The organism is Prosthecobacter sp., from assembly GCF_044236155.1.
GTDB lineage: Bacteria > Verrucomicrobiota > Verrucomicrobiia > Verrucomicrobiales > Verrucomicrobiaceae > Prosthecobacter.
On sequence record NZ_JBIIHA010000026.1, the window covers coordinates 1 to 57,671 of the forward strand.

General features: G+C 60.3%; 39 protein-coding genes and 1 pseudogene (1 of these 40 running past the window's edge). 13 read left to right on the plus strand and 27 right to left on the minus strand.

What is annotated here, in order from left to right:
• Positions 1-410: 410 nt before the first annotated feature.
• The 8 genes and pseudogenes from ACILSE_RS18445 to ACILSE_RS18480 form a co-directional block, all read right to left on the minus strand.
• Positions 411-1,262, minus strand: a complete 852-nt coding sequence (locus tag ACILSE_RS18445; protein ID WP_395718901.1) for a UDP-2,3-diacylglucosamine diphosphatase — start codon at positions 1,260-1,262, stop codon at positions 411-413.
• Between the two features lie 149 nt (positions 1,263-1,411).
• On the minus strand, positions 1,412-1,786 hold the full coding sequence (locus tag ACILSE_RS18450; protein WP_395718902.1) for a helix-turn-helix domain-containing protein: 375 nt from the start codon (positions 1,784-1,786) through the stop codon (positions 1,412-1,414).
• A 76-nt stretch (positions 1,787-1,862) separates the two neighbouring features.
• Complete coding sequence (locus ACILSE_RS18455; protein WP_395718903.1) at positions 1,863-2,024, minus strand: hypothetical protein; 162 nt, start codon at positions 2,022-2,024, stop codon at positions 1,863-1,865.
• A gap of 164 nt (positions 2,025-2,188) precedes the next feature.
• Positions 2,189-2,401 (minus strand): annotated as a pseudogene (locus tag ACILSE_RS18460) (class I SAM-dependent methyltransferase); the annotation flags it as partial.
• 176 nt (positions 2,402-2,577) lie between these two features.
• The gene (locus tag ACILSE_RS18465; protein WP_395718904.1) at positions 2,578-3,117 is read right to left on the minus strand and encodes a DUF3419 family protein; all 540 of its coding nucleotides are present in this window, start codon (positions 3,115-3,117) and stop codon (positions 2,578-2,580) included.
• 44 nt (positions 3,118-3,161) lie between these two features.
• Positions 3,162-3,509, minus strand: a complete 348-nt coding sequence (locus ACILSE_RS18470; protein ID WP_395718956.1) for a DUF3419 family protein — start codon at positions 3,507-3,509, stop codon at positions 3,162-3,164.
• Between the two features lie 116 nt (positions 3,510-3,625).
• Complete coding sequence (locus ACILSE_RS18475; protein WP_395718905.1) at positions 3,626-3,859, minus strand: hypothetical protein; 234 nt, start codon at positions 3,857-3,859, stop codon at positions 3,626-3,628.
• 71 nt (positions 3,860-3,930) lie between these two features.
• Positions 3,931-5,649 carry a hypothetical protein gene (locus ACILSE_RS18480; protein ID WP_395718906.1) on the minus strand — a complete coding sequence of 573 codons (1,719 nt, stop codon included), beginning with the start codon at positions 5,647-5,649 and terminating at the stop codon, positions 3,931-3,933.
• A 142-nt stretch (positions 5,650-5,791) separates the two neighbouring features.
• Here ACILSE_RS18480 and ACILSE_RS18485 point away from each other — a divergent pair, with 142 nt between their 5' ends.
• Entirely contained in the window at positions 5,792-6,490 is a 699-nt protein-coding gene (locus ACILSE_RS18485) for a response regulator transcription factor (RefSeq protein WP_395718907.1), read from the plus strand.
• Positions 6,487-7,590: an ATP-binding protein gene (locus ACILSE_RS18490; protein ID WP_395718908.1), complete on the plus strand. Its 1,104-nt coding sequence runs from the start codon at positions 6,487-6,489 to the stop codon at positions 7,588-7,590. The genes ACILSE_RS18485 and ACILSE_RS18490 overlap by 4 nt, the downstream gene beginning before the upstream one ends.
• An 11-nt stretch (positions 7,591-7,601) precedes the next feature.
• Here ACILSE_RS18490 and ACILSE_RS18495 read toward each other — a convergent pair whose 3' ends face one another.
• From ACILSE_RS18495 to ACILSE_RS18585, 19 genes are all read right to left on the minus strand, one after another.
• Positions 7,602-9,380 carry a hypothetical protein gene (locus tag ACILSE_RS18495; protein ID WP_395718909.1) on the minus strand — a complete coding sequence of 593 codons (1,779 nt, stop codon included), beginning with the start codon at positions 9,378-9,380 and terminating at the stop codon, positions 7,602-7,604.
• Between the two features lie 8 nt (positions 9,381-9,388).
• Positions 9,389-20,956, minus strand: a complete 11,568-nt coding sequence (locus ACILSE_RS18500; protein ID WP_395718910.1) for a filamentous haemagglutinin family protein — start codon at positions 20,954-20,956, stop codon at positions 9,389-9,391.
• Positions 20,957-20,966: 10 nt separating this feature from the next.
• A complete protein-coding gene (locus ACILSE_RS18505; RefSeq protein ID WP_395718911.1) occupies positions 20,967-21,875 on the minus strand; it encodes a peptidylprolyl isomerase in 909 nt (302 codons plus the stop codon).
• Position 21,876: 1 nt separating this feature from the next.
• Positions 21,877-22,584 (minus strand): phage major capsid protein, encoded by a 708-nt coding sequence (locus ACILSE_RS18510; protein ID WP_395718912.1) that lies wholly within the window; start codon positions 22,582-22,584, stop codon positions 21,877-21,879.
• 3 nt (positions 22,585-22,587) lie between these two features.
• Complete coding sequence (locus ACILSE_RS18515) at positions 22,588-24,579, minus strand: putative porin (RefSeq protein ID WP_395718913.1); 1,992 nt, start codon at positions 24,577-24,579, stop codon at positions 22,588-22,590.
• Positions 24,580-24,599: 20 nt separating this feature from the next.
• A complete protein-coding gene (locus tag ACILSE_RS18520) occupies positions 24,600-25,310 on the minus strand; it encodes a TonB C-terminal domain-containing protein (protein WP_395718914.1) in 711 nt (236 codons plus the stop codon).
• A 16-nt stretch (positions 25,311-25,326) separates the two neighbouring features.
• Positions 25,327-25,728 (minus strand): ExbD/TolR family protein, encoded by a 402-nt coding sequence (locus ACILSE_RS18525; RefSeq protein ID WP_395718915.1) that lies wholly within the window; start codon positions 25,726-25,728, stop codon positions 25,327-25,329.
• A 12-nt stretch (positions 25,729-25,740) separates the two neighbouring features.
• On the minus strand, positions 25,741-27,633 hold the full coding sequence (locus ACILSE_RS18530; RefSeq protein WP_395718916.1) for a DUF2341 domain-containing protein: 1,893 nt from the start codon (positions 27,631-27,633) through the stop codon (positions 25,741-25,743).
• A 33-nt stretch (positions 27,634-27,666) separates the two neighbouring features.
• A complete protein-coding gene (locus ACILSE_RS18535) occupies positions 27,667-29,397 on the minus strand; it encodes a ShlB/FhaC/HecB family hemolysin secretion/activation protein (RefSeq protein ID WP_395718917.1) in 1,731 nt (576 codons plus the stop codon).
• A gap of 90 nt (positions 29,398-29,487) precedes the next feature.
• The gene (locus ACILSE_RS18540; RefSeq protein ID WP_395718918.1) at positions 29,488-30,291 is read right to left on the minus strand and encodes a hypothetical protein; all 804 of its coding nucleotides are present in this window, start codon (positions 30,289-30,291) and stop codon (positions 29,488-29,490) included.
• A gap of 80 nt (positions 30,292-30,371) precedes the next feature.
• Complete coding sequence (locus tag ACILSE_RS18545) at positions 30,372-31,610, minus strand: hypothetical protein (RefSeq protein ID WP_395718919.1); 1,239 nt, start codon at positions 31,608-31,610, stop codon at positions 30,372-30,374.
• 56 nt (positions 31,611-31,666) lie between these two features.
• Positions 31,667-32,512: a PEP-CTERM sorting domain-containing protein gene (locus tag ACILSE_RS18550; protein WP_395718920.1), complete on the minus strand. Its 846-nt coding sequence runs from the start codon at positions 32,510-32,512 to the stop codon at positions 31,667-31,669.
• A 354-nt stretch (positions 32,513-32,866) separates the two neighbouring features.
• Positions 32,867-33,415 carry a peroxiredoxin family protein gene (locus ACILSE_RS18555; RefSeq protein WP_395718921.1) on the minus strand — a complete coding sequence of 183 codons (549 nt, stop codon included), beginning with the start codon at positions 33,413-33,415 and terminating at the stop codon, positions 32,867-32,869.
• 52 nt (positions 33,416-33,467) lie between these two features.
• Positions 33,468-34,106 (minus strand): type II secretion system protein, encoded by a 639-nt coding sequence (locus tag ACILSE_RS18560; protein ID WP_395718922.1) that lies wholly within the window; start codon positions 34,104-34,106, stop codon positions 33,468-33,470.
• A gap of 10 nt (positions 34,107-34,116) precedes the next feature.
• Complete coding sequence (locus tag ACILSE_RS18565) at positions 34,117-34,515, minus strand: prepilin-type N-terminal cleavage/methylation domain-containing protein (RefSeq protein ID WP_395718923.1); 399 nt, start codon at positions 34,513-34,515, stop codon at positions 34,117-34,119.
• Positions 34,512-34,919, minus strand: coding sequence for a Tfp pilus assembly protein FimT/FimU (locus ACILSE_RS18570; protein WP_395718924.1), 408 nt, complete (start codon positions 34,917-34,919; stop codon positions 34,512-34,514). Before ACILSE_RS18570 ends, ACILSE_RS18565 begins: the two co-directional genes overlap by 4 nt.
• A 6-nt stretch (positions 34,920-34,925) precedes the next feature.
• Positions 34,926-35,354, minus strand: coding sequence for a type II secretion system major pseudopilin GspG (gspG, locus tag ACILSE_RS18575; RefSeq protein WP_395718925.1), 429 nt, complete (start codon positions 35,352-35,354; stop codon positions 34,926-34,928).
• A gap of 13 nt (positions 35,355-35,367) precedes the next feature.
• Entirely contained in the window at positions 35,368-36,588 is a 1,221-nt protein-coding gene (locus ACILSE_RS18580; RefSeq protein ID WP_395718926.1) for a type II secretion system F family protein, read from the minus strand.
• The gene (locus ACILSE_RS18585; protein ID WP_395718927.1) at positions 36,585-38,306 is read right to left on the minus strand and encodes a GspE/PulE family protein; all 1,722 of its coding nucleotides are present in this window, start codon (positions 38,304-38,306) and stop codon (positions 36,585-36,587) included. The genes ACILSE_RS18580 and ACILSE_RS18585 overlap by 4 nt, the downstream gene beginning before the upstream one ends.
• Positions 38,307-38,426: 120 nt before the next feature.
• Between ACILSE_RS18585 and ACILSE_RS18590 the strand changes: the two genes are divergently transcribed.
• The 11 genes from ACILSE_RS18590 to ACILSE_RS18640 form a co-directional block, all read left to right on the plus strand.
• Positions 38,427-39,389, plus strand: coding sequence for a general secretion pathway protein GspK (locus ACILSE_RS18590; protein ID WP_395718928.1), 963 nt, complete (start codon positions 38,427-38,429; stop codon positions 39,387-39,389).
• A 2-nt stretch (positions 39,390-39,391) separates the two neighbouring features.
• Complete coding sequence (locus ACILSE_RS18595) at positions 39,392-40,600, plus strand: PilN domain-containing protein (RefSeq protein ID WP_395718929.1); 1,209 nt, start codon at positions 39,392-39,394, stop codon at positions 40,598-40,600.
• Positions 40,587-41,135 (plus strand): hypothetical protein, encoded by a 549-nt coding sequence (locus ACILSE_RS18600; RefSeq protein ID WP_395718930.1) that lies wholly within the window; start codon positions 40,587-40,589, stop codon positions 41,133-41,135. Before ACILSE_RS18595 ends, ACILSE_RS18600 begins: the two co-directional genes overlap by 14 nt.
• Positions 41,132-41,761: a hypothetical protein gene (locus ACILSE_RS18605; RefSeq protein WP_395718931.1), complete on the plus strand. Its 630-nt coding sequence runs from the start codon at positions 41,132-41,134 to the stop codon at positions 41,759-41,761. The genes ACILSE_RS18600 and ACILSE_RS18605 overlap by 4 nt, the downstream gene beginning before the upstream one ends.
• 19 nt (positions 41,762-41,780) lie before the next feature.
• Positions 41,781-44,225: a secretin N-terminal domain-containing protein gene (locus tag ACILSE_RS18610; protein WP_395718932.1), complete on the plus strand. Its 2,445-nt coding sequence runs from the start codon at positions 41,781-41,783 to the stop codon at positions 44,223-44,225.
• A gap of 990 nt (positions 44,226-45,215) precedes the next feature.
• A complete protein-coding gene (locus tag ACILSE_RS18615) occupies positions 45,216-47,819 on the plus strand; it encodes a tetratricopeptide repeat protein (protein ID WP_395718933.1) in 2,604 nt (867 codons plus the stop codon).
• Positions 47,820-48,061: 242 nt separating this feature from the next.
• A complete protein-coding gene (locus ACILSE_RS18620) occupies positions 48,062-50,581 on the plus strand; it encodes a PSD1 and planctomycete cytochrome C domain-containing protein (RefSeq protein WP_395718934.1) in 2,520 nt (839 codons plus the stop codon).
• A gap of 22 nt (positions 50,582-50,603) precedes the next feature.
• On the plus strand, positions 50,604-52,028 hold the full coding sequence (locus ACILSE_RS18625; protein WP_395718935.1) for a DUF1501 domain-containing protein: 1,425 nt from the start codon (positions 50,604-50,606) through the stop codon (positions 52,026-52,028).
• 66 nt (positions 52,029-52,094) lie between these two features.
• Positions 52,095-53,699 (plus strand): hypothetical protein, encoded by a 1,605-nt coding sequence (locus ACILSE_RS18630; protein ID WP_395718936.1) that lies wholly within the window; start codon positions 52,095-52,097, stop codon positions 53,697-53,699.
• A gap of 274 nt (positions 53,700-53,973) precedes the next feature.
• Complete coding sequence (locus tag ACILSE_RS18635; RefSeq protein WP_395718937.1) at positions 53,974-56,502, plus strand: hypothetical protein; 2,529 nt, start codon at positions 53,974-53,976, stop codon at positions 56,500-56,502.
• Positions 56,503-56,731: 229 nt separating this feature from the next.
• Positions 56,732-57,671 carry the 5' portion of a tubulin beta chain gene (locus ACILSE_RS18640; protein WP_395718938.1) on the plus strand. Its footprint extends 476 nt past the window's final position, so only the first 940 of its 1,416 coding nucleotides appear in the window; the start codon lies at positions 56,732-56,734; the stop codon falls past the right edge of the window.

The following is a 57,671-nucleotide window of genomic DNA, read 5'->3' on the forward strand; positions in this document are numbered from 1 at the left end:
CGCGTGGCCACCCGGTATGACAAAACCGATGTTTCATTCATGGCTTTTGTCCTTCTTGCCATCTGCACTTTATCCCTCAGAAACCAATTTTAAAACACGCCCTAAGCTGGCACTTGATGAACTTTACCTATTGCACACTCTCGATAATGCCTTTGTGCATCTGGTAGTAGAAGCGTCGAAAACTCAGCCGGCCAAGCACCGAAAGGTCTTTCCAGTTGAAGCTTTCAAAAGGCAAAGGTGTCTGCCCTGGCAGAGTCCATGTGCGGGCGCGGGTCGGTCTGGTAATCAATCCAGTCTAATCTACAAAGGCTATGAGACACTTCTTCGATCTGAATTTTTAGCATTGGTCATCACCGCCCTCGTGATTGAGCACAGGGAGGAGAATCGATTTGCGAGCCCAAACATGAGCATCAAGCAGGCATCAGTCCCGAGGAAGCTGCAAGAGCCAGCGGATTCTCGCAGATGCTGCTAACATTCATGCTTGGGGCATCTCCTTTAGGCTTGCGGCCCGTGAGGCGGCAAAAGTCGTGATAGTTCAGCACCTCGAATGTGCGATCGAGATGTTCGACGATGACGGTCATGCTTTCCACCCAGTCGCCGGAGTTGAGGTAGTGAATGTCGTCGATCCGCTTGTCGGCGGGCGTATGGATGTGGCCGCAGATGATGCCCTGGCACATTTTCCAGCGGGCGAGGTTCTGAAGTTGCTCCTCGTAGAGGCCGACAAAGCTGACGGCCTGCTTGACCTTGGCCTTCACCCAGCGGCTGAGCGAGAAGCCCTCCTTGCCACGCCAGCGCAACCAGGCATTGTAAAAACGGTTGATGCGCAGTAGAATATCATAGCCGACCGCCCCGGCCTTGGCGAGCCAGACATGATTGGTGGTTACATGGTCAAAGCCGTCACCATGCACGACAAGATAGCGCCCGTGCGGCGACTCATGGATGTGCTCATCGACGAGAGAGAGCCCGGCGAGTTTGAAAGGAAGAAACTTTTCCAGAATGTCATCGTGGTTGCCACGGAGATAAATGACCTCGGTGCACTCCTTCTCCATCTTCTTGAGCACGGTGCGGACGAAGTGCGTGTGCTCTTGCGTCCAGCGGCCAGAGCTTTTCAGCGCCCATACGTCGATGATGTCTCCGTTGAGCACGAGTTTCTCGCATTTGCAATGGCGCACAAGATGAGCGGCCTGCACCGCCTTGGAATCAGCCATGCCGAGATGGATATCGGACATGAAAAGTGTTTTGACACGGAGGTGGGTCTTCATGGAGTTGGGAGCATTGTGAATAACTCCGAGATTCGCTTCATGAAGGTGAAGCAAAAGGGATCGTGTGAAACCTTTTTGTCACGAGGCGCTTACCAGCGTCCATGGAAGATGCGACGCGCATTCTTCGTGCTCACGGCGTTTGAATGAGATCACTTCTTTGTGCCTGCATTTTTGCCAACGATTTTCCCGCCTGGCTTGGAACTCTTCTTCTCATGAATTTGATGCAGTTTTTTGCGGTCTGCTCCGAGTTGAACTTGCTTTTTGGGGCCGATTTTGAAATGCATGAATAAGTTCTCAAGCAGAGCGGCGTGCTTGTGCTTTAGCTTCGCCTGTGTGCCTGCCTTGGTGGCCTTCAGTAGTCCGGCCTCAATGAGGAGCCGCACATGCCGTGACAGCTCGTCTTCTGAGATTCCAAGAGTTTCACGCAGGACGCCAAAATCTGCCTTGTGCTCCCGGAGGAGGCTAAGGAGACGCAGGCGGACAGGATCTGAGAGGGCGTTGGAAAAGGCAATGAGTGCATTCATTCCACCTCAAGATGAAAGTAAAAGCACCCGGTGTGCAATCGGAAACACAAGCGTGGCGAAAATGTAACATTTAATATCAGTTGCTGGCATGCGGCGTCTCAGGCTTCTTCGGTGGGTGAAACATGCCGAGCTGCCAAAGACCGCCGTAGGCAGGTTTGAGCTTCTCTTTGAGCGGCTCGAAAGAATGGCGCAGCACGGGCCAGAGATGGCCCTGCGTGCGGACATGGTTGCGGCGCATCCAGTGCTCAAGCCAGCTGGCGTCGGTGTGAGAGAAGTCAACAACCGACACGATTCCTCCAGAGCGGAGATCTGCAGCGGCACTCTCGATGGCTCTTTCCCAGCCGGGATTGAACATGCTGAGCGCGTAAGAAAAAGGATAAGATCGAACCCGCCAGCAGGAGTGTCATGGGCGCGCTGGATCATCTCGGCGCTGAGGTCGATGCCGGTGATGGAGGCGCCGGGAAAGTGTTTTTGCAGACTGCCGAGGTTGCGTCCGGTGCCGCAGCCGACCTCCAGGATGCGCTTGGGATCAAAAAGGCCGTGAACGAGCCGAAGGATGGTTTCGCGCCCGAATAGGAAACTCGAGCGGGTGGTGTCGTAGATGCGGGCGTGCAGAGCGTATTAGCTTCGAAGTGTCTCATGAGGCGGGGAGGAGATCATGAAATGACTCGGTCGAGCGTGTGCTGCTCGTCCGCGAGACGCGGGTGGAAGCGCAGGCGTGCGAGGATGTCCGGCGGGATGAAATCCACTGAGACACCTGCGGAGCGCATGAGGATGCGCGCTTTTGGTGCTCAGTTTTGCAGAATCAGTTCCCATTCATCCCGTAGCGCAGCGGGATCATGCGCGGCGAGCCAGTCTTGGTGATCCAGGAGGACGAAGTGCGTGTATTCGCCCGGATGCTCGCGCAGGAAGTTCGAGATGGTGGAGGTGTGCATCGTCACGCGGCTGGCGTTGTTGGCGATCGTCGGGAAATTTCCGGGAGTGCGATAATTCGGACAGCAATGCGGCTCGTAGCGGCCCTTCATGTAAACACGCCAGAAGTAATTGTCAGAGATCGGTACCCGCGTGAACATGTGGCGCAGTTTGTCACGCACATAGCATGCAAGGCCGCCTGGATGCTGCTCTTGGAGGAGATTGATCTGCGGACGCGGCACTTCAAGCAGCGTCATTAGCGCCGGTTGGCGTGCGGCCCAGCGCGCCAGCCGGCCCCACAGATGCGGCTCGATGTCGCGGTGAATATCCGCCTGCTCCTCCTGGCTGCGCGCGTCGAGGAGGCAGCGCATCTTTTCACGCAAGGAGTCACGCGCTCCGAAGACCGCCTGCATCATCATCCAAGCCGCTCTTCCGGCTGTGCCGTGGTAGTAGTAGGATTGCTTCAGCGGGCTCGGATCGAATAGGAAATTTTATCGTCCCAGTCCTTCCGCGCGACGGGGCCGAGATGGACTCGCAACTCCACGTAAATAACCTGGAGACGTGATGTGGCTCCGAGCCCGAATATTTCAAACAATGCCTTTTGATTGCCGGCGCGAATCAGCGCGAGCTTCAGCTCCAGCAATGCGTTCTGACGATAGTTCATGTGCACCGCGTGAATGTGCGCGGGCACGTCGAGCAGATAATCGAGAGCGTTGCATCCGGCGCTGGTGATCGTCACAACCCGGCTGTTCGGCAGCAGTTGCAGTAGGCGTCGGTCGCAGCGCGGATTCTGCCACGCGAAATTGTATATCCGTTGCGTCTCATGGAAGCGGCGGAAGACGGCATCATGAGCTTATTTGAGCAGGGAACTGCGTGCAGTAGACTGGGAGAGTGTCATGAGGGTGTTTGGCTTCGCTTGGAAGTTTTTTAGGGCGGAGTCAGGGTATTCCGCGACGGAAAATCCCGCCAGAGTTGCTTCTGCTGACGGCGCTGCTGATCGTCTGCCCTCGGCTGCCGGCGAGCGGCGTCCCACACATACCAGAGGCACACTCCAAAAAGAATCAGGGCGAGGATGGGGCCGCCGTAGTGACGCAGAAAGCGGGTCTGCCTGCGCCACTCAAGGAAGCGCTGAAGCTCGTCACTGTGCCTGTTGAAGAACATGGAGATAAAAATGAGAAAAGCGCACTGGTTTCACAAGCAGGACCCAGTTACGATTCCGTGACTGCGGTGCGCTATTTGAAAAGCACGTCCACACCCATGGCGCTCTCGCGCATGAACTCGGGAATCCAGCGAGGACGGCGGTGTGCGATGATTCGGTAGATCATCGCCAGCAGATGCAGCGTGACGATGCGGTCCACAATGCGGTAGCCGCGCTTGCGCCGGAAGAGCAGCTTCACCGCCCACGCGATGTAGCGCGGTTGAAGAGCGAGCGGCTTGAAGTCGAGCTTCACGCGGTAGCGATAGCGCGGACCTTTCTTCGGGTATTTTAGCTTGTAAGCGCGTTTCGCGGCACGGATGCGCTCGATCACGGTCTCATCGCCATCGCAGAAGTAGTATTCACGCGCCAGCGCGAGCAGTTTAAAGGTGTCCTGCATGAACTCGATGTCCGCGACCGGCATTCCGGCCTCGACGGCGAGAGTTTTCATCCGCTCGATGCATTCCAGAGAGCGTGTCGCCGAGCGCAGGCAGTCCTCGCCGTCACGAACGAAATGCCGCAGCACTTTGCGCACGCTGTGGCTGATGAAAATGTTATGCCAATAGACCTGGAGAACTGGAGGGATGCGTACGCGTCTGAAAAACAGTTTCTGCCGTGCGAAGTCCTCGATGTAGAGCAGCTCGCGCACGGCGATGTCGGAGAGGCGAAGCAGTTCGTTTAGGGCGTCGGGATCCGGGCAGGCGATTCCGCGTGCATACTCCCGGACTGCCTCATCAACACTTATGCCGTCTTTGAGCAGACGCAGGGTGACTATGGTGTTCAGCTCCGACCAGACGGCATCCTTGTCAATAAAAGCCAGGCGGCGAAACGGCACCCATCCTCCGGTCTGGCACCAGATCATGCAGCCGACGACGTTTTCGGCGTGCCGCAGCTCGTTCACATAGCGCTCGTATTCCCAGCCGGTAAAGGAGGGAAACTCGCCGCAGCCCTCGTATTCGCGGCGCGTTTGCAGCTCGATGATCTTGGCGACCTTCGTGCGGAAAAAATTACGGTTCAGAGGCAGGTAGCGGAAAAAGTCGCTTTCGCCGTATTTCATCGAAACGATCAAGGCCTCGCTTTCCAATCCCTCAAGCACATCCGCAAACGTGCGGCGGTGCCACATGAGATCACCGATGCGATACGCGCCCACGGTCCAGGTGCGGAAGATCAACGTGCGCTGATGCCGCTCAAAGACGGGCAGCATTTTTTTCAGCAGCGCGTTGGCCTGCGCGGGGGTTTTCAGCACGAGTTCGCTGTGAAAGTCGTCCTTCACATCGCGTCCGTCGGATTCGCCGATACGCAGGATCACGCCGCTGATCTGTGGGAAATCCGCGAGGAAGCGGTCCAGCAAATCCCGCGCAAAGTCATCCGGTCTCACCCTTCGCGCACGGACGGCCGGTGTGGTGGAGAAGTAATCCATCGTTAGATAAATCGCCAGACCATGGCCGCGCAACACGTCGAAACAGCGCTCGAACTCCTCGCGATACACGGAGATTTTTTCACGAACCTTCGGCTCATACCATTCATGATCGGCCAGATGCGAGACGTCATCGAGCGAGACGGCGCTGAAGCCGACCTCGACGACCTTGCGGGCGAATATGTCGAGATCGTTGCGGATGCGCGCCCATTGCTCATCACGTTCGGCGCCTTCGAGCTTGAGATGCTCGAAGGGAATTTTGGACCAGTTGATGGTGCGGCGTTGCAGACCGCGAAAAAACGGTCCGATGGCGTCGATAAGGTATAAAGGCTCCGGCACGGTTCAGAGTAGCTTGGAGATGACCCGAGAAGAGCAACGAAATCGTCACACTTTGGGTGCTCATGTCTTGTGCGACGAGATCGTAACAAGCGAGTCTTTGTCACATTCGCCCCAATGCCGTCACAATCATCTCCTCCCGATCATGAGCAAAATACTGGTAGTCGATGACGAGAAAGACATCGTCGAACTCGTGGGCCTTCACCTTCAGCGTGAAGGCCATGAGGTGGTGTCAGTGGACAACGGCCTGGCCGTGCTGCCGACCGCTGTGCGGCACGCTCCCGACCTGATCGTCCTGGACATCATGCTTCCAGGACTGGACGGCGTGCAGGTTCACCGCAGGCTGCGCGCGGACACACGCACGCGTCACATTCCGGTGATCATGCTCACCGCTCGCTCGCAGGTGAACGACCGCATCACCGGCCTTGAAAGCGGCGCGGACGACTATCTCACCAAGCCCTTCAGCCCTCGGGAATTGATGCTGCGCATCGGCGCCATCCTCAGGCGTTCGCAGAAAGTGGTGATGCTCAGCCAGCAGCGTGTCGGAGATTTTGTGCTGGACCGCAACAGCATGTCCCTGACCGTCAAGGGCCGCCTGATCGAACTGACGATCACGGAGCTGAAGCTTATCACCACCCTGATGTCGAATCCCGACGTGATCCATTCGCGTTCGGAGCTTCTCACCGCCGTGTGGGGTTACGCGGACGATACACAGTCCCGTACGCTGGACACGCACATTAAACGCCTGCGGGACAAGCTGGGAGATCACGGTGTGCACGTCGGGACGCTGCGCCGGCAGGGATATTTGTTCAGGACCAAGGTCGGGGAGCCGCAGGAGGCATGATAGCTGATGTTGGTGCCGAATCCTCATGCAGACCGCCGTTGGCGGACCTGCAGTCTCCCCTGTGCCAGTCTGAGGAGTGTCACGTATTCGCCTCGTTGCTGGAGGAGATTCCCCAGGGAGTTGTGATTCTGGATGACCACGGAGTCATCACGCATGCCAATCTCGCCTTCAGTGTGATGGTGTTGCCGCTTCGTGTCATTCGTGGCGCTGTCCTAGCGCGCCAGACGTGCCTCTCTCCTCTGGCGGACATGGCTGGTGAAGTCATGAGCAAAGGGGAGCGCGTTGAGATGGACTGGACGCTGCCCGCTGAGGCCGGTGGGCGTCATTGTCACGTCGTGGCGGCGCCGTGGCATGAAAACGGCAGCCAAGGCACTTGGATCATGCTTGAAGATCAGAGTGCGAGGGAGTCATTCAACCGTGAGCACCGCGATTTTATCGTCAGCACCTGCCATGAGCTGCGCACGCCGCTCTCCCTGATCCACGGCTATCTCGAGACCCTGCGCGGCGGATTGATCAAGAACCCGGCCTCCTTGCAGCGCTGCCTGGAGGTGATGGACAAGCACAGCCGCCGCCTCATGCGCATCGTGGACGACATGCTGGTGCTCGCACGCATCGAAAGCGACGCGGGAGACATGAAACGCGCGCCGTTTCTCGTGCGAGGCTGCATTGAGGACGCGCTGGAACACCTCATGCCGCAGATTGAGGTGCAGAATGCGAGTGTCACACTGGATCTGCCCGAAGGCGCGGTGCTTCATGGTGACCGTGCCTGCTGGGACCAGGTGTTCACGAATCTCATCGAGCACGCGCTCAAAATGAACCCGCGTCCCGGCCTGCATGTGCGCATCTGCGGGCAGTGGAGCGGGGGCGGGTGCGTCCTCAGCGTTGAGGATGACGGGGTTGGCTTTTCACCGGAGGAACTGCCCTTGATCTTCGAAAGTTTCCATTTCTCAGGCTCCGGACACATCCATGAGACACGCGGCACGGGCCTGGGCCTTCGGATTGCCAAGACGGTGGTGGAGGCGCACGGCGGCAGCATCGAGGTGGAGAGCACGCCGGGAAAACGCACAGCGTTCATCATCCGCCTGCCGCTGCCAGGGTGATCATTATTGTATCAAAGCGCCTTTTTCAAAAAAACGAGCTCCTCATCCAAAAGCAGGGTGCTCGGCACTTTTTCTGCGATTTGAAACGCGCGATCAGCCTTTCCAGTCAGCGATAGCAGCCCGGCGGCGACCGCCCGCTGTCCAGCGGATAGACCTGATGCGTCATGCAGGCCGGCGATGTGCTTGCGCATGGCTTCGTTGTCGCCCAGCCGATAAGCCACAAGTGCGCGCAAAAGTTCAGGCGGAACGCGATCCGCGGCAATATTGGAGGCAACTAAAACACCTGAAACTTTGTCAAGGTGATCGATGTCAACGGTTTCGATCTCCACGCCCAACACGAGGCGCAGGTAAGTGAGCTCACCGGCAAACGCGGAGCTGCCGGGCCTCATTTCGTTCAGCTTGCGGAAAACTGAGAGAAGCGCGCGTGTGTTTTTAGCCGCAAGGGCAAGTCCGCCTGCTTTTTGAAGCTCGTTCACCGCGTCATTCAACTGACCAGAGGCGGCCGACTTTTCGGCTGCTGCTTGATACGCGGCGGCTGCCAAATCTGGCAGATTGTGTTTCTCGGCCAGAGTGGCCGCGGCACGCAGCACCGGCAGGTTGCCCTCGATACGTGCAGCCTCGGTCGTGCGGTCGATGAGTTGGCGGGCTTCACGCTTGTCAGGTTCAAGGTGGGCTTTGACCTCCGCGAGGGCGAGTGTCGCAAGCCCCTTGTCGACCGGCGGGCTGGCTGCGGTGAGAAACCCCTCCAATTCCTGCCAGCGTTTCTGCTGCGCAAGGGATTGCATGTAGATGGGATATAGCTCGCGCGACTTGAGGGCCAGAGAGACGGGCACCAGCCCTCGCAGTTCCTCATATTCTTTTTCGCGCATGAGCCAGACGGCGATTTCTTCGAGGGAGCCCTGGCCGTCAGCGGTGATGCGGCGCACTTCCTCTTTGACGAGTTGCGGTCGTTTATCCGGCTTCAAACGCATGAGGGCGGAGACGGCACTCAAACGGGTCAGCAAAGGCTTGAGCGGGTGAGTTTCCGCCAGATAGATCAGTTCCTCTGCCTGCGGAGCAGTCAGTGATGCGTCTTGGACCAGCAGTTCCATGGCACGAAGCGCAACTTCCGTTTTCATCCTTGCCGATGGCCAAAGCTGCTTCAGGGCTTCCTGGCGGACCTCCGGAAAGACGCTTTGCAGGTCTTTCTCAAGTCCTTTGAGTTGCGTCAACGGATCGTCTGAATTTCCGGCCAGCGATTGTCGTTCCACGGCCTCCGCCTCATGAACGCGTCCTTCGGCCTTCAGCAAAGAGGACAGCAATTCCAGCCGCTTGGGCTGAACGTCTGGCTCCGCCGGCATTTTGTCTAAAATCGTATGCGCCTCCTGCATTTTTCCCGTGGCGATGAGTGCCTTGGCCCGCAGCACCTGTTCGTCGGGATTCAATGGCTCGATTTGGTCAAGCGTGGCCAGCCGCTGGGCCAGGCCCCCGGGATCGGAGCCGGTGGCCTTGTGAAACTCAATGATGCCACGCAGGACTTCCGGATCATTGGGGGTCCTTCGTTGAGCATCTGTCAGCAGCCGTGCGGCAAGGTGCCAGTCCTTGGAGTTGACCGCCTCCAGGGCCTTCCTCGTGTCATGCCGTGCCTGCGCGGTGCGCACGGCCCTGGTGAGAGGAGTCCAGCCAAACCAAAGGGCCCCGATCAAACCGAACGTGATCAGTGCAAAAATGCTGAATGCGCCAATTCGCTCCTTCGGTGGAGGCATTTCCGGCACCGGCTGCTGTGAATCAGGCTGAAAGTCATAAGACATGGCGGTGATTATTCTCCAGGCTGGTTGCGGCGGCGTTCTTCATCGTCACCACTGCCACCGCCGTAGCCGAGGACTTCGACGGTGATGATCGATGGCGTCTCATTGCCTGTTGCAGGCGAGGTCTGCTGCTGGCTGTTCTGCTGCGCCGCGTTTGTCGCTGTGGTGGCTGCCGCCGCGCTGGAGCCGGCGCTTGCAACAGCGCTCAAGCTTGGCGAAGCCACGGACGCGGCGGCAGGCGTGCCTGCACTGGTGCCGCCGACGGAAATGTTCGCCGCATTCAGAACCACCGCAGCCGCGATGTTCAGGTTGCCCGTGGCTCGGATGCCCGCGTCACCGGCATCCACGGCCCCGACAGGTGCAATGAGATCGACATTGCCCGGAGCGATGCCTGCGACAGTGGCCAGAACGCCGATCCCGCCACCAGTGGCCAGACCTGCCAGGTCGGTGGCCACGCTGGCGCTCTGCGGATCGATCAACACACGCGTCGGCGGAGCGGACTGCACGGTTTTCGAAGAGGAGCCGGCCGCGATGTTGCCGACGGTGGACCAGATGTTGATGTCCCCACCACGAAGGGTGAAAATGCGGGCGATGCCGATGCTGACATCCTGATCGGCAAACACAGAAATATTGCCGCCTGACTCGGTGATGATGCCCGGAGGCGCGAGCGTCTCTCCGATCAGCGTGGAGGCGAGTTGCAGACCACCGCCGGGAGCCAGGATGCTGATGTTGCCGCCGCTCTTCGTGCGGATGTCGCGGGCCTGTGTCTGAATGTCGCCGTCGAACACATAACCGGAGATGGGGCGGTTCCGGTCCATGAGACGTTCGATCCCTGGTTTCACCACCGTCGGCGGCATCCCCGGGACCTGATCAAGCAGATCAGGAACTTGGAAGAGCGTCTGGATGGCCTCATAACCGGCCCGGTAGGTGTTCACATCGGGGCTGTCAGGATCGTTACGATCACGTCCCGCATCACGGAGGGCGAGGAAGTAGAGCGAAAGGGCAAGTTGATCACGCTGGGCCGGGGTGAGGGCCGGATCGTCCAGATTGATCGAGTTAGGCAGCAAGGTGGCACCGGGTTCTGGTGTTCCGACGCTGATGGTGCCCGCGTTGCGAGCCACGACGGGAGCCGAAGGATCATTGTCAGTGAACAGAATGCTGGATGGCAAGCCCCTGAGACCGCTGGTTTGCAGCATGGCGGCCAGTTCCGCCAGGTAACGGCGGCCATCGAGCTCATACTTCGGCGCGGCTGGTGTGCCGCTCAGGACGCCCTGATCATACTGGATGGCATAGATGAAATCAGCGAACTTCGCATTGGAGCTGCCCAGACCGGTGGCAACGCCCCCCAAGCCAGCCGCGACGACGATGTCGGCACCGGCGAACGGAAGATAAGGGTTGCGGCCGTTGCCGATGCTGGTGATTCCGACGCCTGTGCCGTCCGCGTTGTTGGAGCCGGTGCCGAGATCGATATTGCGTCCGGCAAGCACCTTCAGGGTGCCGGGGCCGTTGATCTGGATGTCACCTGCCTCGGGCAGCTCGTTGGCGGCGGGAAGGTTGCCGCTGGCGAGGGATCGCGTGCGCAGCGGGGCGCTGGCGTTGTAGGCGATCACGTCACGGCCTGCGGAGACGATGCTGACATCGCTGGAGCGGACATTTTGAAGGTAAAAGGAGATGTCGGTGATGTCGCGGCTGGCGAGAATGGTGGCCTGCTTGCCGGAGAAGAGCGTGAAGCCGGAGACGTCTCCGCCGCCTGCATAAAGCAGCATCGGCATGGTGTCGGCGGCATGAAGGAGGCCTGGTGCGTGGAGGCGCTGCTTGGACTGGCTGCTTGCAAAGGCTCCGGAGGTGGAGCCTGATTCGATGAAGGCAGCGTTGAGGTTGTTTAGGAAGACGGTGCTTGTAACGCGGGCGGCGGCATTGTTGACGGCGGATGGGCTCGCCGGGTTGAAGAAGGTCTGGTAGTAGGAGAAGGGGGAGAGGGCACCGGGGAGGGAAGCCGGGCTTGTGTCGGAGAGGTTGAGAGTTGCGGCGCTCCAGATGGCGATGTCCACGGGGGTTCCTCCGATGAAGCTGTTGAAGATGCCATTGCGGGTGAAGCCATTGATGGAGCCGCTGGCGAGCAGTTCCACAGTGCCTGTTGGCGAGGGGGCGAAGTTCATGCGGCCTGCCAGATTGATATCTCCGCTGAAGGCGGAGGCGCGGAGTATGCCGGGCATGAGCGTGGTGAAGGTGGAGAACGGGCTGGAATTCGTCTCCGCGATGCGCAGCCAGGGCTGATAGTGGGATGCAAAGCTGCTACCGCCCAGAATCATCTGGCTGTTGATCCAGAGGGATAGGATGGGTGATGGGGAACTGGTGCCTAGCGTGGCCGTCTGTCGGAGGGTCACATTGCCGCCGAGGGAGGTGATGTTGAGGGCGCTGTCCGCGGAGTAGGTGGAGAAGTAGGTTTTGTACCAATGGCGGTTGGTGAGACCCTGCGGTAGCAGGAAGGTGTTGGCCACCGGCCCGAGCAAGACATCACCTCGGGCGCTGACATCGAAGCTGCTTTTGCCGGTGAAAAGGGTTACGGGCATCCAGGCTTCCGACGTGAGGATACGGAGGGTGGGGCCGAGCCTGCCGAGCGAGATGGAGCGAGCCTCATTCGTGGTCACCGCGCCGCCAGCGATCAGAGTGCCGGAACCACGCTCGACGTAGAATGTGCCGCCGTCTATGTTGCGACCGGTGGTGACGCGGAGGTCACCTCCGCCGAGTTCGAGCAGGCCGGCGGCGGATGGGGTGCCACGCGCGGCACGGGCATTGGTGGGCGCATGGGCGCTGACGTTCTGCACGTCGCGGCCAGCATTGAGCGTCACATTCCCGCCACCGAGGGTGGCAATGCCGTCGAAGAAATTGCTGAAGTTCACCCACCAGGTGGTGGAGGCGGCGGGGTCCGAGAGGTTGTTCACGCCACCGGCGTTCACGTTGATCGCGCCGTACTGGCCGGAGGGATCCACATAACCCCGGCGCATCAGCCAGTTGTTGGGGAGCTGGCGGGAGGAATCCAGCACACTGACGCCGCTGGCTAGGGTGAGATGCAGGATGTCCGCGCCGGCCGTGACGCTCACATTGCCGCCTGCCATGCTGTATTGGACCGGGTAGAGCTGCTGCACGGCTCCCAGTTCCGTCTGCGGCAGCGTTGCGGAGACATTAGGGAGCACGAAGTCATTGGCGCTGAATACGGTGGTGGCGGAAGGCACGGTGACGCCCGCGGTGTAAATAGTGGCAAACTGGTTGAGCAGGCGCACATCACGCCCGGCGTTGATTTCGATGTCACCGGTACCTGTCCGGATGACCTGGAAGCGGTTCGAGGCGGTGGGCGTGCCGGTGGTGGCCGTGTTGTTCGTCGGATTGATGGCAAGGCGGGTGAGTGCGTTCGAGCCGGGGGAGGTATTGGGGGTGACACTCGCCGGCACGGCTTGACCGGCGTCCTTGCCGAGTAAAAGAGAGCCTGCATTTGCACCGAGCGCGGTTAGCACAGCGGTGTCACGGAAGTCCGCGGCGTTCACATCCGCACCGGAGGTGAGGCGGAGATTCCACGACTGCGAGTTCACCGGAACGCTGGTGTTCAAGGCGGTGAGAGACGCCATCCACATGCGCTCGACCAGCGGTCCAGCGGTGGCGAGAGTGAAGCCATCGCTGAGCGTATTGTAGAACTCCAAGTTGCCGCTGGCACGCATGGTGAGGGTGCCTGCGGCATTCTTCGGGCCGTATCGGAAGGTGGCGAGGTTCCAATCGGCGAGTGCGGCGGAGGTGGGAGTGCCCAGAGAGATGCTGCCGCCGCTGTTCACGATCTCCACGCCGGGCTGGAGGACGGTGATGGAATCGAGGGCGGTGTTTCCACCAAACAGCCGCGTGATCATGGCGTTGTGGTTGGCCATGAAGCTGGTGTTGTTGTTGTGAATGGTTGTCGTGTTAAGGCCCTCACCGGCGATTGTGGCCGTTCCGGCGCGGAGGATGACGTTCGTCTGGTTGAAAGCGTAGACGCGGAAGCCTTCGATCTCGATGCTAGAAGCATCGAGAAAGCTGCCGCCGATCGGATTGATGAGCAGATCATTGAAGGTGGCGTTCTGACTTGCGCGGAGATGCACCTTTCCGCTGAACTGGCCACGGGAGGCGCTGGAGACCGTTTTGGCATCGACACGCAGATCGAGGCTGGAGCCCGTGGCGATGCTGATGCTGCCCGTGCCGGTGGATTCGATCCAGATTGCCCCGCCTTTTCCCGCGCTGTCAAAATTCTGGCCGCGAACGTTCAGCGTGGAACCATTGGCGAGGGTCACGCCACCGCTGGCGATGAGGTCGATGCGTCCGCCGGTGCTGCCGGAGGCGTTGATGGTGCCATTCACAGTGAGCGCGCCGCTGTCGAGCGCGATCAGGAAACGCCTTGCATTTACCGTTCCGTCGATGGCGATTCCGCCTGTTCTCACGCGAAGCTCGCGTGATGCCGTGAAGGCCCCTGCGTTGAGGCGGGTGTTCAAATCCGCGAAGGAGGTGAGCGTGCCAACATCGAGATCGAAGCTGCCAGTAGAAGCGCCTTGTCCCGCGAGCGTGCCGTTGAGCACGAATTGGTTCGCGGCCTTCACGGAGAGCGTTCCGGCGTTTCCTCCGCCGGTCTGCGCGGAAAGGTCGAGGAGGCCATCGGTGCCGATGGTAACGTTTCCGGCATTGGCGGTGAGCGAGACGCGGCCCGCGTCGGTGAATCGGATGGCATCGAAGAAATGCCGAGCCACTCCTGCGACACTGAGCGTGCCGTTCAGCGTCAAGTCTCCATTGATTGTCCGGAGTGAAATGAGGCCGCTGGGTAGCAGGACATCGGATTCAGCGAGAATCGAGCCGCCTTCGAGTGAGAGCGAGGCTCCCAAGCCGAGGGATGCGGGAGAAAAAACAGTAGCGGGCCTGCTGAGGTGCAGCAGACCGCCAGCGGCGATGACCTGAGTGGCCTTGCTCTCCGCACGGATGAAGGGGGTGACAATATTCAAGGCGTTTTGAGCGCGCAGGGAACCCGTATCACGGACCGTGACCCCCTGTGCGGCGGTGAGCGTGACGGTGTCGAACTGGTCGATGACAAGGGCGTTCTTTCCAATGGTGATGGTGTTCGCCGTTAGGTTGAAGCCGCCGGTGGTGGAGGCTGCGATGCCGGGCACGCCGGCTAGGGCGCTGTTGTCCAAAAGAAGGCTCTGGGCCGTCAGGTCAATGTTTGCGCTGTTTTGATTAAAGCCGCGAATTTCACCCGCGTGAAGCTCCAGTGCTCCGACTGCGGCAAAAGCTCCCGAACCATAAAAATCAATCGAGGAGTAGCTGAGTAGTGAAAGCGAGCTGGAGGTCTTCAAAGCCGTCAAAAGCCCGCCACCGAGCACGAGGCCTGCGTTCGGCTGCAAGGCACCGGGATTCTCGAGCTGGAGGCTGATGCGTCCGCTGTTTATCTGGATGGCGCTGGCAGTGAGCTGGGTGCTCAGATCGAGCGTGGTGGCATTGGTGGAGTCGAGCGTGACCGTGGCTCCCGAGATCACGGCGTTCGAGCTGATGGTGAGCGAAGGCAGCAGGGAGGAGGTGACACCGATGCGGGATGTCCTCGCCCCGGTGACGCCGCTCACACGCACGAGGGCGCCATTGCCGCTGACGACAAAGGCATCCGCGGAGCTTTGCGTGCCGGTTTGAAGCAGGGAAGAACCGGCCGCGAACGTCAAAGTCTGCGTGGCGGCGAGCATCATGTCCCTGCCGGAAAGCGGCGTGCCCGCATTGTCGAGCGTGAGATTGGTGGTGCGCACCGTGATATTCCCCAAGCTGTCACGCTCGCCACCGATGAGAAGGCTTTCCGCGTTCCAGGCGCTGAGTAGCGAGGCATTGAGCACGAGCTTTCCAGGCTGAAGCGCCGCGCCAGGTGCTCCGATGACGATGTCCAGCGGGCTACTGACATCGACGCGGCCTCCGCGGGCGGTTCCTGAGCCTGAAGCATTCACCAGACCACCTAGCTGCATCGACTGCTGCGCCCCGATTAGCGCGTAACCGGCATCCAGCGGCCCGCGGGCGACAGGAAGGCTCAGGCGCTGCTGTGCAGCGCTGAGGAAGCTCTGCGCGTAGGCATCGGTGTACTCCGCCCGCAGTTTCACGACGCTCTGCGGCGCGATCTCGAAGGCCTGGTAGATCTGCGCGGAGGAGGCGGGATTGAGGCTATTGTAGCGATAACCAGTGGTAAGCACCGCGCCACCTGGCTTGACGAATGAATCGACCGGATCGCTGGTGTCTGGAGTGAGCAACAAAGCACCGGGAAGCAGTGCGTAACGCGCCGGAAGCAGCGTGTAGGAGCCCGTTGCCAGCAGCGAGCTGCCGCGCAGATAAACCTTATCTCCGACCTGGAGTGATCCGTTCGTGTATCCAGTATCTCCGCCAAGGTTCGCGGCGTAGATGCCGGAGGAGGCATAGGTGGCGCGAGGCGCGAAAGATGATGAATAGCCCGGCAATATGGCAAAAAGCTCGTCGGAATCGAGAATGTCCTTCGTGCCTCCATTGCCCTGCACCCAGCGGTAGGCATAGAGCTCGCCACCACCGCGAATGTCGAGGGTTGAGCCGGTCTGGGTAGTGACGTTTTGCGCGGAAATCCGCAGGAACTTCTCCGGCAGGCCGGTGGCAGTGATGTCGAGACCGGTGGGATCAATCCAGTTTGTGCCATCCTTGATGATTCCGTATGGAATGACGACACCAGCACCGGTCTGCGGATTGACGGCGGAAACGGATGTTGTGGAACCTGCAGCGAGTGTGGCCTGCTGAGTGACGGGCACATTCGCGTTGGTGACAAGGCCACGAGGAGCGGTGCCGGTGCCATCCCAGCCGATACGGATGCTGCCAAAGGGCGCACGCAGCACGCCTGACTGCGTGATGCTCTGCGCATAGATGCTTAGCCTGCCGCCGGCGCTCAGCGGGAATTCTGGTGTGATGCCGGACGAGGCGATGCTGACCGCTCCGCCGTTGTAAACAGTGATGGTGAAGGTGGATGCCGTTTCCGGCACGATCTGGCCGGTGACGAGGTCGAGATTCCCCGCGATATCGAGATAGCCTGAGCCGCGCAGTTCCTGTCGTGCAGTGATGGCGGCGCTTCCGATGCCTTGCAGCGAAAGGAAGCCTGTCTCGACCAAGTCCGCGTTGATGTTCAGATGACCGGTGCCAGCAGCGGGGTTGAAGTAACTTGGCACCCTTCCGCCGCCGCCCGCGTTATCCTTCTCAAACGGGTTCAGCAACTCCTCATCCCGCACCGGCTGACCAAGCGAAAGTCCGACCTTCACATGCGCCGCAGTGAGTGTTGTGGAAGCATCCGCTTGAATTATGCCACCATCTGCGATGCTCAGTGCACCACGGGCATTCAGTGTCACCGCTCCACGAAACTCTGAGTTCCCGCTGAGTTGCAGTGAGTCGAAGCTTCCGTTTTGAAAGGTGTTCGCACCAAAATAGCCGAGCGCGGGTATGCCGGGCGCGATCCCCAGTCCTGCAACCGGCAAAGCAAAGGCGCTCATGTCTTGGGCGACAACCAAGGTGATGTCACGATCGTCTTTCAGGTCCCCTGGAATGTAAAAACGCCCTGAGTCGATTCTAAGCGTGCCGCCTTGTGCATTTGCACCGCCTGGCTGACCAAGCAGTGTTGCCCGAGAAAAGAGGAATTCTCCGCCATGCAACGCGATACTGCCCGCATTGCTCATCACCAATGTGGGAACGAGTTCCGCTGGCTGGAACCATTCAGTGACCGCACCAAGGCCTTGCAACGGACTGCCTGCCTCCTCAGGGGTGAGATCGAGCATGGCTGCTGTGCCAGAGACATCCAGCCGGGACCCGGCGTCCGCTATGAGATTGCCCTCCACGGTAATGCTGCCGCCCGCATGCACCGTGCCGCTACGACGGCCCAGTATGTCAAAGAAATACAATGTCTTACCGGCGGTCGATATTCTGCTGGTGTCACCGAGGACTACGGTGGTGATCGCGAAATTGGAAGGGCTGTTCTCAGGATAGTGAGAGGAACCATGGATGAGGACAACGCCGCCTGGCGCTTCGATGCTGCCGGCGACCCGCACCGTCTGTCCGTGGAGAGTCACCTTTCCGAGCGCATCTGTGACGATGCGCGAGCCGGCGGTCATGTCCACGAGTCCCCGGACGATAAGATCACTGCTCGATGAGTCACGCACGCCTGGAGCGCGGAAATCAAGGGTCACGGTGTTTCGATACCCTTCCGGCTGGAGCAGCGTGGTGAGAGTGATAAGGCTCAGCCCGTTCTGCGTGGCGAGATTTGCTTGCAGGCTGCTGATTACCGGCGCGATGACCGCTCCGGGAGAGATGATGATGGCCGGAGTGGAGCTATCCACTCCGCCCGGCGCGGTGCCCAGGCCCGTCATGGTGAAGGATTGAAAGCCGCCCTGGCTGTAGAACGACGGATCAAGCAGAAGCGTGTTGGGTACTGAGGCCGCCCCGCCGACCTGTATGACCGGGGCCAGTAATGTCATCGCGCCGCCAAGAGCGCCCGAGAGGCCCCGGAGCGATCCTGCCAGTGCCAGACGACCGCCTAGGATGGAGGTTAGCAAGGGATCTCGGCCACCAAAAAGACTGAGAGTCCCCGCATTGCCATGGTGAATGCTGCGATCCGCCAGCACACCGCCGGAGACATCAAGCAGGCTGCCTGCGAGGACATCCACCTGCCATCCCTCGACGCGGATGGAACCGCCCGCGTAGGTGCTGGCTCCGCCGCTGATGCGGCGAGGAACACTGAAGGCTGCGGGGGCGTCTCCACGATCATTCAAAACGAGGCCGGCTGTGCTTACCACAGACCCGGAGCCGATGGTGACGATACCGCGCCCGGAATTGGCAGGAGGCACGGGCTGGTTGTTTGCGATGATGATGTTCGAGGCGAAGGGCGAGATGTTGTAGGCGAGCAGATCAATCACTCCCGCCGGTGCGCTGATGCTGCCGTGCACATTGACATTGGCACCATGAAGAGAAACGGTGCCTCCCACCGGTGCCGCAAGATGCAGGCCGACAGGCAGAGTGATGTCCCCATCCCCGTTGGTCACGAACAAGGAGCCGAAGGTGGATGATGATAGCAGCCCTGCGGCGAGATCCACCGCAGCACGCCGCTCCACCCGCAGCGGTAGCGGATTGCCGCCAGCATCCAGACCAAAGGCACCTGCGGCGGGCAGGGCGGAAGTGCCGCTGCGAAAGGTGATGGCGGGCGGCGTGGGTGAGATCGCTGCAAAGCTGGGAATGGCGCGGGAGCGCAACTGAGACTGCCATTGCAGCATTAGACTGCCGGGCTTTGGCGCGGCGTCGAGCTGCTGGGGGCCGGCCACCACTCCGCCAGTGAAGCTGCCATCGAGCGCCATCGCAGCGGCTTTTAGGCTCACATTACCTGCGGCGGCACCGTAGAGATGCTTGATTTCAAGACGGCTGTTGTCGTTGAAGATACCATCGGAGGTCGTGGTGATGCCCCAGCGGCTGTCCGTGGTAGTAGTGGAAGGATCGAAAATACCGTCATAGATTACAGATGGGTCTGCGCGTGCGATGTCCACGAGGTTTCCATCGTCAATGAGGCGCGTTGTTTTAACCGAACCGGCGGTGAACTCTTGATACCCGCCCGCGATATTGATGCGCGAACCTTGCTGCATCACCATGGACTCCCCGGCACTGATGCTCACGTTGCCGCCCTTGGTGGTGAGCTCGCCCACATTGCGCTGGATGATGCCGAGATAGCCGGTGAGGTTTGCCAGCGGAGTTCCATACCAGGTGCTGCCGTCCGAGCGAGTACCGGTCTCTCTCAGATCAACGGTCACCGTCTGTCCGCGCAGGCTGCCGTTTCGCTGCAGAGGTACATCGGCAAGCTCAGCAGCCCGAAGATCGACCTCGATGATGTACTGGCTGATCGACGAGGCAATACCAGCGGAGCCCGCCACGTCGATGACGGCATTTTGATCGAGGTAAGCCTGCCCGCTGGAATGCACGAAGCTAATGCTCGTGTTCCCGGAACCGGTCAGAACATCCCACACACCGGCGCTCAGAGTGACGTTCGCATTTGGCGCATGTACCACGGCGCCTGTGCCGAGGTAGATGGCGAGGCCTTGCATGTTCACCTGAGATTTCAATGCCAGTTCCGAACCGACGACTTTGAGCGTGCTGGCATACTCCGGAAGCACGCGGGTAACGGAGCCAGGGCCTGCGCTCACCACACCGGTCGTGGGCGCGGCATCCTGCTTGTAAATGAACGCGCCGCCCTGGCCGGAGATTCCATAGTTCGGGTTCGATATGGCGTTGTAATTTGCAAGCAGATCGACGCGACCATTCAATGCCACCGATGTGGTGCTTTCGATGAAGCCATTCTGGTTCACATTTTTTCCGCTGATTACGATGCTGCCACGCGGTGCTTCGACCAAGCCAGAGTTGGTTGCAGTACCTCCATAGGTGCCCACGCTGCCGACATACACATCAAGGCCGCGTAGCGAGGGATCATCTGAACTGTGGGCATCAAAGCCCACTTCCATGCCAGCCGCTAGGATGGCCTGTCCGTCGGGCGTGCTAATCGTTCCTTCGTTGGTCACATTGGGGCCGATGAGCGCGACGCGTCCGCCGACATTGGCTGAAGTCGTGGGGGCGGTGATGCGGGCACCGGCCTGCACCGTCACGTTTCCGATCCGGCCGGATGCAGGGGGTGATGGCGGGGTGTAGGCCGGTGTCGGGCCTTTCGTGCCTGCCGGCTGCGCATTGGCGGAGAAGAGGAACTGCGAGTCCGGGTTGTTCAGCAAACCGCGGGTGACGAGGTTGTTGTTCAGAGGCAGCGACGAAGCCACCAGCGAGCCTGTGTTGACCTGGGCGCCGCCACCGAAGATGATGCCGTTCTGGTTGATGAGATAGACCTGTCCCCGCGCTTCGATGGATCCGAGGATCTGCGTCGGATTGCCCGACGGATCATTGATCGTGTTGAAGGCGATCCAATTGCTCACGCTCTCTCCGCCGGCGCTTTGATCAAAGCGCACCGTCGTGTCCCGGCCCACGTTGAAGGTTTTCCAGTTCAACATGGCTTGCTGCTGAGTTTGCTGAATGGTGACTATGGTGCGGGCATTTTCGAGTGACTGCTGGGGCGCGTTCGCCCCGGCAGGAATTCCATTGATTTCCAAGCCGCCAGTGACGAGTCCATTCGGCACATCCGGCAGTGTCTGCCCGGGGAAGTTCGGATTCGCCCCTGCATTGTTCATTGTGGCGGCGGCGGCACGGGCTGCCTCCTGCATGGCGGTGACAGCTTGCAAGGCCATGGTGTTGCGGGTGAGCATGTCCTGGGCGTTGGCGCGTGCCTGCGCCGCCGCCGCGGCACTATCGACGGCGTTGGCAGCCGCAGGAGCGGTCGCCGCAGGCGTGCCAGCAGCCCCTCCCGCGCCGCCTCCGAGCACATTGTTGGTGAGCATGTCCGCCATGATGGTGCCGGGCGGCAAGGCAAGGAGCGCCACCAGCCAGTGCACCAGCGCCACATGAGCTAACGAAAACCTGCGAAGGCGTGATGAGGAGTGAAATTGCTTCATGAACAAGGGATCAGAGGTCTTTCTTGGACAGCTCCGGTGAAGGAGCGAGAAGCAGCTTTGACAGCGCCACCTCGTTCACAGCCACAGGGTGTTTTTGCAACATTCCCGTCATATAAGCCTGCATGTTCGCCCGGGTTTTCTCAGCGCGAAGACGTTGGGTGAGCTGCAGGCGGACTTGGTCGAAAATGGGTGTGAACGCCTCGCGCACATCGAGCACTTTGAGGATGTGCCAGCCGTCCTTCAGCCGCACGGGGTCGGAGATGACGTTGACGCGGAGTTTGGGCAGTTGCGCGAGAATCTCCGGCTGGATCTGTGACTCGGTGAGCCAGCCGATCTCTCCGTCACGCGAGGCGCTTTCTTTTTCCTCGCTCGATTCACGTGCCACGGTCCCGAACAAAGCCGGGTTTTCCCGCAAACGTTGTCGCACTGCGTGCAGTTTCTGGTCGGAGCCTTGTTGCTCGCCAATGAAGATCTGCGCGAGACGGAAGGAACGCGGAACCGTCAACGCGGCGCGGCTGCTCTCATAAGCGGCCCTCAACTCGGCTTCGTCAGGATAATTGCCCGGCGGTTTGCACAAGGTCTTCAAGTAGCTGTCCGTGATGGCGGCTTCACGAGTGCTTTTGAGCAGTGGTTGTATGGATGGCTCCTCGTCCCATTTTTTTTGAACCGCCTCATGAAACACCAGGCGCTGGACGAGAATGGAGCGCACCAGTTTGTTCAGCGTGGCGGGATCGCTGGTGAGGGCCGCCTTGTCAGCGTCGTCAAGACGACCGAGGGATTCCAGCACCTCGCTTTGACGCAGCTCCATGTTGCCGATGCTGCCGATGACTTTGTCCGTCTCCTGTGCCTTCAGCCGGTGAGCGCCGGTGAGCAACAACAGAAGGAGGGCGGCACGCAGGATGGAACCAGGGTGATTCATGTCAGCGTTTAGCGTTGTTGGGGGAGGGCGGCGCGGCGGCGGCCCGCGATGCGGCGGCTTTCTGCGGCGCTGTTTTGGGCGCTTCGTCAGGCTTGATCTTGCTATCCACGAGCTTGTCCGAGTAGTCCTGAACAAGGGTCTCCAGCTTCACGCGCATGTTGCGGGTGAAAGGCTCGCGCGCGGCGATGGCGGTGCCGAGGCCGAAGCCTTCGTATTTGGACAGCACTTCGCTGCCGATCTTGAACAATTCGTCGTTCTTGCGCTGATAATCGGCGACCTTGCGGTCGAGGAGGATGACCCGCGCGGCCATTTCGGCGCGCTGGGCCTCGATCTTCCTAGCTTCGTCGGTGACCTGCTGGTGGCCCTGCTTCCATTTGGCCAGGGATTCTTCGAGGCGCGCCTGCTGCTGCTCCTGCGCGGCGATCTTCGCCTTCAGTTCAGCGATGGTCTTCGCATCCGCGTCTTTCTGCGCGTTGCTCTCCTTCGCCAGCGCCTTGAACTTGGTGTCGAGGCTCTTCAGCTTGTCCTCCAGTTCCACATTGGCGGCTTGAAGGGTGGCGCGCTCGGCCTCAGTTTTTTGCTGCTGGATCATGACCGAACGGAGCTGCTCGCGCATGCGCTTCAGCACGGCCATGGCCGGGTCAGCCTCCTCGGCGGCAAAGGCTGGCAGGGAGTTGAGAATCAGGAGCAGGGAAAGTAGTTTTTTCATGGATCAGAAACGGGATAGGAATTCGATGAGGAAGACATCTGTCTGAAGCGGCGGGCCGGCGATCTGGCTGGCGCTCATGTAGGCGAGGCGCGTCCAGGTGCGCTTCGAGAGCGCGTAGAGGGCCTGGATGGTGTAGCCCTCCATGTTGCTGCCGCCGTTGCCAAAACGGGATTCGGAGAACGCGTCCACGACCGCGTCCGATTCGACATGACGGTAGCCGATGTTGAGGGCCCAGTCGCCGCGTTGCTCGAAAAGCGCCACGGGCTTGCCGAGATTCAAACCCACATACCAACCGAGGTCCCCGCCCTCCCAGCCGCCGGCTCCGCCACTGCGATTGTTCACAACCGCGTCGCGGCGGGTCAGATCGTTCATCGCGGCCGTGTTGAGGCCGAAATTTTTGACCACGTCGGCCATCAAGGAGACCTGCAGCGGCTCCCATTGGTTGAAGTCGATGCGTCCGGACCAGGCGAGCTGGCGGAACTTGGTGGCAAGGCCAAAGTATTGATACTGGTTGATCGTGCCGTTGAGGTTGCCGCCAGGGGCGGCGCCAGGAGTCGGGGTGATGTTGCGGATCGGACGGTAGGTGTTTCCTTTCTGCGCAAAAAGCGGGCGGCTGTCGTCCGTGTCCCCGGCGTCATTGGGCGAGGATGGCACGAAGGGGCTGGAGAAGCGGCCCTCGATGTTCTCCCAATGGTAATAGGTGATGCCAGACTTCACCTCAATGTCTTCGGTCAACTTGAATTGAACTCCGAACTGAGCCGCAATCAGGTATTTGTCGTAGCTGGCGGCCTTGGTGGTGCTGTTGTCAGGCGAGTTCAGCGCCGTGTTGAACACAGGAAAGGCGCCGGCGGTGAAGAAGGAGTTGAAATCCCGGGTCCATGAGTTGGTCAGTGTGAAGGCCAGGCCGTCCAGGTTGACATCCTCGTCCCACATGATCTGGCTGTTGTTGTAGAAGGGATTTTGGAACCGCCCGAGTTCGATCATCAGATGCGATTGGTCGTTGAGATCGGCCTCATACTTCATGAAGGCACGATCGAGCCACAGCTCATACTTGGAGAACCCTCCGCCCTGGGTGTTGGCGATGGCGGAGCCGAGCGTTTGGTTGGTTGAAACGGGCGAGTTGTTGCCGCCCGTTGCAAGGCGGATGCCCGCGGTGAAGCCGTCCTCAAGATCGATGTCAAAGCCGAGACGCATGCGCAGGCGGGTGCGGTCGCGATCCCTGTCCACATTGAGCTGGGGCGGGATCAGGCCTGCCGCATTTCTAAAGTCCCACGGCTGTCCGCTGTTGATGGCGTTGAAGTTCGGAAAGGCGCCGGTCACATTGTCATTGCCCGAAGGATACATGAGCGACTCCTGACGCATGCGCATGTCGCCAAAAAACCTGATTCTCGAAGTCCACTCGGGAAACTCGTTCGGCGCCGCCCACTTCTGGTTTCGCGCCTGTTCGAACACCTCGGCGCGAAGTTGGTCGCGAATCTGGGTCTTCACCGACTCTGGAATGTAGGTGACGCGCACTTCCTCGGCGTCGGGTTCCACCGGCGGCATGGCGCTCTGGGCCGCCACGGCGGCCTGGGTGTCCGCCAGGGCCTGGGCCTGGGCCTTGGCAAAGGCGGCGTCCTCCTCGGCTCCCTTGATCAGGTCGGCGGCCTCCGCATGGCTGAGGACTCCTTTTTGCACGAGACGGTTGATCAAATTGAGCGTCACGTTCTGCGAAGGCGTGGCGAGAATGGGCTGCGGAGCGGGAATGTTCGGATCAGGCAGCACCGCGGCCGCCTGCGCGGGATCGAGCGGGATCTGCGGGGTGGCTGGTTCCGAGGGCGCGACGGGGGCTGGCACGTTTTCCGCGGCCGGTTTGGTCGCAGGCGTGTTTTCAGCGAGCAAAGGCGCGGGCAGGGCGGGTTCCGCCGCGCGGAGCACTACAGGCTGCATGGCAGCGCACAGGGAGGCGGTGAAACAGGCGAACTGGCGTCGCCAGATTTGGGAGGACTTGAGCATGAGAACGATGGAAGGGGGATTCAGTTCGATTTGCGCGCGGTGATGCGCAGGTTGATGGGCATGGGCATGTCGTCGGGCGGCGGCTCGTTGAGCACGAGGCCGCTGAGCACTTCGTTTTCGATCGCGGTGTCGAGAGCGCGGTCACCCGTGCTGCTGCTGAGCTTCACACGATTGATACGGCCGGTGCTGTCCGCCCAGATTTTGACCGTGTTGGTGAACCCGGCGCGCTGGGTGAGCGGATGTTTGCGCAAGGCATCAGCGATGCGATTCTGCACGGTTCCGGCATACCAGCCCCATTTGCTGCCGCCTTTCCCGCTGCCACCGCCGATCATGCCGCGGCCACCGCCGCCGCCACCAACGCCGAGTCCGCTGCTGCCATCACCACCAGTCAGGGCGGTGCCGAGCGGCTCATCCTTGGGTTCGTCCGCAGGTTTTTCGTCCGGCTTTTCGGCGATCTCCTCCGGTGCCTGTTCGATCATCTCCTCCTTTTTCTCCTCTTCCGGCGGGGGCTCCTCCTTCTTCGGCGGGGGCGGCGGAGGTGGTGGCGGAGGGGGGAGCACCGGCATGACCATCACCATGTCCATCTTCTTTTTCGGCGCAGTCTTGGAGGGTTTGTAATTGGCATACATGTAGCCTCCGCCCCCGATGGCGATGCCGCTGATGATGAGCGTGACAAGGTGCTTTTTGAGAAAGCCCGGTTCGTCCTCGTCTTCGATGTCAGTGGGTTTCATGGGGGAATTGCGCGGTTTATTTCCTGGCTTGAGTGGCAAGGCCGATGTTCGTGACGCCGACGCGTCCGACGACGTTGAGGACATCCATGATGCCCTGATATTGGGAGGCGCTGTCGCCACGGATGACGACGGGGAAGTCGGGAGAGCTCGATTTGAGCGACTCCAGCTTGCTGGCGAGTTCGTCGAGCGTGACCGGGATGGTGTTGAGGAAGATCTTGCCCTCGTTGTTGACGGTGATCGCCTGCATTTTCGGCCCTTCGATCGGCTTGGAGGACGCGGGGCCGCCGCGCGGGAGATTCACCTTGATGCCCTGCACGCCCGCGGTCGTCATGATGATGAAGATCAGCAGCAGCACCAGGTAGAGGTCCACCATGGGCGTGACGTTGATGTCGTCGTAGCTCTTGTTGTCGGCTTGCATGACGGTGCGTGGTTATTCTTTGTAAAGCTCCGCCATCTTCGCGATGAACTCGTCGATGAAGGTCTCCATGTTGGTGACGACGTCCTTGATGCGTGAGCTGAGGTAGGAGTAAATGAACAGCGCTGGAATGGCGACGGCTAGGCCGGCGACCGTGGCCAGAAGCGCGCCCGCAATACCCGGAGCGATGCTGTTGACCTCAACCTCGCCACTTTTCGCGATGACGGCGAAGGTGATCATCACCCCGATGACGGTGCCCAGCAGGCCAAGGTAAGGACCGCCGGCGATGCCGATGGTGAGGAAGACGAGCTTGCCGTTGAGCTTTTGCACCTCGCGCACCATGCCGCCGTGCAACGCGGCCTTGATCGCCTGAATGGAGCGCCCCGAAAGTCCGCCCGGAATGACCTTCTTTTCCTCGGCGGCTTCTTTGGTGTTGAAGGACACCTTGCGGATGGCTTTCATGCGATGCTGGATCTCCTCCGAGCCGAGATGGTAGAGCTGATACAGCGGTGACTGGCGCATCAGCTTCTGCATCTTGTTGGTGACGGTGCCGCCCAGGGTCTTAACGCTTTCCGTGTCCTCGGTGTCGATCGCCGTGAGATCGGAGGAGATTTTCTCCCAACGCTTCATGAACTCCTTGGACGCCTTCTCGATGGTGTTGAGATACAAAATCTTGCCCACGGCAATGCCCCAGCCGACGACGGCGAGGACCGTGCAGAGGAAGATCACCACCCAGCCGTCAAACGTGAGATCCTTGGAGATGTCCTTGATGAGCGTGAGGTGCTTCATGATCTCCCCCTCCTCCTCGTGGTCCGAGGCTTCATCCGAGCCGACGACGACGAGCTTTCCAGAGTCCGCCGTGGTGCCCTGATTGACCGCGGCGAATTGGATGAACCCGGCCGGGCGCGCGGTCTTCGCGATTTGCAGCTCGTCCATCTCACCCGTGAACCCAACCATACCTGCCGCAGCAGGGGAGGTGTCCTTGTCGATCTCCACCGGAGTCTTGAGCGACGGCATCGCCGCTGTGACCGCACCATAAGACTTGCCATCGAGATAGACCGTGACGTTCCCGGCATCTGCCACGGCGGCGATGTGATGCCAGCCACCGGCGGCGATGGGCGCTCCGGCGCTGCTGCGCTGCTTGTTGACCTCCACAAAGGGGACGCCGTTGTCGAGGCCGAGGATGAACGCGTTCGCGCCGTCACGACGGCTCAGAATTACTGCGTTCGGCTGCAAGGCGCTTGGTTTGACCCAGACCGAGACCGTGAGAGGCGCTCCCGGCGCCCATTCAGGCAGCGGCGGAGCGGGCGCCTTGATCGCCGTCTGGCCGAAGACACGCAGTCCGCCGCCAATCAACGAGCCAGCGGCAGGTGGTGGCGCGCCTTCAGCGTTCGCACCCGTGGGCGATGAATCAGCGCCCGCCTTTGACACATCCGCGAAATGATATGCGAGCGTCGTGTTGGGATCGTAGGTTTCCTTGGCCGGATCAACCGCAACCGCTTCTGTCGTGTTGCCATAGTAGAGCCAGATCGTCGTGGCAGCGGCCGGCTTGAGGTCCGGCACCTGCACCCAGACATAGGCTTCATTGAGCAGCGAATCCCATTTCTCGACGTGATGCTTCAGCACCGTCTTGTGATCATCCGCCGTGAAGCGCAGGTCGCTGCCATCCTCCTTGGCGGACATGAAACTGAACACGCCTTCATGCAGACGCACGAGCACGGCAGACGTGCCGATCGGCTCGGCGACGGCCACACCTTTGCCGGTGGTGTCGATGTCGATCTTTTTACGGATGGTCCAGGACGGGTTCCACCAGTTCTTCTCCTCGGCATGCGAGCTGGCGATGCCGATGAGGTGGGTGCTCAGGACGAGAAACAGGGCTGACAGGAATCGTGGTTTGTTGAGGCGCATTGGCAGATGATGGAGGTGTGCGGAATGAAAGGATCAGAACTCGACGCCCAGTCGGAAGAAGAAGTAGATGTCATGGGCGATGGCGTCCGGCTGGGTGACCAGAGGCATGCCCATGTCGAGCGAACCGGTGATGTGGTCGAGATAGCGGAAGCGCGTGCCGAAACCGACGCTGGCGAGGTCGTGTGAGCGCTTCTCCGTCGGCAGTGTGCTGTTCACAAAGAGCTTGCCGCCGTCGAGGAAACCGTACACACGCCACTCGTTCTCCCGGTCCTTGGGGCCGCCGATGAAGTTCGGACTGCGGAACTCCATCGAGCCAAAAATGCCTGAATCGCCGAGTTGGGTGGCGACGAGGTAGCCACGCACGCTGTTCTGCCCGCCGCCGGCGATTTGCTCTGTGTTGATGAGCGGCTGCGGCGCGGCCTGGCCTTGGACACGCGTGTAAACTTGGAACCCCTGCGGCAGGTCGTGTGTGTGCGAGAGATCCCCGCGAAGGTAAAAGAAGTTGTCCTTGGCATTGAAGCGCCGGGCGGCGAACTGCGCCCGCGAATCCCCCATGGAGCTCGAATGGAACACCAGTGCGGCATTGAACTCGGTGAACGAACGCTCCGCCACGTGCCCGGCCGAATAAGACAGCGTGAACGGATAGTAGGTGATGGGCGAGGAGACCACCGCGCCGGCGGCGTTCAAATCCTGGATGAAATCCTTGTAGTCCATGCCGAAGCTCAGCGAGTGGTAATAGCCGGACTCCGCAGGCAGCGTCCTCATCAAACGGAAGCCAAAAATGGTGCCTTTGCCGATCACAGCGCCGCCGCCTAGGGTTGAAATGTTGCTGTCCTGCAACGCCCCGGTGAGCAGCACGCTCCATCCTTCCGCGCTTTCGAGCGGGAACGTGTAGAAGGCCGAGTAAACCGTGCCGTCGGAGGTCTTTTCCGGCGCGACCTGGAAACTCAGGCCGAGCGTGTGGCCGAGTTGCCACAGATTGCTGTAGCTGATGGAGCCGCTCAGGCGCAGCGGCACGGTGTTGGCATTGTGCTGGTTGTTCAACTCCAGGCTGCCATGCAGCGGCAGCTTGTCTTCGACATTCAGATCGATGTCCACCGTGCCCGGCACCACGCCCGCCTTCAGTTCCGGCGTGATCTTGCGGTCACGCCAGCGGTTGAGCGCCTGGATGTCCTTGGTGACATCGTTGAAGTTTGGAACCGTTCCCTCCGCCATCGAGGGCGCCTGCGCCTTGATCTTGCTCGGCAGAAAGTAGCGCGATCCTTTGACGCGCAGCCGCCCCACAGTCGCTTCGACGACATTGAAATAGATGACACCTCGCGCGCCAGTTTGCTGCGGCAGCTCCACATACACGGTCTGGTAGCCCTTCGATTTGTAGGCCTTCTCCAGCCCCAGCCGTGCCTGCTCGATGTCATTCTCCGAGCGTCCGGGGCCCAGGAAAGGATAGACCGCCTCTTCGATCTCGACCGGCTTGAGCAGCTTGTTGCCGCGCACGCGATACTCTCGGATGTAGAGCGGTCCCAACTGAGCCGTTGCGGTGGGCGTGGCGGCCTGGCTCTCATCCTGACGGGAAGTTGGAGGCGGCTCCTGGCCATCTGCAATGGCTCCCGCAATGACACACCACGCCGCCAGTGCGAATCCACGCGACTTGCGAGGCGTGAAGCGTGAAGGTGTCGATGAAAAGTGACCAATCATGTGGCACACCGTCTTGTTCCGCACCAGGCACTTTCTCAACTGCGCCGCCGTTACGAATGTGTAACTCATGGCGACCAAGCGCCGAGTGGATGGCTGACACACGACATTTTCGTCACATAACGAATCCCAATCAGCTCTTCGTGATACTTGCAACAATGGTCAAGGGGCGCTTGCTTTCTGAGCGTTGAGCACTTCTTGCAGCCTGGCATTCTGTTGGACTCGCATGAAGTAATCTCCTCCATATCTGGAGATGAAAATGTCGTCGCTCTCGCGGCGGGCTTTGCGCCACTGTCTCTCCTGGTCCATTTCGTTCTGGTCGGATGTCGCGGAGGAGCTGACCTGCTCACCGAACTGGCGGCGCATATCACCGAGGCGCTGCAGAGTTTCGGGAGGAAGCGTGGAATCAGTGGGAAGAGTAGAAAGCCCCTCGGGGGTCAAAACGGGATCATCGGCTGCATTGCCCACGAGAAAGGCGGCCGGAGCGTAGGCGGTGATTGAAGGACGCGCAGAAGATTCGGGCGCAGGATTTCCAGCGGGTTGAGCGGCAACTTGCGTGCTCGCCTCGGGCGGTGCGGCAGACTGGACACCAAGCAGGGATTCGAGCAGTTGCTTCTCTTCAGCGACCAGGGTTGCCTCGTTTATCGGCCCGCCCGCGTCCTGCTGCCGTGCTCGTAAAGCCTGGCTCAGCTCCATCTGCACGATGGCGCGCAATGTCGGCTCCGGACAGCCAACCTTCCGTAGATTGGCAATGTAAGTGGGAAAGTCTGGTGCCTCAACCTGCTTCCAGTTTAAGGAGGGCGGCGGCGCTTTCTCCACCTTCGTTCTGGCGGAGACGCGGGGCGCGGGGGGCTCTGCGGCCACGGTTTCTGCGGCCACGATTGGCTGGTGCAGGGTGCCACGCCAGACCAACAGTGCGTTGAGCATCAGTGAGAGAGTCAGGGCGGTGGGGAGGAGAAGTCTCATGATCGTGGATGAATGCAAAAGCTGGTGCTGACCTCTCGGCCAGCACCAGCAGGATGCGTTTTCAGAACTGAACAGACCAATTACGGGCCGACGGTGGCTCCATCATTGACGCGGCTTACTTGCATCTGGGAGACCTGCAGGCCGGCAGCGCCGATGACGTTCACGTCATCGAACTGGGCGGCGAGGTTGTCGCGGAACTGGCCCTGATCCGTGGATAGGCCGGACTTCGTGTAAACGTGGAGGTAGCCCCAGCCGGTATAGAGGCCTTGATAGATCAACTTGGGATTGGTGCCATCATAAAAAACCCCTTCATAGGAAAGACGCACGGCGCCATTGGTGACGGCGGTGGTGGAGTCGGTGATGCCGAGGAAAGCTAACAGAGATACGGCCTGGGGAGTGCCCACATTAGTTCCAGCGGCATTCTTGAGCTGCACTGCGGCCGAAGTCAAACCGATAAGCGTACGGATCGTGCTGCCGCTGGAATAGCCGCCATTGCCGGTGGCAAACGCCCCGACGCCATCATTCAGAGGCCAGACCTGGGCGACCGTGACCGTGGCCGGGGAACCCGAACTGGTGAGCTTCCACTGCTGCACGGTGTTGAACACACCATACTGGGTTTCCGCCAACTGGGTGATGCGGGTGCCGGAGCCATTGTCACGACCGACGGCGAGCACCAACTGCTCAGCGTCCGCGGCCAGATCGTTCCCCGTGAAGAGCTTTTTGGGCTGGGAGCCGTTGCTGTAGAGGGCGCGGGCGAGCTGCTGCGTCATGTTGGTGATGCCGGTGGTGCCTTCATTCGCCACCCAGGAGAAGGGGATGATGGCGAGCAGGTTGTCCTCCAAGGCTGGAGCGGGCGTGGGTGTCGAGGCCTGGAAGACATCCGAGAACGCGAAGTCCGGGATGGCCGTTTCGCTGGTTGCCTGGGTGACGGCGGCATTGGCATAACCTGTATTGGCAGGCAACTGGCTGGCGGCGAGGAATCCCAGCGTGTTGTTCTGAGCCACGTCCCTGATCCCGGTGGCGGAACCTGTCCACGTGCAATGCACCGTGGTGATGCCGGGGATGCTGGCGGCCGTGCCGCGGATGATGGTGTAGTCGGCGTTTTCATAACCAGCCTGATTGGCTGTGGTGGCGGCACCGGTGATCATGCCATGCGCGAAGCGGCAGTTTGCCTCACCGCCCATCATGGCGACGATGGCCTTGTGGGTGCCGGCGCGGAAGGCGGTGGAGCCGGTGAGACGGATGGTGAGGTCGGCAGAGGCCTGCGGAACCACGGAGAGGGCCAGGATGGCCGTGAAGAGATGAATGACAGATTTCATACGGGTAATCAGAGGATGTGTAAGGGGGAAGCTATAAGAGGTAAGGAATCATGGATTCAGGCGATCTTCTTGACCGCACGGCGGCGGCGGAAAGCGATGCCTCCGAGTCCAAGACCGGCCAGAAGGGCGCGGCTGGGTTCGGGAATGGCGGCCACCGCCACCGCAAAGCCGACCTGGCCGGAGTCGTTGATGGTGAAGGAGCCTTCCCATGAACCGACGCCCACGAGGCCCGAAGGGACGGCACCCGAAGTGGAGTTCAAAATACGATAAAGGTCCAGCGCCGTGGCACCCGTGCCGCTGGCGAAATTCCCCTCAATCGTGCCGGAAACGCCACCAAAGGTGCTGCTGCCGTTGTTGAAGCTGTTCCAACTGCCACCGGCGGTGGCGTCCAAAACGGCGGTGTTGGTCACCGCATTGGAGAACGCGTCAAAGTTGCCGGCAAAGGTGGTGATGTTGTTCGCAATGTTGGCGCGTGAGGTAGAACCGGCGACGCTCCAAGCGGTCGAGGTCTTGACACCCGGGTTGTAGCTGGTTTGCGCGCGGGAAAGGTAATTCGTGCGTGTCGGATCACCATCGATGGGGCTGGCGAACTGGTCGGTCTGGGCCACGCCGGCGACACCCCAGAAGAGGTCCGCACGGTTGAACCAGTTGGAGCCATAGTTCGTTGTCAACAGCGAGCCAATATCGGCGATGTTGGTCAGATTGCTGGTGGCGTCACGATAAACAGTATCCGCCTGGCCGAGGTTGACGACGACGTTCTTGTCGGAGCCGGTGCCCCCGGAGGCACGGAAACTGAGGAGCAAGTCCCCAGCAAGGAAGGTAGTAGCGCCCGCCCTTGAGGCGAACAGAGTCATCCCAGCCACGGCGAGCATGGAGAGGAGGTGTTTGTTTTTGATCTGCATGTGTTTGGTGTGTGTCGGTTGTTTGAGTGAGTGATCGTGCTGAAAAAATCAGGACCATCAGCGCCTTTGACCGGCGGCGATGTTGTAGGCGGAGCACGGAGGCGTCGCCATCGCTTGGTGGTTACGATTTGGACACGCCAGCAAAGCGTTGAGGACAGGCCGCGGCCAGGTGCGCACGTGCCTTGCGGGAGAGTGGTTCGACTGGTGGTCCGGGGCCAAAATACAATCAGGATTTGTGCGGCCCCGTCATGGAACCACGATGCATGGCCGTTTATCGAGTCTTCCCTCGAGAAGAAGCACTTTGCGGTTAACAATCTGTAACTTTGGCCCCGGGATCAGCCAGGCCATCCAGGCTCATGGAACCGTGGCCGCCAGTTCGCGGGCAAGCACCGTTTGCAGTTGCACGATGGATTCGTATTCTTTGGAACCGCTGGCCAGATAGGCAATGGTACCGTTCTTCCGCACAACCACGGTGCGGGGCACAAACTTGGTGAAGTAGCGGCCGTAGAGCTCCTGTTTCGGGTCGGCTGCCAGGGGAAAAGTCAGCTTGTTCTGTCCACCCATGACCACGGTCTCCTCACGCGTATGACCGCGGGCGACGCCCAAGATGGCGAAGTCATCACGCTGGCGGAGCTTTTCAAACACCTCTTTTTCAATGTAGCGCATCTCGGTGAGACTGAATGGAACGCTGCTGGCGAAGAAGTAGAGCAGCACTACTTTGCCGCGCATAGCAGAGAGCTGGAACTCGCGTCCGTCCGTCGTGCGGCAGGTGAAGTCCGGTGCCTTCCCGTAAAGGCTCACCAAGGTGGCTGCCTTCACCTCCTGGCTGAGATCGTCCGCAGTTGCGCAGTGTGCGGAGAGGACGAGGGCAGAGAGGACGATGATGAGATGGCGGAATGTCATGGCATTGGATTTAGGTTCACGCTGCGAGATGCTGTCAAACAACGGTTCTGACTCATTGCGGCGTGGCGGTCGGCGGCGGGAAGGGGGCCGTCTGCGGGAGCCAGAACACGAACCGGTCCGAGATGCCGCCGACGGTGGCGAGGTTGAGTTCAAGAAGCTGCGGATGGCGGTGCATCGCCTGTTCCTCCACGGGTTCGGTCCATGAGGGCAACCACCCAGCAGTTGCAGGATCGCAGGCCCGCCATTCGCAGGTGGCGATGTCCTCGAAAAGCAGGACCTTGATCCCGTTGTTTGAATCATGGTCGTTGGAACGGACTTCCATCAGCAGACGAAGGCCGCCGCCAACAGCGGTTTCGGTGAACAGCGCGACGATCCTGCCGGGTGTGCCGTCAAACGGGGATGAGACGGCCCGCACTTCGAGCGAACTGAGGTAGTGGCCGCCATCCTGCACCGTCTTCAGGTTCAAGGCGCTGCCGGGAGACAGACTCGCGAAAAGCTGGCGGCTGAAATGCACGAAGGCCTGCTTTCGTGCCTCATGACGTTGCGCGCGGCGGACGTCATCAGCCAGAGTGAGGGTCCCGTGGGCGATGGAATGCACCCCGGCCATCACCAGAGCCACGATGAACATGACGATGACGACTTCGAGCAGGGTGAAGCCGCGGGAGGCATGCTTGCGGGCATAATGCTGCATGGCGTTCACTTTAATGCGGTTGAAACAGCGGCGGGAAAACCCAGGTTTCCGCCGTTGCCTGCTGGGTTGCGTTTCCTTCCCGCCACTCGGCCGTGACGCGCACGGCATGGAGCCCCTGAAGTTCGGCCCCGTCGCGGTTTTTGAGCCCCGTCAGGGGTTCGCGGACGATGGTGTAGAGGACATCCCCGTGCTCGACGCGTTGAGTGTCTCTCTGGAGGCTTGCCGGCATGGGCAGACGGGTGTTTTCCAGCAGCAGAGAGCGCAGCCGTTCCCGCACCTCGCCTTCACGGCGCATGTTGATCGTGGTTTTGCCGAGCTGGTTGACCGCCTCGACGAGTGCGACGACCGCCACGCTGAACACCATGAGCGCCAGCAGGGTTTCCAGGAGGGTGAAGGCGTTTCGTTTCAAAAGCGCTCCTCCATGCGGGTGAAGCCGCCGGTCAGCGGGTCGAGCGTGGTGTCCAACCACGCGGAACCGCGCTGCCAGCGCAGGGTCAGCGGCTCGCACAGGCCGCCGGGGCGCAGCCAAAGGCGTTGTCCGGCGGCCGGCTCATACTCATCGCTGCCGGCACGCCGCACCTTCAGGTTCATGCCACCGGCCAGATCGGCGAGCGGCACCGCCTGCGGGCGGGAGGTCTTCAGGACACGGGTCATCGCCTGCATCAGCGTCCGCTCGGCCTCGCCGGCGGCCCGACGCATTTCGTTCTCCTCCGCCATCCTGACGACGGCCCCAGCGCCAATGCCGATGATGAGCGCCGCGATGGCGAGCACGACAATCATTTCCAGCAACGTGAATGCGGCGGCGCGTCTCATGGCGGGTCACCAGTTGCCGATGTCATCCTCCGTGTTCTCAAGCCCGTCCGGACCGAGTGAAAACACATCGTAACCGCCGGCGTTGCGCTTGCCGGGGTTGCGGTAGCCGATCTTGCGGCCCCACGGATCAATCAGCGCGTCGGGTTTTGCCAGCGCGCTCCAGCGGCGCGGCCTTGGCTCGGCGGCGGGCATCGTCACCAGCGCCTCAAGCCCCTGCTGCTGCGTGGGATAGGTGAGGTTCGCGATCTTGTAGGAGGTGAGCGCGGTCTCCAGCGCCTTGATCTTGGCGCCGGTGGTGACGCTCTGGGCGTTCCCCTCGATGCCTTGCACCATGACTGCGACGCTGCCGATGATGAGCGCGATGATGAGGAGCACGACCATCATTTCGAGCAGGGTGAAGGCGTGGTGACGAGGAATACTGCGGGTGTGTTTCATGGGGGTGGAAAAGTCAACGGTTGAGCTGGCTGAGAGTGGAGAAGACGATGTTGATCATGCTCCAGACGAGTCCGCCGATGAGGCCGGCCATCAGGAGCAGAAGAACCGGCTGGATGAGCGCCGTGACGCGTTCGATCACACGGGAAAGCTGTGTGTCCATGCGCGCCGAGGCCTTGCCGAGCACCTCGGCGAGGCGGCCGGTGTCCTCGCCGATGCGGATGACGTCAATCGCCTGCGATTCGAGCGCCCCTGTCCTGCGCATGGCGTTGGAAAGCGATCCGCCTTCACGCACCATGGCCTCCGCCTGCGACAAAGCGTGCTGCAGGTGAACATTTCTCACGGCGCGGCGCACCAGCTCCAGCGCCGTCAGCAGCGGCACGCCACCGCGCAACAGACTGCCGAGCGTCTCAAAGAACTGCAGTTCAAAACGTGCGCGCGTGATCTCGCGGATGCCAGGCACGCGGATGAGCAGGCGATGCCAGTGTCTCAGGAACGCGGGGGTCTTTGAAACAGCGAAGAGGATCAGAACGGAAAGCGCCAGGAAGATCAAAACCGCCCACCACCAGCTCCGCAGCGCGTCGGACAAGGCCAGGCTGACGCGGATCATGAACGGCGGCTCCTTGCCGGTGCCGGTGAGCAGCACCGCGAGCTTCGGCAGCAGGTAGGTGACCATGATGACCGCCAGCGCGCCACCGGAGACGATCAGGAACGAGGGATAAATCAGCGCGCCGGTCACTTTGGCCCGCACGGATTCCATCAGCCGCAGATGCCGCGCCTGGCGGTCCATGATCTCGTCGAGCGCGCCGCTGTTCTCGCCCGCGGCGATCATGTTGCAGTACAGTTCGTCGAAGCAGGGAGACACCTGGCGCAGCGCGGCAGAGAGCGGCACGCCGTCGCGCACGAGTTCGCGCGTTTTTTTTGCCAACAATCCGAGTTTGGACGCGCCGCGGCTTTCCATGGCCTGCAGCGCCTGCTCCACCTGCAAACCGGAGGCGAGCAGGTCGCCCATGTCCTCGGTGAAGCGGATGACATCGGCCTGGTTGATCTGCACGGTGGTTTCGCCCCCGGCATCCTGCCTGGATTGACGCTCCACGACCTGTGCTTGAATCGAACGCGCCTGCAGTCCTCGCCGGGCAAGCATGCGCACGGCGTCGCCGCGGTCGGCGGCCTCGATCGAGCCGGTTTTGACGGTTCCGTCCGCGGCCAGGGCTTGATAGGCAAAGGCGGGCATCATTCGACCTCCTCAGTGGTCACGCGCGCGATTTCCTCCAGCGTGGTGATGCCTTCGAGCGCTTTTTGCAGCCCGTACTCGCGCATGGGCAGGAATCCGTCCTTGCGCGCCTGCGCCTGCAGGTCCGCCTCGGAGGAACGCTGCGAAACGAGCGCCTGCATGGCGGGCGTCATGATGGCGATCTCATACAAGGCCACGCGTCCTGAGTAACCGGTGCCGCGGCATTGCTGGCAGCCACCCGGCGCGGCGCGCCAGAGGTTTTTCCCTTTTGCCTCCGGGAAGCCGAGCCTGGCGAGCTCGGCGCTTTGATACTTCGCGGGTGCTTTGCAGGACTCGCACAGCACACGGACGAGCCGTTGCGCGAGGAAGGCGCGCACCGAGGAGCCGACGAGAAAGGGTTTCACGCCCATCTCGATCAAACGCGTGATGCCGCCGACAGCATCGTTCGTGTGCAGCGTGGAAAAGACCAGATGGCCGGTCAACGAGGCGCGCACGGCAATCTCCGCGGTTTCCAGATCGCGAATCTCACCAACCATGACGACGTTTGGATCTCCACGCAAAATGCTGCGCAGACCGCTGGCGAAGGTGAGGCCGATCTCCGGCTTCACGGCGATCTGCACCACGCCGGGAAGTTTGTTCTCCACCGGATCTTCGATCGTGACGATGCGGCGGTGCACGCTGTTGAGCTGGGAGAGGAAGGTGTAGAGCGTCGTTGATTTGCCGGAACCTGTGGGGCCGGTGACGAGCACGATGCCGTTGGGTTTGGCGAGCAGCGTCTCGATGGTCCTGCGATGCGCCGCGTTCAGGCCGAGGCGGTCGAGCGTGAAGCGCTCCTGGCCGAGCAGGCGCAGACTGATGGATTCTCCCTCGACGCTCGGGATGCAGGCCACGCGCACGTCGATGGACTGCCCCTCGGCCTTCAAGTGAATGCGTCCGTCCTGCGGCAGGCGCTTCTCAGCGATGTCGAGCTTGCTCATCACCTTGATTCGCGCGATCACGGAGGCCTGGAGCTGCTTGATGTTCTCCGGCACGGGAATCTCGTGCAGGAAGCCGTCGATGCGGTAGCGGATGCGCAGGCTGTCAGGCTGCGGCTCGACATGGATGTCCGTGGCCTTCTGCGCCAGCGCCTCACGGATGATCTGGTTCACGAACTTTACCACCGACGCCTCTTCGTCCTCGCCATCGATCACATTTGCCTCGTCGCGAAGGTGCGCGTCATCCGTTCCTTCGCCGCGGGCGGCGATCAAAGCGTCGAATGTCTCCGCGCCGACTCCGTAGAGCTGTTGAATGGCGCTGATGAGTTCCGCGCGCGGTGTCAGGCACCACCGCACGGGGAGCTCCATCTGCCGCGCCACGGCCTGCCGTGCCATCAAATCACACGGATCATGACAGGCGATGACCAGCCTGCGGAGGCGTCCGGTCGTTTCATCCCGCTCGATCGAGATCGGGAACACCTGATGACGCACGGCAAAGCGGGCCGGCACCATTCGTTTCAATTCGCCGGCATCGTCCGTCTCAGGGTGCGGTGTCGCGAGCCATGTCCAGCCCAGTTCTCGTGCGAGGTGCCGGGTGAACACACGTTCGTCCACAGCGCCGCTTTCAACCAGCGCAAGCACGGGCGAAATGCCGCCCGCGGCCGCCGTGGCGGTGGCCGCCTGCAATTCCGCCTCGGGCACACCGACCGCACGGGCGCTGGATACGAGAATGGAGTTGATAAGCATGTGACAATGCCGTGACGGGCGCTTTTCAGGGATGCATCCGAATCTCATCGTGCTTTGTCTGACAGTCTTTGCTCGTGACGATTCCGTAACTTGAGCATCGGATGCAGCGCGTGCCTCTTCATGATGGTGAAATCCATCTTCAGGCCATCCAATGATTCGGCGCGGGCAGGCTCGGTGCTGCTGGCGGTGCTTTGCATCATGGCGCTGTTGTCTTTTCTGGTCATCAACACCGCTTTGATCACAAACATTCAGGGCGAAACCCAGGCCGCCCGGCAGAGCTTGATGCGCGCGCATGAACTGGCAGAAATGGGCGTGGCCGTCGCGGCGCATCCGCTGATCAAGCCGGGTGATCCACTCTTGAGCAGGGATGTGTCCACCATCGAACGTTTTGAAGCCAGCGTGACCACGGAAGAATCCAGGTTGAACCTGAACCATCTCCTCACGCAGGGGCAGGCGCCGGTTTTGGAGCGTGTCTTTGAGGCGTGGGGGTTGCCTGCGGCGGAGGCGCAGGGGCTCGCCGCGATCTTGATGGACTGGACGGATCCAGATGACTTGAAGCGACGGCCCGACAGCGCGGAGAAGCTCGACTATCAACATGAAAATCCGGCGGTCATGCCGTTGAACCGTCCGTTCAGCTCTCTGGACGAGGTGGAACAGGTGCCGCGCATGGCCGCGCTTGCCGAGAAAATGCCGGAATGGCGAAGCTGGTTCACGCTGAGAGGCAGTGGCCAGGTTGACCTGAACACGGCTGATGAAAAAGTGATTGCCGCTGTCACGGGAGCTTCGCTTTTGGACGCGAGGCTGCTGGTGCAGGGGCGCGATGGACTCGATCACAGGTCCGGCACAGACGATGACATGCCCGTCACATCGTTCGAGCAGGCGCTGTCGATTCTCGGCGTTGGTGGAGACCACGCGACGACGGTTCAGCCTCTGCTGACATTGCAGGGGCCGACCAAACGTGTTGAGAGCGTTGGTATCGCGGGGGAATCGAAGTGCGCCATTGTGATGGTGGTTTCCTCCAAGCAGGACGGCGGTCAGCAGATTGAAGAATGGCGGGAATCACCGGGGGGAGTGGCGAGATGATCATGCGGAAGCCCCAAACACACACGGAGCTATGCTTTCCGGGCGAAACAGCGCGGGAGTACTGGGTTTGTGACCAGCAGGGTTTCTGGAAACAGGATTCGCGGGCCTCTGGCGGGGTGATGGGCGTTGAAACGCTTCTGTTCGACAGCGCGCCATTTTGGGCGGCAGGCGTGGATGCGCCGCAGGACGAAGCCGTGGCATTGAGATGGGAGGCGTTCGGTTTGTCCGGTGATGGGGACGCCCGAAGCTGGACGTATTGGCCGGTCCTGCGGAACGACCAGCGAGTGCTGCTCGGAACGCTGGCGTTTGCCCCGGATGCCGGCGAGGCCGGGATCGACACTTTTCAAGCGCTCGCCTTCGAGCCCTCCGCACGCATGCTGCCTCTTCCCGAAAGCGGTCTGGCGGTGTGGTGTGAGCTGGGGCGTCATGTGGCCGCGTTCACGCGCGGAACCGAGCTGCTGCATGTCACGACGCTGGCTTCGCGTGAGCTGGACGCTGACGCGGCGTTGGAAATCCGCGATGTCTTTGCCGCGTTGCAGGCGCATGGTTTCATCGAGGATCTGGAAACCATCCATGTCTGGACCTCATGCGGGGCACAATTCGTGCCGCAGCTCGCCTGCTTGTTTGCAAACGCGGCGGTGCTCAAGGAGTCCCGGCCGTCTCCGCGGCCGCCGGTCATCGAGTCACGGCTTGTCCCTGCATCCTTCGCGCGGAGGAAGAAGGACGCGGACCTGAAACAACGGCGGGTGCTGGTGTTCGCGGCCCTGACGCTGGCGTATCTTGGTTTCTTTGCCTGCTGGTGGCTGGCTCTGCAATGGCGTGAGTCACGCGCCGGCAGCGAAGAACGGGAACTGGCCGCTTTGCAGCCCGGGATCGAGCGTGTGCGCGAGGCTCAGGCACGCTGGCTGGAGGTGGAGGCCGCGATCAATCCCGACCTCTATCCGGTGGAGCTTTTTCACCAGATTGTGTCCTTGCTCCCGGAGCAGGGAGTCAGGCTGCGGGAGTTTCAAGTCGAGGAAGGCAGGCTGATCGTCAAAGGCGAGGCCACGACGGTGAACCATGCGCTGGGATTCCGTGACCGTCTGGCCTCATGCGCCGCGCTCAGCCGGTATGCGTGGTCTCTGCCCGTCCCGATCATTCGCGAGGACAACCGTGCTGAATTCAGCGCGGAAGGAACAGCCCACGGGGAGGTGCCGCATGAAAGCCAGTGAACGGCGCCTGCTGACGCTGCTGGGAGTGGTGGCGGCCCTGTGCGGCGGGGCCATCCTGACCCGGCATCTTCTGCAAATGCAGCATGCGGTGGAGCGCAAGGAGCGTGGCCTTCAGCTCCGGCGGATGGAGGCGGACGCCCTGCTGCGGGAGGCTGGATTGTGGCAGCAGCGACTGACGTGGCTTGATTCGACACAGCCGGAACTCACCAGCGAGAACCAGGCCAGCGAGGAATTGCTCGAAGGGCTGCTGCAGGCCGCCGCGGCTCACTCGCTGCAGGTTCAGAAGAAGCAGCTTCACGAGCCAGCGGCCGGAGTCTTTCACCAGGACGTCGGGGTGACACTCACCGTCCGGGGCACGTTTTCCGCGGTGTTCCGGTGGGTGCACGCGATTCAATTACCCGAGTCATTCTGCGCGGTTCCCCGGCTGCAGATGAGCGCGGACAGCGCGGATCCCAATCTAGTCGTCGTCAGCGTGCGCTTCAGCCGCCTGCTGGTCCCTGCCCAGCCCAGATCACCGGAGGGAACCAGCCTGTGAGATTCGTCGTCCTGCTGCTTTTGGCTTTGAGCCGCGTCATGGCCCAGGAGGCTTTCAAGCCGCCGCAGGGATACGACGCGACGCGCTATGCCGCTGACTGGTCCAGGAATCCCTTCACTCTACAGACCACTCCGGCGGGTCCGGTGGAGAACGCCTTCGCGAAGGATCTGGCCGTCGCGTCCTGCTATGGCGACATGGCGAATCCCACGGTGGTTGTCGTGAACACGAAGACCCACCAGCGGTTCACTTTGCAAAAAGGACGGCCGTCCGAACAAGGCTGGCTGCTTGGAGCGGTACAGATCGGCGCCTCCCGTCAAGGCATCACGGCGGAACTCTGGAGGGGAAATGAGCGCGCCGTGCTGAAGTACGATGCGGATTACGTGCGCGCCCTCGCGTCTTCATCCGCCCAACCGGCCGCGACACCCAAGCGGACCTCAGGGCCTTCCTCGGTTCCTGCCGTCATTCCGCTCCCGCGAGTACCCAAGGATGACAAGCAAGGAGCAGCAGTTCCCGGTGCGGTCACGGCACCTGCCACTCCCCACGTTTCTCAGGCAGCCGCTCTGCCGGCCACGACACAGCAGATGCTGACGATTCCTTCCCGCCCGCAGCCAGTCCGCAATCAGTGATGCAATCACAGTCCCTCTTATGAAGAAAAACATTCGTTTCCTGGCTCTGTTGGTTGCCTCTCAGTTGCCATCGCTTCCCGGGCATGCACAGATCGAGATTCCTTCCCGCATCCGGGGCAGCAACTCGTCCAATCTCGCCATGCCGGCGGCGCTACCTGCGCCCGTGCCTGCGACGAACAGCGCGCCGCCGGCACCCTCCGGTAAAAACATCATTGGTTTCACCGCCGCGCCGGTTTCCGAGGTTCTGGCGGAGTATTTCCGCGTCACCGGCCGCCGTGTGCTGCGAGATCGAGGGCTCGAGGCCGCCGTCGTCACCATCGACGTGCCGGGCGAGTTCAGCGACGAGGAATACCGCACCATCATCGAAAAGGGGCTTCTCATGCACGGTTACGCGCTCGTCCCCAGCGGTGACAATCTCTATAAGCTCATCGCCGCCGAGCAGGGCGGCATGCCTTCCTCTCAGAACGTGCCGATGATCCTGCGAATCGAGGATCTGCCCAAAAGCGACCAGGTCGTGACGCATGTGCTGCAGCTCAACCACCTGCGGGCCGAGGAGGCGTCCGCGGCGTTTCAGCAGATCATTCCTCTGCATCCGTATGGGAAAATGCTCGCTGTGCCGAACGTCCGCGCCCTCGTCATCACCGAGGCTTCGCAGACCATTCTCGCCTACGCCGAGCTTGCGAAGCAGGTGGACCAGCCGCCGATGGAGACCGTGCAGAAGACCATCCGCATCGAGCGCGCCGAAGCGGAGGAAGTGGTGGAGCAGCTCGGCGTGCTGATGGGACTGAGAAGCAGCACCGCATCCAGCGGATCAACCGCCGGGGGGAACGTCGCAGTCGCCACGGGGAGCGCCGCCGCTCCCATGAACGTGACGCTCGGAGTTTCGGGCACGGATGCCGCTAAACCAGTGATGCAGGCCGTCGCGAGGACGAACAGCATCATCGTCGTCGCTCGCCCTCTCGACATGCAGAAGATCGAGGCGCTGGTGCGGGAGCTGGATGCCGAATCCTCTTCGAGCCGCTACTTTTCACGCAAGCTCAACTACCTGGATCTCACCGTCTTCCTCAGCATCGCGGAAAAAGCACTGCAGAGGAATAATTCCAAAGAAAAAGGCGGCACCTTCGCCTCTGAGCAAGGTAACCAAACTCCTTCATCACAGCAGTCATCCGTGCTCCAGCGGCCGGGAGGCGGAGCAGGCACTGGAAACGGCTTGAACTCGGCGCTCAATGCTGGTGGAACTGGATTCTCTTCCGGCACGACTGGTGCCACCCAGGGTTTTGGCAACGTCAACACAGTGTCAGAGCTGCAGGTCACGAAAAAGCCCATCAGCATTCTCATCGCCAACACGCTGGTCATCGCCGATCCAGCCAGCTCGAAGTTCTTCGCCAGCGGACCGCCGGACCAAATCAAAGCCCTGCAGGAACTGGCCGAGGAGCTCGATGTGCGGCCGCGTCAGGTTTTGCTCTCGGCGATCATTGGCGAGTTCACCCTGGGAGATGACTTCAATTTCGGCCTCGACTGGATCCAGGCGCTCAAGCAAGCGGGCGATGACGGACTCGTCGGTGGCGTGCTCAACACGCAGGGGACCGCCTTTGCCAATCCGTCCAATTTGAGGGACATCGCCGGATTCCTCGGTGCAGGTGGTCCCGCGTCACTCGGCGGCCTCACTGCTTATGGTCAAATCAACAAAAACCTCAATGTCTTCCTGCAAACCCTCGAGCGCTCGCGCCGCTTTCACGTTTTGCAGAAGCCCACGGTGACGACGCTCAATCACCAGCCTGCCAGCATCTACATCGGCCAGCAGGTCGCCATCGCAGGGCAGACCTTCACCAACGGCGCTGTCGCCGGAGGCGGCCTCGGCTTCACCTCCACAACTCAGTACATTCCGGTGCGTCTGCAGCTCGACATCATCCCGCACATTTACAACGACAGCGAGGTCATGCTCGAGTTCCGCCAGCAGAACAACGACGTCTCCGGCTTCACCACCATCAGCGGCAACCGTGTGCCGAACATTTCCGAGCAGGGCATGCAGAACAGCCTTATTGTGCCCGATCGGGCCACCGCCATGCTTGGCGGCCTGATCACGGAGCGTGACACCAACAACAAGAGCGGCCTGCCTTTCCTCGTGCGCATTCCGGTCATCAAACATCTCTTCGGTAGCACCACCAACAACAAGGAGCGGCGCGAGATGATGATCTTTGTCCAGCCCCGGATCCTGCCGGACACCTCCAGCCACATGCTCGAACAGGCCAAAATCGGTGACCACAGCGCCATTTTCAATGAGGCGGCCAGCTTTGCCGGCATGCCGGAAGCCATTGTGCCCCGCGCCATTCCGGCTCGCGAAGACAAACCCAACGACCTGCTCCCACCGCCTACAGGCAGTTCTCTAAATACATCAAAAAAGAGTTTCGTCGGCAAAGTGATGTCTTTTTTCAACCGCTCGAATAATTCAGAAGACAGGTAGCAGGAGTTCACGGGCCGTTTGAACACAAAATCGCAAGTTTCTTTGTTTCTATGTTCAAGTAGGATTTGGAAAGTAGGCCAGGTAAGTTATGTGTAGTAGCGTTGAGAAAGTGATGAATCCCTTGAAGGAAGGGGGCATTTGTGTTTGTGAGGTCATGAAGTGGCCCCCGGAGTTTGGGCTGGCAGTTGAGTTATGACGGGACACCGCCGACCGCCGCATGCACCTTCGGATACGCGCCTATTGTTGCGCAACGATAACTGGTATGACTACGCATGACTCAACCGGCGCACCTCTGTTTTTCGCACCTCAAACCCCACCTGCAAAATTCAGCACTGCCTCGCACCCTTGGCACCTCGTGTGGACAAGATTTTGGATCTGTGATGCGCCCGTGATTTGCGCCTCCTGATTCGTGAACTGCCTGCACCCCCGGACACCCTCGATGGGGTTTGAGTGGGCATTTCTTCTGTGGCATGTCAGAACATGACACCGAACCAACCGATTCCTGCCGATCCATGCCAAAACACCGAAAACACAACTTGCGTGGAACAGCAAATAGCCTTCGAGAGCAGCAAATATGAGCCAGAATCGGAAGCGGTTGACCTCCACTGTAAATCTGCTGACTTACGTCTACGCTGGTTCGAATCCAGCCCTGCCCACCATTTCATTCTTCGCAGGATTTGGCGGTTTTGAGAAGCAAGTCTGCCACGATTAGACAGCATGCGTGGGTGGTAGTTGGCGAATGAACAAAGCCGTAGTGCCGGAGAGACAGCCGAAGGATGCCCGGGAGCAACCCTGATGACGCCACTTTGATGGCGTTGTTGCAGGCTTTGACAGCGGGGCATTTATCCTTTTTACCCTGTTTCATCAATCATCAAAACCTGCGAGAACCCACACATGGTGTCGTGAGGCGTTCATGAGAGATGAACTTTCCCGAGCTTGCGCTCTGACCTGCTTGCCGCGAAGCATGAGATCCAACAGCCATGTCTTGCGATGTCTGATGATCCCGCTGATCTCCATGATGCCGACCGCACGGTCCTGGTCGCAGGACCGCGCCCGGTAAAATCTGTCTTCGAGCAGTCGGGTGATTGCATTGCTCGCTACCGCCTTGTGGCTCCGCTGGGTGAGGGCGGATTCGGAACGGTATGGCTGGCCGAACAGGTCGAGCCGGTTACGCGCCAGGTGGCGCTCAAGATCATCAAGCTGGGCATGGACACGCATGAGGTTATCGCCCGTTTCGAGCAGGAGCGGCAGGCGCTGGTAATGATGGACCACGCGCACATCGCGAAGGTGCTGGATGCTGGTGCGACGGACAGCGGTCGTCCTTTCTTCGTCATGGAATTGGTGAGAGGGGTTTCCATCACCCGGTTCTGTGATGATCATAAGCTCAACATGCGGCAGCGGCTGGAGCTCTTCGCCGATGTGTGTGGTGCCATTCATCACGCGCACCAAAAGGGGATCATCCACCGCGACATCAAGCCGTCCAACGTGCTGGTCTGTGACAATGGCGGGAAGCCTTTGGTGAAGATCATCGACTTCGGCATCGCGAAGGCGACGCAGGGCAAGCTCACCGAGCGCACCCTGATGACCAGCCAGGAGCAGATCATCGGCACGCCCGCCTACATGAGCCCGGAGCAGGCTTCGCTCACCGGAATGGATGTGGACACGCGCAGCGACATCTATTCGCTCGGGGTGCTGCTTTATGAGCTGCTGGCGGGACGTCCGCCTTTCGATCCGAAGAAGTTGATCTCGGAAGGCTATCACGAGATGTGCCGCATCATCGTGGAGCAGGAGCCGCCGAAGCCCTCCGCCCGGCTCAGTTCGCTGGGGCCGGAGGATGCCACGGCCTTGCAAACGGCTCTTCAGATCGATCCGCAGCGCCTGGCGCGCGACGTGCGCGGCGATCTGGACTGGATCGTCATGAAGGCGCTGGAGAAGGACCGCGAGCGGCGCTACGAGACGGCCAACGAGTTCGCCCTGGATCTGCGGCGTTTCCTGGCGAATGAGCCGGTGCTTGCTTCGCCGCCAAGCGCGGCCTACCGCTTTCAAAAATTCGCGCAGCGGCACCGTGCGGCGCTTCTGGGCACCATGACTCTTGCCTTGGTGCTCATCGCAGCGACAGTCATCAGCCTCTGGCAAGCCCAAGTGGCGCTAGATGCCAGGCAGGAGGCAGTGGCACGTGCGGAAAAGGAGCGGGAAGCCCGGCTGGAGGCTGAGGCCGTGACGAACTTTGTGAAGGGTGTTTTCCAAAAATCCGATCCATCGCGCGGAGGCCGGACCATCACCGTGGCGGAAACGCTGGACCAGGCGGTGAAGGAACTCGAGGGCTCGGTTGCCATGGATGTGGCACGTCGCTCTTCGCTGGAATCGGTTCTCGGCTGTGCCTACAGGGATCTGGGCCTCTATGCCGAGTCCGAACCACTCCTGAGGAAGGCGCATGAGTATTTTGTGACCTCTCTCGGCACCGATCACTGGAGCAGCGTCCAAAGCGGGCTCGATCTCGCTCGGACGCTGGCGGGTCTTGGAAAGACGGATGAAGCTTTGAAGTTGCGGGAGGCTGCGGTGGCGATCCGCCGCAGGATGCTGGGGCCAACAGATCCGTCCACGCTGGGCGCCATCACACAACTGTCCGCTTCCTACGTCGATCACAACCGGGTAAAGGAGGCGATAGCGCTGAACGAGGAGGCTCTGCAGGCCGCTCGTGGGAGTCTCGGGCCTGATCACCACATCACTCGCTCGGTGCTGTCGAATCTCGCCGCGTGTTATGCCTCGTCAGGGAAGTTCGAGGAGGCATCGAAGCTTATGCAGCAGGTTTTGGAGAGCACGCGCAGGGCGAAGGGGGCGAAGCATCCGTCCACCCTGGGTGACATGATGAACCTCGCGAACTGTTATGCGCAGTCGGGGCGCCTTCAGGAGGCCGTCAAACTGTTCGACCAGTTGGTCCCGTTGAAGCGCGAGGTCCTCGGCCCGGAGCACCTGGAAACACTCATGGCCGAAGGCAACCGCGCTCTCTGTCTCATGGGCCTGGAGCGCTACGAAGATGCGGAGCGCGGTTTCAAGGAGGTTATTGGGAAGCTCCGAAAGGTCCTGGGTGACGCGCATCCCCAGACACTGAGCTATTCGATGGAGCTTGGCCGGATGTATGCATTCGATCTGAACCGGCACCGAGATGCGCTGGCACTCCTGCAGCCCGTGCTTCCTGCATGCCGGAAGGCCTTCGGTCCAGGGCATCCCGTGACCCTTGATGCCACGCGTGCCCTGGCAACCGCATTTTCGCATACGGGCAGCGTTAAGGAAGGTGCCGCGCTGCTGGAGGAATTGCTACCGGTGATGATCAAGGCACACGGAGCCGAATCCTCGGAGACGACGGGCATCATGAGCAACCTGGCCATGATGCTTGCCCTTATCGACCGCCGCGACGAGGGGATCGCGATGCTGGAGAAGGCGCTGGCGATCATCCGCCGTCTTCCGCCGCGCGAGGTGCCCCAGCGTGAGGCCTATTTCCTGAACCTCGCCGATGTCTATGAGCGCGCCGGGCGCAAAGACGAGGCGGCAGGGATCAAGGCTGAATTGCAGGGCAAGCGTGGAGCCAGGTGAGCCGTCTTGCGGAAGGCTGCAAGGGTGTCTAATCTTGCTTCTATGGTGAGTTGGGGGCGAATTTCAGCTTCAGCATCAGGTAGATAATCTTTGGCCATCTCCTTTCTGTATGTGCTGACCCGATCCAGCCCTGGTCATTAGCTTTGTTGCGATGAAAGCGTGATGATGCTGAAGTCGTGAAAAGACTGATGCAACTATTTCAAAGGTGTCGTGTTGAAGCAAATAATCCGCTTCACACCTCCATGAAGACCCTGACGACCTCCTTGATGATTCTTTGTGCGGCTACGCTGCAAGCTGCTGACATGGCTGAAACGGCGCACGCGGGCATCGCGCCTGACCAGTTGCAGTTCTTTGAGAAAAACATCCGTCCCGTGCTGGTTCAACACTGTTACAAGTGCCATTCCAGCGAATCGGACAAGGTGAAGGGCGGCCTCACGCTCGATACGAAGCAGGCGACTCTTCTGGGCGGCGAATCGGGGCATCCAGGGGTGACGCCGGGGAACATCGCGCAGAGCAGCATCTACGAAGCGATGACTTGGAAGAACGAGGACATGCAGATGCCTCCGAAGCAGAAGCTGCCTGACGATGTGCTCGCGGATTTCAAAAAATGGATCGAGATGGGGGCGCCGGACCCGCGCGAGACGAAAGTCGCCAACGCAAACGGCGGCAAGCGAGTGATCGACATGGATGAGGGACGAAAGCACTGGTCCTTCCAGAAGCCGGTAAAGCAGGCGCCGCCGGAGGTGAAGACGACGGGCTGGGCGAGGACAGACATCGACAAATTCATCCTCGCAGGCATCGAAAAGGCAGGGTTGCATCCAGTGCGCGACGCGGACCGGCCCACGCTGATCCGGCGCATCGCGTTTGACCTCACGGGGCTGCCGCCGACGCCTGACGAGGTCAAGGCATTCGTGGCGGATCAATCACCGGACGCCGTTAAGCGGGTGATCGACATGTATATCGATTCCGAGCGCTATGGTGAGCGATGGGCGAGGCATTGGCTCGACGTGGCCCGCTACGCGGAGAGCAGTGGCAAGGAGGTAAACGTGCTTTACCCCCATGCATGGCGTTACCGCGATTATGTGATCGAGTCGTTCAAAAAAGATAAACCCTATGACCAGTTCCTGAAAGAGCAGATTGCGGGTGATCTGCTGAAATTTGCCGACAAGCGTGATCAGGCGGAAAAAATCGTCGCTACCGGCTTTCTGGCGATCGGTTCGAAGGGACACAATCAGCGCGACAAGAGGCAGTTCACGATGGATCTGGTGGACGAGCAGATCGACGCGCTTTCGCAGTCGATGCTGGGCCTCACCTTGGCCTGCGCGCGCTGCCATGATCACAAATTCGATCCGGTGACGCAGCGTGATTATTATGCGCTGGCGGGCATCCTCCTGAGTAGCGAGACTTTGTTCGGCACTTATGATCAACTGCAAAATGCAAACACCTCCGCGTTGATCGAACTGGACCGGAACGCAGGGCAGGTGAGCGGTCTGGCGAAGATTTCGCCCGCCGAGGTGGCGCAGTTGAAGAGCAGGCATGAAACCGCGCGAAAAGCGGCCGTGGAAGCCCAGCGCGAAGTATTTGCGATGCGTCAACAGGATCGCGACAAGGCGGGCGCAGCCAATTTCCTGCGTATCCGCGGTGCGCGTGACAACGCTGAGGCGATCAAGGCTGATCTGGACCTTTTTTATGAGGATGGCACACCGCGCACCCTGGCAATGGGTGTGCTGGACCGCAATACACCCTTCAACAGTCCGATCCTGGTGCGCGGAGACATCAAACAGCCGGGGGATGTGGTGCCACGCGGCCTCGTCGAGGTGCTCTGTGCGAAGGACGAGCCGCTTAACATCAGCCCGCAAAGCGGCAGCGGCCGTCTCGACCTTGCTTTCTGGATCTCGTCCAAGGACAATCCGCTGACAGCGCGAGTGATGGCAAACAGGGTGTGGTTGAAACTAATGGGCAGCGGCCTGGTGGCCACGCCGGACAATTTTGGGGTGATGGGACAGAAACCGACGCATCCCGAACTGCTCGATCATCTGGCGGTCACCTTCATGGAAAAGGGCTGGTCGGTGAAGAAGCTGATCCGTGAGATCATGCTGAGCCGTGCATATCAGATGGCCTCCACGCACGATGCCGCGAACTATGCGGTGGATCCTGACAACAAACAGCACTGGCGCATGAACCAGCGCCGCCTGGACGCGGAGGCAATCCGTGATGCCATGCTGGCAGTGGGTGGTGTGCTGAATTTGTATCCGGTGGACGGATCGCCCGTGGCGAGGGCGGGGGAGGGACGGCAGGCGCTGCTGACCTTGCAGCGTGAGGTTACGGGCAAGCCTTACACCTATCGCTCGATCTACCTGCCCATCGTGCGTGACCAGATTCCCGAGGTGCTTTCCGTTTTCGACTTTCCGGATGCTAGTTTGGTGAACGGCGACCGCGAGACCACGAACGTGCCTTCACAAAGCCTGTTTCTGATGAACAACCAGCAGACCCAGGGAGCGGCGGACGCCTTTGCGGCCCGCGTTGCCAAACACGAGGGGAATTCATCCGAACGCCTGAGCTACGCCTATCAGCTTGCCTTTGGACGTGAGCCAAACGCGCAGGAAAAGCAGGCGATCAGCAATTTCTGGATGCGCTTCCAGCCGCAGGTCGCGAAAAGCACCGGCGGCGGCAAAGACGCGAAGCTGAAGGCTGATTTCGCCGCGCTGTCGGCTTTCTGTCAGAGCCTGATCGCGAGCGCCGAGTTTCGCTATCTGAATTAAACACCACCCAACACACGCTGTCATGAACACGCCCCCTTTTTCACGTCGTGAGTTTCTGAAGACCGGCTCGAACGGCTTCGGCTATCTGGCCTTTGCCGCGCTGGCGCAGCAGCAGATGCTGCGCGCGAACACGCAGGCCGCAGGGCCGCTGGCACCCAAAGCCCCGCATTTCACCCAGCGCGCGAAGCATGTGATCTTTCTGTGCATGCAGGGCGCTCCGTCGCATGTGGACACGTTTGATTACAAGCCGAAGCTCATCGCGGACGCGGGAAAGCCGGCTCCTTCTGCCGCCGGACGTTATGGCAGCGCCAAATTGATGCCGCCACAGTGGAAGTTTTCACGGCAGGGTAAAAGCGGGCTGTGGATGTCCGAACTCTGGCCGAATTTGGCGAAGCACGCGGACAAGCTGTGCGTGCTCAACTCGATGGCGACTGATCTGCCGGCGCATCCGCAGGCGTTCACCCAGCTCCACACGGGGACGACTCAGTTTGTGCGTCCGTCGCTCGGCGCGTGGTCCCTTTACGGCCTGGGCACGCTGAACGAGAATCTGCCTGGCTTCATCACCATTAACCCACCGGGCAATGCGACCCGCAGCTATGGCAGCGCGTTTCTCCCGGCGATTTATCAGGGCACGAAGATCGGCGGCAACAATCTGCCCGGTGGTGGTGCGTTTGCGCGGCGTTTCGGCGGCGGCGAGCAGGCGAGCGTGGCGAACATCAAGAACAGCCGTTACACGACAGAGGAGCAGCGCACGCAGCTCGATCTGGTGCAGGCGCTGAATAAATCCACGATGCAGCAGGGCGGGGGAGTCAGCGCGGAAGTCGAAGGAGTAATCGAATCATACGAACTGGCCTTCCGCATGCAGGCGGAGGTTCCGAAGGTGATGGATCTGAGCAAGGAAACGGCCGCGACGCAGGCGATTTACGGCATCGGCGATCAGGAGACGGACACGTTTGGCAAGCAATGCCTGATGGCGCGCAAGTTCGTCGAGGCGGGCGTGCGCTTCATCGAGATCACCCACGGCAACTGGGACCAGCATTTCAATCTGAAGGCCGGCTTGGAGCGCAACTGCAACGCAATCGACAAACCGGTCGCAGGACTATTGGCTGACCTGCAATCACGCGGTCTTCTGAAGGACACGCTGGTGATCTGGGGCGGCGAGTTCGGCCGCACGCCGCACTCACAAGGGGATGATGGCCGCGATCATAACAACAAGGGCTTTACAATGTGGATGGCGGGCGGCGGGGTCAAGGGCGGCATGAATTATGGCATGACTGATGATTACGGCTACGAGGCGGTGATGAACAAGATGCACATCCATGACTGGCACGCGACTGTGCTGGCGCTGATGGGGCTTGATCATGAGCGCCTTACCTACCGCTACGCTGGCCGTGATTTCCGCCTGACCGATGTCTATGGCACGGTGGCTAGGGAGATCATGGCGTGACGGCGGCGACATGATTTGGCGTCGGAAGCGACGCATGCGTTGCATCCGGCATAATTCGCCCTATGAATGGAGCTGAAAATGCAATCGCGCGCCAAAACTGTCCAGACGTCCACGCCAGCGAGTGGCGAGGCCGCAGACATTCAACAGGCCATTCCCGGTGGAGAATTCGAGCGCGTTGAAGCAATGATCGCCGCGGAGATTCCTGCCGAGCTTCGAACGAGCGCGCGGGCCTTGCTGCGGGCGGTGGCGGGAAAAGTGGCCGTGGCGGAGCACTTTGACGCGTTTTGCGGCCAGGCTTTTTCCAAGCCTGAATGGGCATCGTCCGCAAGTCCGCTGATCGCGGAATTATTTGATCATGACGAGGATCAACTGGCGGAGCTGGCGCGGATTCCCGACCTCGTGATCGAAATGGGAAGCGGTCAGGCCACTGTGACGTGCATGGTCGCCTCACGGTGGGCCGCCAGGGGGGAGACGCATCGACTATCACGCCTGGCGGAGTCCATCGTGGCGTCGCATGCCTCGAAAAACGCATGTGCGGTGGAGGTCATGCTGGCGCTAGCCGCGACTCTTGCTGTGACGCGTTTTTCCAAGGCCGAGCAGCTTTTCAACGCCGCCCTCCCCTTGGTTGGTGAAGAGCATCAAGAGGCGCTGGCCGATGCGCGGCGCTGGCTTGCGGCGGGACGAGTTGTGTGCAGCGCCTCGCAAGAAGAGCGTGATTTTTGGGATGTGAGGTTGAGGAAGCCCAAAGCCGCTTGGACTTGGCAGAGCAAGGAAGAGCGGGCGGCGCTGGACACTTTGTCAGAACGCGTCTCGGTCAGTCAGGAAGGGGTTGATCTATTCAAAGCTGTTGTTCCCTCATGTTGGTGGGACATGGCGATGAAATGCGCGCAGCAACAGGAGAAGCTGGCCGCTGCGATGATTAAACAGCCTTTGATGAAGACGGAGCCTGTCCTCCCTTCGCGCGCCATCTCCGAGTTCGCGACAGAAGAACGGCAGCCGTTTCACGCCGAAGTGCTTTCGCATCCGAAGGCCGGTTTGCACGCGAGATTTGTCTTGGGATGGGTTTGTGGTGCCATGGCGATGGCAATCACGGTGTTGTTGCTCCCCACGGAGGTGATCCACAGGGTTTTGAGCACTTTCAGATCCGAGGGTTCCCGGCCAGCCATTCCTCAGGCTTCGTCGGCGAGAGCTCTTTCCGCTGGCGATGTGCTGCCAAAAACTCCGGATGAAAAACAAGCATGGCGAGAGGAGAATTTGAAAAGAATCGCTGCCGAAATGCATCAATACTCGGCCCAGCATGCGGCGGCCAAAACCGGAATGTGGTCCGACAATGAGCAAGTGCTTTCTGGTCGAGGACAAGAATTGCCGTGCGACAGCCCTCAGCATCTAAAGATGCTTGTGTGGCTCCATCTGGATCCTCCGCAGGATGCGGAGGTGCGAATGAATGTTGCCAAACTCCTGCTGGAGAGGATGAAAGGTGATGCCATTACCTTGTGGGAAGAATTGACGTATCCAGGATCGGCAAACGCGGCGGAAATCAAACGCGCAGCCAAGGATGCCTTGTCGAGCAAGGCATATCAGTGGAACCCGGAGGAGCAGAGCCGCTTGCGTTCGCTGGCTGTTGGGTGGGATGATCCAAACAGCATGTCCGCAGCGGTGTCGAAACCGTAGCAGCCCTTGTCACTCATCTCTTGCTGGTGAGGCCTTGGAGTGCAAAGACCATGAAAGTTGGTGTGTTTGGCGCTTGGGAGCGCTGGCCCATACTTGATTTAAGCCTTCTAAAGATCATTATTAGAAAGTCTCCGAAATAACGAAAATTATAGATATTGGAGAATGTTTTTGCATAATTGAGGCTCACATGTTAGGGTTAGCTCATGTATGCGATTCCATTTTGGGGTTTATTTTTTCATAATTAATCCAACGGCATACCTCACTTTACTTCTCTATGATTGAGGGACTTCAGCAATTCGGCAGCCTTTCAGTGGCGCATCGAACCGGCGGTGCGCCGGTGGAATTGGCGCGTTCTAAGGATGAAGTTGTCTTTCTGGCATTTGACAATCGCATCCGCCGTCTTGTGGAACTGCATGTCTTGCGCGGCGGCAATACCTTGGATGCTGCGATGAAAAGATCGGCGTTCGACAGGGCTCGCCAAGCTTCGGAGATTCGAGGTCACGCGTTCATGAGGATTCTCGAGGTCGGAGATGATCAAGGTTTGGTCTATTACACAAGCAACCTCAATGATGGGGAATTTGTGGAGGATTATGTCAGGAGACGCGGAGCCGTTGCCCCTCCGACCTCCCTTGCGATGGTATTTCAACTGCTGGATGATTTGCTTCAGTTGAAGAATTATCAGCGTTTGGTTTCGCGCATGCATCTGGACCGTGTTCTTGTCACGACTCTGGAGGATACCTTTCTGCAGTTGCGTGTGTTTGATTACGGTCTTTCACAGATGGACGCGGGTACCGAGGCTCAGAGCGGATCCCGCCTCGTGGTGGAGGCCTGCCGGCTGCTTTTCCTGCTTTTGACCGGACAGGCTTACGCCGGTGAGAACCCGGACAAATTTCCGGCCCTGACGCAATTGCCAATGAGCTTGCGCACCGCCGTCCGGACCGCGCTTGCGGACCCCGGGAACGCGCCTGCTTCCACCGAGAAGCTGAGGGACGACGTGCGAGAGGCGTTCAGTGCCCTTTCGAGCAATGTGAAGGCGCGCAACTTCCGCAAGCATCTGGTGGTGAACAATTCCTTGCTGCCCCAGTCACAGTTGCAGGAGCTTCTTTTGGAAAACGTGCAGGTGGAGAACATTTTGGGAACGCGTTTTTCCGTTGAAGACGCCGAGCATACACGACGCTATCCCTTTTCCATTCCTGCGGTCAATGCAAAGGCAGGGCAGCCCGTCACGGTCCATTTGCTGCCTCCTTCGCGTATCGTGGAAAAAAGCCGCTACGAGGCTGTCCCTCTTCAAATGTGGCGGTTTAATCCCGAGAGGCATCCGAACATTCTTCGCTCGTTGAGCCTTTGGGAAAGCCCGGATTGGACCTTTTTGACCGAGGAGCGTGAGCCTGGTTTTGCGCTTAGCCGCCTGATGGCGGAGCGTATCACGCTCAATCCTGCGGAAGTCACGGTGCTAATGCGTCAGATTCGCGCGGGCTTGGACCAAGCGGTGGAATGTGGAGTCCAGCGCGTGGACTTGCATCCTTCCAACATTCTTCTTCGTGTGGGCAAAAACGGGCCTCTGCTGGCACGCGAGCTTGAGCGTCTGATGCAGAAACGCCTGGATGCCTGGCCTTCATTTATTGTCAAGCTGCGTCCGCACATGACCATGCGCAGCTTGTATGAGCCTCTGCTTGTTGACATGGATCTTCCGGAGGGGCAGTTGCAGGAAGAACATTTGTTGGATCGTGATTTCCGACATCGATCGTTTGTGGCGCTAGTCGCTTATTTGCTGACCGGTGAGCGGCAGAGCGGAGGGTTGCCGCAATTTCCTGAATCTGTGCCGGATGCTGCCGCCACCTACGTGCGGGAGTGCATTGAGTTGACCCGTCGTGCAGGCAAAGCTCCCGCGCCGGGAGAATTTATTGATAAATTCGAGGGCCTGCTCTCAGCACCCACAGTCGATCTTGCCACACGGCTACGGGGGAATTCGGTCGCCATGGAAGAGATGGAGAGCGCCGGTTCGGTGTCTGACTTTGATGATGAGTGGACTGGTGGGCTTGGCTTGGAGGACGAGTTGGACGCGCCTTCTGTCTCCCCGATCAAGCGCGGCATGAAAACACATGATTTCAATCCGCTGCTCGCTCAAAAACGCGGATTGCCTTGGGGTGTGTTGGCCGCCGCCTTGGTCATCCTGGGTTTCGGCTCATGGATATTCCTGTCCGGTGAAAGGTCAGAAAAGACGGCTTCCAAAGCTCTGCCATCGTTTGAGGCGGAAGGCCCTGCGACTGCCAAAACAGCGGACGCGAAGCCTGAAAAAGTGGTTGCGGCCGTAAAGCCTTCGGTGGGTGTTGCCAGTAAAAATAGTCCAAATGCAGCCATGCCCGCGTCAAACAACAAGCCGGTGTTGCCGCCTCAGCCGCCCCCCGTTTTAACACCAGTCAACCTCAAGCCCGCAACAGCCATGTCGGTGGCGGTTCCCAATCCTGACAAGCCACAGACGGCAAACTCGGTGACTGCCACGCCAATGGTGCAGCCGGTGGTTAACATAGCCACTCCAGCAAAGGCTGCTGAAAATGAAAAATTGGCCGCAAGTACTGTGGAGCCGCCAGCCAAGGCTCCTGAAAAGGGTGTCACACCTGCGCCTGCCGCGTCCGCGGTCAAGCCGGTGGAAAAAGACCCCATCACCATCCGCCGCGCGATTGTCCCGACCAAGGAGGAGGTTGACCGCATGAAGCAAGGCCATGTCGAAAACAGAACGGGTCAGTTGCCCGCCATGTCCACGGCATCTCCGCTGCCGCTGAACCGCACACAGAAGCCGTGACCTCCTACTTTGAGCACTTCTTGTTGTTGCGCTTTGCGGTGCATGGCTTTTCTCACTGGCTTCTAGAAATTGCTTGGACTGCAAGGTTACCCGCTGGTAAAAGTCACCGAGTGGTGCCGATCGATGTCTACAACGCTGGTTTGATTGCGAAATCAGTTCATTGGTAGCGCCATTACTGTCTGAACGTCACATTCCAAAACTAGAAAACCGCGAAAACGAGGAAAGACTGATGAAAGTCAACAATACAATTGTCATTTCAATCGGCCAGGCCGGCAACCAGATCGCCGCGTCCTTTTGGAAAACCATCTGCCAGGAGCACGGGATTGATCCCCTGACCGGCCAAACCGCGCAGGGGCAGCAGCCGCGTGGCAACTGGAGCGCTTTCTTCACCAAGCTTGGAGAGTCCACCTCCGGCAGTTATGTGCCCAGGGCTATCATGGTCGATCTGGAGCCTAGCGTTATTGAAAATGTGAAGGCCACTTCCGGTTCCTTGTTCAATCCAGGAAATCTCATCAGCCGCACGGAAGGCGCGGGCGGCAATTTTGCCGTCGGCTACCTCGGCGCGGGCCGCGAGGTGCTTCCAGAAGTGATGGGTCGTCTCGACGCTGAGATCGACAAGTGTGACAATGTTGGCGGTATCATCGTGCTTCACGCCACAGGCGGCGGCTCCGGCTCCGGCTTCGGCGCTTTGCTGATCGAATCCATCAAGGAAAAGTATCCCGAGTTTCCAGTGTTGAGCTGCGCGGTGCTGCCATCGCCGCAGGTTTCCAGCGTGGTTACCGAGCCTTACAACACCGTCTTCACGCTGAACACCCTGCGTCGCTCCGCCGATGCCTGCCTCATCTTCGACAACGAGGCATTGTTTGAACTGGCGCATCGCAAGTGGAACATCGAAAGCCCTACGGTTGATGACCTGAACCTCCTGATTACCGAGGCGCTTGCGGGCCTCACTGCCAGCATGCGCTTCAGCGGTTTCCTAACGGTTGAAATCAGCCTCCGCGAGCTTCTCACCAATCTCGTGCCGCAGCCCTCGCTGCATTTCCTCATGTGCGCTTTCGCGCCGCTCACGCCGCCGGACCGCAGCAAGTTCGAGGAAATGGGGGTCGAGGACATGATTCGCAGCCTCTTCGACAATGGATCGGTTTTCGCCGCATGTTCGCCGATGGAGG

Bases quoted from the DNA above. Each gene is read 5' to 3' on its own strand.
- ACILSE_RS18445 (WP_395718901.1), bottom strand. From the start codon at position 1,262: ATGAAGACCCACCTCCGTGTCAAAACACTTTTCATGTCCGATATCCAT.
- ACILSE_RS18450 (WP_395718902.1), bottom strand. From the start codon at position 1,786: ATGAATGCACTCATTGCCTTTTCCAACGCCCTCTCAGATCCTGTCCGC.
- ACILSE_RS18455 (WP_395718903.1), bottom strand. From the start codon at position 2,024: ATGCGCCGCAACCATGTCCGCACGCAGGGCCATCTCTGGCCCGTGCTG.
- ACILSE_RS18465 (WP_395718904.1), bottom strand. From the start codon at position 3,117: ATGATGATGCAGGCGGTCTTCGGAGCGCGTGACTCCTTGCGTGAAAAG.
- ACILSE_RS18475 (WP_395718905.1), bottom strand. From the start codon at position 3,859: ATGTTCTTCAACAGGCACAGTGACGAGCTTCAGCGCTTCCTTGAGTGG.
- ACILSE_RS18485 (WP_395718907.1), top strand. From the start codon at position 5,792: ATGAGCAAAATACTGGTAGTCGATGACGAGAAAGACATCGTCGAACTC.
- ACILSE_RS18490 (WP_395718908.1), top strand. From the start codon at position 6,487: ATGATAGCTGATGTTGGTGCCGAATCCTCATGCAGACCGCCGTTGGCG.
- ACILSE_RS18495 (WP_395718909.1), bottom strand. From the start codon at position 9,380: ATGTCTTATGACTTTCAGCCTGATTCACAGCAGCCGGTGCCGGAAATG.
- ACILSE_RS18500 (WP_395718910.1), bottom strand. From the start codon at position 20,956: ATGAAGCAATTTCACTCCTCATCACGCCTTCGCAGGTTTTCGTTAGCT.
- ACILSE_RS18505 (WP_395718911.1), bottom strand. From the start codon at position 21,875: ATGAATCACCCTGGTTCCATCCTGCGTGCCGCCCTCCTTCTGTTGTTG.
- ACILSE_RS18510 (WP_395718912.1), bottom strand. From the start codon at position 22,584: ATGAAAAAACTACTTTCCCTGCTCCTGATTCTCAACTCCCTGCCAGCC.
- ACILSE_RS18515 (WP_395718913.1), bottom strand. From the start codon at position 24,579: ATGCTCAAGTCCTCCCAAATCTGGCGACGCCAGTTCGCCTGTTTCACC.
- ACILSE_RS18520 (WP_395718914.1), bottom strand. From the start codon at position 25,310: ATGAAACCCACTGACATCGAAGACGAGGACGAACCGGGCTTTCTCAAA.
- ACILSE_RS18525 (WP_395718915.1), bottom strand. From the start codon at position 25,728: ATGCAAGCCGACAACAAGAGCTACGACGACATCAACGTCACGCCCATG.
- ACILSE_RS18530 (WP_395718916.1), bottom strand. From the start codon at position 27,633: ATGCGCCTCAACAAACCACGATTCCTGTCAGCCCTGTTTCTCGTCCTG.
- ACILSE_RS18535 (WP_395718917.1), bottom strand. From the start codon at position 29,397: ATGAGTTACACATTCGTAACGGCGGCGCAGTTGAGAAAGTGCCTGGTG.
- ACILSE_RS18540 (WP_395718918.1), bottom strand. From the start codon at position 30,291: ATGAGACTTCTCCTCCCCACCGCCCTGACTCTCTCACTGATGCTCAAC.
- ACILSE_RS18545 (WP_395718919.1), bottom strand. From the start codon at position 31,610: ATGAAATCTGTCATTCATCTCTTCACGGCCATCCTGGCCCTCTCCGTG.
- ACILSE_RS18550 (WP_395718920.1), bottom strand. From the start codon at position 32,512: ATGCAGATCAAAAACAAACACCTCCTCTCCATGCTCGCCGTGGCTGGG.
- ACILSE_RS18555 (WP_395718921.1), bottom strand. From the start codon at position 33,415: ATGACATTCCGCCATCTCATCATCGTCCTCTCTGCCCTCGTCCTCTCC.
- ACILSE_RS18560 (WP_395718922.1), bottom strand. From the start codon at position 34,106: ATGCAGCATTATGCCCGCAAGCATGCCTCCCGCGGCTTCACCCTGCTC.
- ACILSE_RS18570 (WP_395718924.1), bottom strand. From the start codon at position 34,919: ATGAGACGCGCCGCCGCATTCACGTTGCTGGAAATGATTGTCGTGCTC.
- gspG (WP_395718925.1), bottom strand. From the start codon at position 35,354: ATGAAACACACCCGCAGTATTCCTCGTCACCACGCCTTCACCCTGCTC.
- ACILSE_RS18580 (WP_395718926.1), bottom strand. From the start codon at position 36,588: ATGATGCCCGCCTTTGCCTATCAAGCCCTGGCCGCGGACGGAACCGTC.
- ACILSE_RS18585 (WP_395718927.1), bottom strand. From the start codon at position 38,306: ATGCTTATCAACTCCATTCTCGTATCCAGCGCCCGTGCGGTCGGTGTG.
- ACILSE_RS18590 (WP_395718928.1), top strand. From the start codon at position 38,427: ATGATGGTGAAATCCATCTTCAGGCCATCCAATGATTCGGCGCGGGCA.
- ACILSE_RS18595 (WP_395718929.1), top strand. From the start codon at position 39,392: ATGCGGAAGCCCCAAACACACACGGAGCTATGCTTTCCGGGCGAAACA.
- ACILSE_RS18600 (WP_395718930.1), top strand. From the start codon at position 40,587: ATGAAAGCCAGTGAACGGCGCCTGCTGACGCTGCTGGGAGTGGTGGCG.
- ACILSE_RS18610 (WP_395718932.1), top strand. From the start codon at position 41,781: ATGAAGAAAAACATTCGTTTCCTGGCTCTGTTGGTTGCCTCTCAGTTG.
- ACILSE_RS18615 (WP_395718933.1), top strand. From the start codon at position 45,216: ATGTCTGATGATCCCGCTGATCTCCATGATGCCGACCGCACGGTCCTG.
- ACILSE_RS18620 (WP_395718934.1), top strand. From the start codon at position 48,062: ATGAAGACCCTGACGACCTCCTTGATGATTCTTTGTGCGGCTACGCTG.
- ACILSE_RS18625 (WP_395718935.1), top strand. From the start codon at position 50,604: ATGAACACGCCCCCTTTTTCACGTCGTGAGTTTCTGAAGACCGGCTCG.
- ACILSE_RS18630 (WP_395718936.1), top strand. From the start codon at position 52,095: ATGGAGCTGAAAATGCAATCGCGCGCCAAAACTGTCCAGACGTCCACG.
- ACILSE_RS18635 (WP_395718937.1), top strand. From the start codon at position 53,974: ATGATTGAGGGACTTCAGCAATTCGGCAGCCTTTCAGTGGCGCATCGA.